The sequence below is a fragment of the Colwellia sp. RE-S-Sl-9 genome (assembly GCF_048296855.1).
Lineage (GTDB): Bacteria > Pseudomonadota > Gammaproteobacteria > Enterobacterales > Alteromonadaceae > Pseudocolwellia.
Map to the genome: position 1 here is coordinate 3,862,996 of NZ_CP182631.1, position 57,671 is coordinate 3,920,666.

Annotated in this window: 47 protein-coding genes and 2 tRNA genes (2 of these 49 only partly in view); 25 read left to right on the forward strand and 24 right to left on the reverse strand. The window is 35.7% G+C overall.

Annotated elements, in window-relative coordinates; all coding sequences use genetic code 11:
* From ACM9HF_RS16760 to ACM9HF_RS16810, 11 genes are all read left to right on the forward strand, one after another.
* Positions 1 to 445, forward strand: the 3' portion of a protein-coding gene (locus tag ACM9HF_RS16760; protein WP_473611709.1) for a sigma-E factor negative regulatory protein. The gene continues 179 nt to the left of window position 1, outside the view; only the last 445 of its 624 coding nucleotides appear in the window; its start codon lies off the left edge, out of view; the stop codon is at positions 443 to 445.
* Complete coding sequence (locus ACM9HF_RS16765; protein WP_473611713.1) at positions 442 to 1,404, forward strand: MucB/RseB C-terminal domain-containing protein; 963 nt, start codon at positions 442 to 444, stop codon at positions 1,402 to 1,404. Before ACM9HF_RS16760 ends, ACM9HF_RS16765 begins: the two co-directional genes overlap by 4 nt.
* A complete protein-coding gene (locus ACM9HF_RS16770) occupies positions 1,404 to 1,871 on the forward strand; it encodes a SoxR reducing system RseC family protein (protein WP_473611717.1) in 468 nt (155 codons plus the stop codon). Before ACM9HF_RS16765 ends, ACM9HF_RS16770 begins: the two co-directional genes overlap by 1 nt.
* An 87-nt stretch (positions 1,872 to 1,958) precedes the next feature.
* Positions 1,959 to 3,749 carry a translation elongation factor 4 gene (lepA, locus tag ACM9HF_RS16775; protein WP_473611721.1) on the forward strand — a complete coding sequence of 597 codons (1,791 nt, stop codon included), beginning with the start codon at positions 1,959 to 1,961 and terminating at the stop codon, positions 3,747 to 3,749.
* A gap of 31 nt (positions 3,750 to 3,780) precedes the next feature.
* A complete protein-coding gene (lepB, locus tag ACM9HF_RS16780) occupies positions 3,781 to 4,701 on the forward strand; it encodes a signal peptidase I (RefSeq protein WP_473611725.1) in 921 nt (306 codons plus the stop codon).
* Positions 4,702 to 5,388: a ribonuclease III gene (rnc, locus tag ACM9HF_RS16785; RefSeq protein ID WP_473611729.1), complete on the forward strand. Its 687-nt coding sequence runs from the start codon at positions 4,702 to 4,704 to the stop codon at positions 5,386 to 5,388.
* On the forward strand, positions 5,385 to 6,296 hold the full coding sequence (gene era / locus ACM9HF_RS16790; RefSeq protein ID WP_473611734.1) for a GTPase Era: 912 nt from the start codon (positions 5,385 to 5,387) through the stop codon (positions 6,294 to 6,296). Before rnc ends, era begins: the two co-directional genes overlap by 4 nt.
* Before the next feature lie 18 nt (positions 6,297 to 6,314).
* The gene (gene recO / locus ACM9HF_RS16795; protein ID WP_473611738.1) at positions 6,315 to 6,995 is read left to right on the forward strand and encodes a DNA repair protein RecO; all 681 of its coding nucleotides are present in this window, start codon (positions 6,315 to 6,317) and stop codon (positions 6,993 to 6,995) included.
* A gap of 67 nt (positions 6,996 to 7,062) precedes the next feature.
* Positions 7,063 to 7,800: a pyridoxine 5'-phosphate synthase gene (pdxJ, locus tag ACM9HF_RS16800; protein WP_473611742.1), complete on the forward strand. Its 738-nt coding sequence runs from the start codon at positions 7,063 to 7,065 to the stop codon at positions 7,798 to 7,800.
* A 27-nt stretch (positions 7,801 to 7,827) separates the two neighbouring features.
* Complete coding sequence (gene acpS / locus ACM9HF_RS16805; RefSeq protein WP_473611746.1) at positions 7,828 to 8,208, forward strand: holo-ACP synthase; 381 nt, start codon at positions 7,828 to 7,830, stop codon at positions 8,206 to 8,208.
* Between the two features lie 239 nt (positions 8,209 to 8,447).
* Positions 8,448 to 8,702: a hypothetical protein gene (locus ACM9HF_RS16810; RefSeq protein WP_473611749.1), complete on the forward strand. Its 255-nt coding sequence runs from the start codon at positions 8,448 to 8,450 to the stop codon at positions 8,700 to 8,702.
* 15 nt (positions 8,703 to 8,717) lie between these two features.
* On the opposite strand, the gene barA is transcribed toward ACM9HF_RS16810, so the two are convergent.
* Positions 8,718 to 11,516, reverse strand: a complete 2,799-nt coding sequence (gene barA, locus ACM9HF_RS16815) for a two-component sensor histidine kinase BarA (RefSeq protein ID WP_473611753.1) — start codon at positions 11,514 to 11,516, stop codon at positions 8,718 to 8,720.
* A 142-nt stretch (positions 11,517 to 11,658) separates the two neighbouring features.
* Between barA and rlmD the strand changes: the two genes are divergently transcribed.
* The 5 genes from rlmD (at position 11,659) to mazG (ending at position 17,900) form a co-directional block, all read left to right on the forward strand.
* Positions 11,659 to 13,011: a 23S rRNA (uracil(1939)-C(5))-methyltransferase RlmD gene (gene rlmD / locus ACM9HF_RS16820; protein WP_473611757.1), complete on the forward strand. Its 1,353-nt coding sequence runs from the start codon at positions 11,659 to 11,661 to the stop codon at positions 13,009 to 13,011.
* Between the two features lie 6 nt (positions 13,012 to 13,017).
* The gene (relA, locus tag ACM9HF_RS16825; RefSeq protein ID WP_473611761.1) at positions 13,018 to 15,213 is read left to right on the forward strand and encodes a GTP diphosphokinase; all 2,196 of its coding nucleotides are present in this window, start codon (positions 13,018 to 13,020) and stop codon (positions 15,211 to 15,213) included.
* A gap of 105 nt (positions 15,214 to 15,318) precedes the next feature.
* Entirely contained in the window at positions 15,319 to 15,957 is a 639-nt protein-coding gene (locus ACM9HF_RS16830; protein WP_473611765.1) for a GDSL-type esterase/lipase family protein, read from the forward strand.
* A gap of 26 nt (positions 15,958 to 15,983) precedes the next feature.
* Entirely contained in the window at positions 15,984 to 17,057 is a 1,074-nt protein-coding gene (locus ACM9HF_RS16835) for an acyltransferase family protein (RefSeq protein ID WP_473611768.1), read from the forward strand.
* Positions 17,058 to 17,087: 30 nt separating this feature from the next.
* Entirely contained in the window at positions 17,088 to 17,900 is an 813-nt protein-coding gene (gene mazG, locus ACM9HF_RS16840; RefSeq protein WP_473611772.1) for a nucleoside triphosphate pyrophosphohydrolase, read from the forward strand.
* A 118-nt stretch (positions 17,901 to 18,018) separates the two neighbouring features.
* Here mazG and ACM9HF_RS16845 read toward each other — a convergent pair whose 3' ends face one another.
* The 3 genes from ACM9HF_RS16845 to ACM9HF_RS16855 all read right to left on the reverse strand — a co-directional run bounded on the left by ACM9HF_RS16845 (position 18,019) and on the right by ACM9HF_RS16855 (position 22,980).
* Entirely contained in the window at positions 18,019 to 18,750 is a 732-nt protein-coding gene (locus ACM9HF_RS16845; protein ID WP_473611776.1) for a YebC/PmpR family DNA-binding transcriptional regulator, read from the reverse strand.
* A 105-nt stretch (positions 18,751 to 18,855) separates the two neighbouring features.
* Positions 18,856 to 19,734, reverse strand: a complete 879-nt coding sequence (locus ACM9HF_RS16850; RefSeq protein WP_473618325.1) for a LysR substrate-binding domain-containing protein — start codon at positions 19,732 to 19,734, stop codon at positions 18,856 to 18,858.
* Positions 19,735 to 20,229: 495 nt separating this feature from the next.
* A complete protein-coding gene (locus ACM9HF_RS16855; RefSeq protein ID WP_473611780.1) occupies positions 20,230 to 22,980 on the reverse strand; it encodes a methyl-accepting chemotaxis protein in 2,751 nt (916 codons plus the stop codon).
* Between the two features lie 546 nt (positions 22,981 to 23,526).
* On the opposite strand from ACM9HF_RS16855, the gene ACM9HF_RS16860 reads away from it, so the two are divergent.
* Entirely contained in the window at positions 23,527 to 26,961 is a 3,435-nt protein-coding gene (locus tag ACM9HF_RS16860) for a ThuA domain-containing protein (protein WP_473611783.1), read from the forward strand.
* Between the two features lie 130 nt (positions 26,962 to 27,091).
* Here the strand turns inward: ACM9HF_RS16860 and ACM9HF_RS16865 are convergent, their stop codons facing one another.
* The 3 genes from ACM9HF_RS16865 to ACM9HF_RS16875 form a co-directional block, all read right to left on the reverse strand.
* Complete coding sequence (locus ACM9HF_RS16865) at positions 27,092 to 29,035, reverse strand: TonB-dependent receptor plug domain-containing protein (protein ID WP_473611787.1); 1,944 nt, start codon at positions 29,033 to 29,035, stop codon at positions 27,092 to 27,094.
* Between the two features lie 312 nt (positions 29,036 to 29,347).
* Complete coding sequence (locus ACM9HF_RS16870; RefSeq protein WP_473611790.1) at positions 29,348 to 30,403, reverse strand: sugar phosphate isomerase/epimerase family protein; 1,056 nt, start codon at positions 30,401 to 30,403, stop codon at positions 29,348 to 29,350.
* Positions 30,404 to 30,405: 2 nt separating this feature from the next.
* Positions 30,406 to 31,578: a Gfo/Idh/MocA family protein gene (locus tag ACM9HF_RS16875; protein WP_473611793.1), complete on the reverse strand. Its 1,173-nt coding sequence runs from the start codon at positions 31,576 to 31,578 to the stop codon at positions 30,406 to 30,408.
* A gap of 162 nt (positions 31,579 to 31,740) precedes the next feature.
* On the opposite strand from ACM9HF_RS16875, the gene ACM9HF_RS16880 reads away from it, so the two are divergent.
* The 3 genes from ACM9HF_RS16880 (at position 31,741) to ACM9HF_RS16890 (ending at position 34,016) form a co-directional block, all read left to right on the forward strand.
* Positions 31,741 to 32,484, forward strand: coding sequence for a helix-turn-helix domain-containing protein (locus ACM9HF_RS16880; protein WP_473611796.1), 744 nt, complete (start codon positions 31,741 to 31,743; stop codon positions 32,482 to 32,484).
* Between the two features lie 446 nt (positions 32,485 to 32,930).
* Positions 32,931 to 33,173 (forward strand): hypothetical protein, encoded by a 243-nt coding sequence (locus tag ACM9HF_RS16885; RefSeq protein WP_473611800.1) that lies wholly within the window; start codon positions 32,931 to 32,933, stop codon positions 33,171 to 33,173.
* Positions 33,174 to 33,275: 102 nt separating this feature from the next.
* On the forward strand, positions 33,276 to 34,016 hold the full coding sequence (locus ACM9HF_RS16890) for a hypothetical protein (protein WP_473611804.1): 741 nt from the start codon (positions 33,276 to 33,278) through the stop codon (positions 34,014 to 34,016).
* Position 34,017: 1 nt separating this feature from the next.
* On the opposite strand, the gene ACM9HF_RS16895 is transcribed toward ACM9HF_RS16890, so the two are convergent.
* Positions 34,018 to 35,133, reverse strand: coding sequence for an oxidoreductase (locus ACM9HF_RS16895; protein ID WP_473611808.1), 1,116 nt, complete (start codon positions 35,131 to 35,133; stop codon positions 34,018 to 34,020).
* A 116-nt stretch (positions 35,134 to 35,249) separates the two neighbouring features.
* On the opposite strand from ACM9HF_RS16895, the gene ACM9HF_RS16900 reads away from it, so the two are divergent.
* Both ACM9HF_RS16900 and ACM9HF_RS16905 read left to right on the forward strand, forming a co-directional pair.
* Positions 35,250 to 35,570 (forward strand): winged helix-turn-helix transcriptional regulator, encoded by a 321-nt coding sequence (locus ACM9HF_RS16900; RefSeq protein ID WP_473611812.1) that lies wholly within the window; start codon positions 35,250 to 35,252, stop codon positions 35,568 to 35,570.
* Positions 35,571 to 35,910: 340 nt separating this feature from the next.
* The gene (locus tag ACM9HF_RS16905) at positions 35,911 to 36,642 is read left to right on the forward strand and encodes a PEP-CTERM sorting domain-containing protein (RefSeq protein ID WP_473611816.1); all 732 of its coding nucleotides are present in this window, start codon (positions 35,911 to 35,913) and stop codon (positions 36,640 to 36,642) included.
* A 110-nt stretch (positions 36,643 to 36,752) separates the two neighbouring features.
* Here the strand turns inward: ACM9HF_RS16905 and ACM9HF_RS16910 are convergent, their stop codons facing one another.
* The 12 genes from ACM9HF_RS16910 to mutY all read right to left on the reverse strand — a co-directional run bounded on the left by ACM9HF_RS16910 (position 36,753) and on the right by mutY (position 52,486).
* Positions 36,753 to 37,541 (reverse strand): class I SAM-dependent methyltransferase, encoded by a 789-nt coding sequence (locus tag ACM9HF_RS16910; RefSeq protein WP_473611820.1) that lies wholly within the window; start codon positions 37,539 to 37,541, stop codon positions 36,753 to 36,755.
* A 140-nt stretch (positions 37,542 to 37,681) separates the two neighbouring features.
* Positions 37,682 to 38,938 carry a PepSY-associated TM helix domain-containing protein gene (locus ACM9HF_RS16915; RefSeq protein ID WP_473611823.1) on the reverse strand — a complete coding sequence of 419 codons (1,257 nt, stop codon included), beginning with the start codon at positions 38,936 to 38,938 and terminating at the stop codon, positions 37,682 to 37,684.
* An 88-nt stretch (positions 38,939 to 39,026) separates the two neighbouring features.
* The gene (locus ACM9HF_RS16920; protein WP_473611827.1) at positions 39,027 to 41,165 is read right to left on the reverse strand and encodes a TonB-dependent siderophore receptor; all 2,139 of its coding nucleotides are present in this window, start codon (positions 41,163 to 41,165) and stop codon (positions 39,027 to 39,029) included.
* 216 nt (positions 41,166 to 41,381) lie between these two features.
* Positions 41,382 to 43,310, reverse strand: a complete 1,929-nt coding sequence (locus tag ACM9HF_RS16925) for a putative bifunctional diguanylate cyclase/phosphodiesterase (RefSeq protein WP_473611831.1) — start codon at positions 43,308 to 43,310, stop codon at positions 41,382 to 41,384.
* A 138-nt stretch (positions 43,311 to 43,448) separates the two neighbouring features.
* Positions 43,449 to 44,168 (reverse strand): hypothetical protein, encoded by a 720-nt coding sequence (locus tag ACM9HF_RS16930; protein WP_473611835.1) that lies wholly within the window; start codon positions 44,166 to 44,168, stop codon positions 43,449 to 43,451.
* 95 nt (positions 44,169 to 44,263) lie between these two features.
* Positions 44,264 to 45,733 (reverse strand): serine hydrolase domain-containing protein, encoded by a 1,470-nt coding sequence (locus ACM9HF_RS16935; RefSeq protein ID WP_473611839.1) that lies wholly within the window; start codon positions 45,731 to 45,733, stop codon positions 44,264 to 44,266.
* A 560-nt stretch (positions 45,734 to 46,293) separates the two neighbouring features.
* A complete protein-coding gene (locus tag ACM9HF_RS16940; RefSeq protein ID WP_473611845.1) occupies positions 46,294 to 48,963 on the reverse strand; it encodes a DUF7133 domain-containing protein in 2,670 nt (889 codons plus the stop codon).
* Between the two features lie 298 nt (positions 48,964 to 49,261).
* A complete protein-coding gene (locus ACM9HF_RS16945) occupies positions 49,262 to 50,218 on the reverse strand; it encodes a restriction endonuclease (protein WP_473611852.1) in 957 nt (318 codons plus the stop codon).
* 430 nt (positions 50,219 to 50,648) lie between these two features.
* A tRNA-Thr gene (locus ACM9HF_RS16950) sits at positions 50,649 to 50,724 on the reverse strand.
* Positions 50,725 to 50,826: 102 nt separating this feature from the next.
* Positions 50,827 to 50,902: transfer RNA gene (locus ACM9HF_RS16955), tRNA-Phe, on the reverse strand.
* 190 nt (positions 50,903 to 51,092) lie between these two features.
* A complete protein-coding gene (locus ACM9HF_RS16960) occupies positions 51,093 to 51,365 on the reverse strand; it encodes an oxidative damage protection protein (RefSeq protein WP_076419522.1) in 273 nt (90 codons plus the stop codon).
* Positions 51,366 to 51,394: 29 nt separating this feature from the next.
* Positions 51,395 to 52,486 (reverse strand): A/G-specific adenine glycosylase, encoded by a 1,092-nt coding sequence (gene mutY, locus ACM9HF_RS16965; RefSeq protein ID WP_473611862.1) that lies wholly within the window; start codon positions 52,484 to 52,486, stop codon positions 51,395 to 51,397.
* Between the two features lie 473 nt (positions 52,487 to 52,959).
* On the opposite strand from mutY, the gene ACM9HF_RS16970 reads away from it, so the two are divergent.
* The 3 genes from ACM9HF_RS16970 to ACM9HF_RS16980 all read left to right on the forward strand — a co-directional run bounded on the left by ACM9HF_RS16970 (position 52,960) and on the right by ACM9HF_RS16980 (position 54,751).
* Entirely contained in the window at positions 52,960 to 53,301 is a 342-nt protein-coding gene (locus ACM9HF_RS16970; RefSeq protein WP_473611866.1) for a 50S ribosome-binding protein YggL, read from the forward strand.
* A 68-nt stretch (positions 53,302 to 53,369) separates the two neighbouring features.
* Complete coding sequence (trmB, locus tag ACM9HF_RS16975) at positions 53,370 to 54,098, forward strand: tRNA (guanosine(46)-N7)-methyltransferase TrmB (protein WP_473611870.1); 729 nt, start codon at positions 53,370 to 53,372, stop codon at positions 54,096 to 54,098.
* A gap of 218 nt (positions 54,099 to 54,316) precedes the next feature.
* The gene (locus ACM9HF_RS16980; RefSeq protein ID WP_077343270.1) at positions 54,317 to 54,751 is read left to right on the forward strand and encodes a hypothetical protein; all 435 of its coding nucleotides are present in this window, start codon (positions 54,317 to 54,319) and stop codon (positions 54,749 to 54,751) included.
* Positions 54,752 to 54,764: 13 nt separating this feature from the next.
* Here ACM9HF_RS16980 and ACM9HF_RS16985 read toward each other — a convergent pair whose 3' ends face one another.
* From ACM9HF_RS16985 to thrB, 4 genes are all read right to left on the reverse strand, one after another.
* Entirely contained in the window at positions 54,765 to 55,103 is a 339-nt protein-coding gene (locus ACM9HF_RS16985; RefSeq protein WP_077343268.1) for a hypothetical protein, read from the reverse strand.
* A gap of 108 nt (positions 55,104 to 55,211) precedes the next feature.
* On the reverse strand, positions 55,212 to 55,898 hold the full coding sequence (gene ung, locus ACM9HF_RS16990; RefSeq protein ID WP_473611880.1) for a uracil-DNA glycosylase: 687 nt from the start codon (positions 55,896 to 55,898) through the stop codon (positions 55,212 to 55,214).
* A 106-nt stretch (positions 55,899 to 56,004) separates the two neighbouring features.
* On the reverse strand, positions 56,005 to 57,297 hold the full coding sequence (gene thrC / locus ACM9HF_RS16995) for a threonine synthase (protein WP_473611883.1): 1,293 nt from the start codon (positions 57,295 to 57,297) through the stop codon (positions 56,005 to 56,007).
* Between the two features lie 99 nt (positions 57,298 to 57,396).
* A protein-coding gene (gene thrB, locus ACM9HF_RS17000; RefSeq protein WP_473611887.1) for a homoserine kinase crosses the window boundary here: on the reverse strand, positions 57,397 to 57,671 show its 3' portion. 688 nt of this gene lie beyond the right edge of the window; only the last 275 of its 963 coding nucleotides appear in the window; its start codon lies beyond the right edge, outside the window — the gene reads right to left on this strand; it ends in the stop codon at positions 57,397 to 57,399.

Genomic DNA, 57,671 nt, shown 5'->3' on the forward strand with positions numbered 1-57,671 from the left:
CAAAATTGCTGCCGCAATTGAAAATGAACCAACGGTCTTAGCACCTAAAAATACAGTTAAAAAGCAAAATTCGTTTAAAGCACGTATTGTGAGTTTTGTTAAACCTTTAGGGCAAGTAGCTATCGCAGCATCAGCTGCTGGTTTAATGGTATTAGGTGTTCAACAAAATAATGTTGTTCAATCTGACGATTTAGTTCCAGTGCAAAATATTCAAACAAGTCCTTTTGTTGGTATTGCTGAGCCAGTGAGTTTTAACTACCAACAACCAACGCAAATGTCTCAAAAGCAAGCCTATATTGAACAACAACGTCGTTTACAGGCTTTATTGTTAGATCATAAACAACAAATTAAATTAACTGCAGTTTCAAATATTGAAGCAAATGGAGCTGCAGAACCTACAATCGAAATTATCCCTGAAAATAAGGTTGAAAACTTGCCTAAATGAGAATATTAATTTGCGTACTTTTGTTGAGTACTGGATTTTCAGCACTAGCCGCAGAAATAGAGCAAGCTTCAACATGGCTTAATGCTTTATCTCAATCTTTAAAAACACGTAACTTTAGTACTTCATTCGTGGTTATTAAAAATAACCACGCTGAACCTTATCATTGGTTTCATGGTGTTGACGAAACAGGTAAAGAACTAGAAATTTTGTCTTTGCTTAATGGTCCGCGTCGAGACGTATTAAGAAAAAATGAAATTGTTAGTTATATCGAACCTGAATTACCTCCTTATTCCGTAGAAACGTCTCAAATTAGTGGTCCTATTCCAGCGATTTTTAGCGGAGATATTGTATCTTTAGAGAAAAACTATGACTTTATTTCATTAGGTAAAAGTCGTGTTTTAGGCCGCTCAGCACAAATTATTCGTATTGTTTCAAAAGATAAAAACCGATTTGGTTATCGTTTATGGATTGATCAAGACTCAAATATGTTGCTGAAAATGTCAGTAATTACCCGAGAAGGTATTGTTTTAGAACAAGTACAATTTACACATTTAGAGTTTTCACAAGACTTACCAGAGCCATTAAAGCAATTACAAAATACAGATTTACCACCGGTTGTTGATGTACCTCAGGGTGTTGTTGATAACGACTTACACTGGAAAGTTAATTGGTTACCTAATGGCTTTGAAAAAATAAGAGCTAATTATCATCGCCTATCAATTACAAAGCAGGCAACGGAGTTTATGTTGTTTTCTGATGGTTTAGTTGATGTATCTGTTTATATAAATAAAAGTGCCGTAAATCATCGAGAACCTGAATTTGTGATGAACGGGGCAACAGGAATTTTTAATCAAGTCATTAAAGGTGTTGAGGTGAGTGTAGTAGGTAAAATTTCATCAATTACCGCTAAAGACATTGCTGATTCTGTTAGCTTATTGCCAAGTAATCAAACACCATAATGGAAGAGTTAGCTACGGTAGTACATATTGAAAACCAGTCTATCTCCGTGATGAGTGAAGTAAAGTCTGCGTGCTCAGGATGTCAGCAAGTTGATAATTGTGGCAGTGGACAAGTTGCAAAAGCGTTTCCAACCAAAAAGTTGTCATTAGTGCTACAAAGCGACCTACCCGTGAAGGTTGGAGATACTGTTATACTTGGCCTTTCAGATGATTGTTTATTGCAAAGTGCTTGGCAAGTGTATTTATTTCCTCTCTTTGGCCTCATTACTTTTGGTGGATTAGGACAATACTTGGTTAATCATGGTGTTTTACCGCATGAATTATTTGGTGTGTTACTTTCTACGCTAGGTGGCTATTTAGGTTATGCTTTAGCCAAAAAGAAACAATCCTTACCTAAAAATAAAGCACGACTAACACCAAAGATTTTACGTATTCTTACAGAAAAAATACTCGTTACTGAAAGTTAATTGAGTATAAAGATAGCCCCCGTTCACTAAATTCGCTAAAATCCCGCTATTGTTAATTTTATAATTGTTATACTTGAACCTCCATCTATGAAAAATATCCGAAACTTTTCGATAATCGCCCATATCGACCATGGTAAATCTACTCTTTCCGATCGTCTTATCCAGCATTGTGGCGGTTTACAAGATCGCGAAATGTCAGCGCAGGTTCTTGATTCAATGGATATTGAGCGCGAGCGTGGCATTACGATCAAAGCGCAAAGTGTAACCTTAGATTATAAAGCTAAAGATGGTGAAATCTACCAACTTAACTTTATTGATACTCCGGGCCATGTTGATTTCTCTTATGAAGTATCACGTTCATTAGCGTCTTGTGAAGGCGCTTTATTAGTTGTAGATGCTGGACAAGGTGTTGAAGCTCAAACGGTGGCTAACTGCTATACCGCTATTGAGATGGAATTAGAAGTTATTCCTATCCTAAATAAAATTGATTTACCACAAGCTGACCCTGACCGTGTTTCAGAAGAAATTGAAGATATTATTGGTATTGATGCTACAGGTGCTGTGCAATGTTCAGCTAAAACTGGCATTGGTATTGAAGATGTACTAGAAACGATTGTTGCTAATATTCCACCACCTGTTGGTGAAAGAGACGCTCCTTTACAAGCGCTTATTATTGATTCGTGGTTTGATAACTATCAAGGTGTTGTGTCTTTAGTTCGTATAATGAATGGCGAAGTTAAAAAAGGCGATAAAATGGTGGTTATGTCTACAGGACAGACACATCTTATCGACAAAGTGGGTATTTTCACACCTAAGCAGACAGATACTGGCATTCTTAGAACCGGTGAGGTTGGCTTTATTATCGCTGGTATTAAAGAAATTCATGGTGCACCGGTTGGTGATACCATCACTATTTCTAAGAAAGAAGCAGCCAAGCAACTTCCTGGTTTCAAGAAAGTACAACCGCAAGTTTATGCAGGTATTTTTCCAGTAAGTTCAGAAGAGTATGAAAACTTCCGTGATGCGCTAAATAAATTAAGCTTAAACGATGCTTCATTACTGTTTGAACCGGAAAATTCATCAGCATTAGGTTTTGGTTTCCGTATAGGTTTCCTTGGCATGCTCCATATGGAGATAGTTCAAGAACGTTTAGAGCGTGAATACAACCTAGACCTTATCACAACAGCACCTACCGTAAATTATGAAATTGCGTGTACTAATGGCGATGTATTATCGATTGATAACCCAAGTGATTTACCACCTATTAATAACATTGAAGAAATTAGAGAACCTATTGTTCAAGCTAATATCTTAGTGCCACAAGAACATTTAGGTAATGTAATCACCCTTTGTATTGAAAAACGTGGTGTGCAAAAAGACATTATTTATCATGGTAATCAAGTTGCTGTAACTTATGAATTACCTATGGCCGAAGTGGTAATGGACTTTTTTGATAAGTTAAAATCTACCAGTCGTGGTTATGCTTCTTTAGATTACAATTTTGTACGCTTTGAACCAGCAGACATGGTTCGAGTTGATGTAATGATTAACGGCGACCGTGTTGATGCGTTAGCAATGATCACGCATAGATCTCATTCAATAGCTCGTGGTCGTATGTTAGTTGAAAAACTAAAAGAACTGATCCACAGACAAATGTTTGATATAGCGATTCAAGCCGCTATTGGTAACAACGTTATTGCACGTACAACAGTAAAACAGTTACGTAAAAACGTAACAGCAAAATGTTACGGTGGTGATATTTCTCGTAAGAAGAAATTACTACAGAAACAAAAAGACGGTAAAAAACGTATGAAACAGGTTGGTAATGTTGAAATACCGCAAGAAGCATTTTTATCAGTATTGAAATTAGAAAGTTAATTTCAATTTAACAGGAAAAAACGGAATCCCTATGGCAGTTTATTTTTCTATATTTTTAGTTGTTGTTACTATAGTAACTGGAATAATTTGGTTAGCAGATAAGTTTTATTTAGCTCCGCAACGAGAGCTAAAGTTAGCGAATGCTAAAGCGCAATGTGAAGGCGAGTTAGGTACTGAAGTAGAGGCCACTTTAATTGAACCATCAGCTATGGTTGATACAGCGGTTCAGATTTTTCCCGTTATTGCTTTTGTATTGATATTGCGTTCTTTTTTATACGAACCATTTCAAATTCCGTCAGGTTCTATGATGCCAACATTACTTGATGGTGACTTTATTCTTGTTAATAAATTTAACTATGGCTTACGAGATCCTGTTGCACGCAAAAAATTTATTGAAATTAATTTACCTGAGCGTGGCGATGTTGTGGTATTTAAATACCCCGTTGATCCGCAAGTTGATTACATTAAGCGTGTTATAGGCTTACCGGGCGATCGTATTATTTACCGCAATAAGTCGTTATATATTAAGCCAGTGTGTAAACCTGCAGATAAAGCCTGTTCTGACTTTGAGCAGGTTGTACAAACCTTTAGACCTGAAGATTCAACACCAGACGGTTCATATGGTTTAAGTCGTTATACTTCTGAAATGCCAAATAAAACTCACGATATACTCATCAATAATGGGATCACTCCTCGTATAGAACATTATTATAAGCAAGCAGGTACACAGCGAGATGAATTTGTTGTTCCTGATGGTCATTATTTTGTGATGGGTGATAACCGAGATAATAGTTTAGATGGTAGATTTTGGGGTTTTGTGCCAGAAGAGAACTTAGTAGGTGAAGCGGTAGCTATTTGGATGAGTTTTAATTTTGATAGAGCCGAAGATAGTGTTTTACCTCATTGGATCCCAACGGGAGTTAGGTTTGAACGTTTAGGTGGAATTAATTAATTGATCAAAAATACACCTCACGCCCTTACCGCTTTATCTAAACGTATTGGCTACACTTTCAATGATCAAAATTTATTGTTGCAAGCGTTAACTCATCGAAGTGCTAAAGGTTTACATAATGAACGCTTGGAGTTTTTAGGTGACTCTATTCTAGGTTTTGTTATAGCTGAAGCTTTATTTAATCAATTTCCTCAACATGATGAAGGCGATTTAACTCGTATGAGATCTAGCTTAGTTAAAGGCGTAACACTTGCTGAACTTGGTCGAAATTTTAAGTTGGGTGAACATTTAATATTGGGTGCTGGTGAATTGAAAAGTGGCGGTCATAAACGCGATTCAATTCTTGAAGATGCTGTTGAAGCTATAATAGGTGCCGTATATTTAGATTCTGATCAAAAAAGATGTAAAGCTTTAATTCTTGCATGGTTTAGTGAACGCTTAGCGAATATTAAACCGGGTAATGGACAAAAAGATCCGAAAACACGTTTACAAGAATACTTACAGGGCAGAAAAATAGAACTTCCTGAATATGAAGTATTAGAAATTACCGGGCAATCACATAATCAACAATTTACGGTTAAATGCATTACAAGTGTTATTAACACCGAAGTTGTTGCTAAAGGTACAAGCCGACGTAAAGCTGAACAATCAGCAGCTCAACAAGTATTGGACTTAATTCAAAAATGACAACAGAAATGAAACATTGCGGACTTATTGCTATTGTCGGCCGTCCTAACGTAGGTAAATCAACATTACTTAACAGCTTGTTAGGGCAAAAAATTAGTATTACTTCTAAAAAGCCTCAAACGACACGTCATCGTATATTAGGCATTTTAACTGAAAAGAATAACCAAGCCGTTTTAGTTGATACACCAGGTTTGCACACAGATGAAAAACGCGCTATTAACCGCTTAATGAACCGAGCTGCAAGTAGTTCTATTGCTGAAGTTGAGCTTATTGTATTTTTAGTAGAAGGCACACATTGGACAACTGATGACGAGCTTGTTCTGAGTAAAATTAAAAAAAGTGGCGCACCTTGTGTTTTAGTCGTTAATAAAATTGATAACGTACAAAACAAAGAAGATTTATTACCTCATTTACAAAAATTAGGTACTCGACATACATTCCAAGATATTATTCCGATCTCTGCCAGTAAAGGCGATAACGTTGATAAAATTCATGATCTATGTATGAATTCGTTACCAGAAGGTGAATTTTGGTTTCCTGAAGATTATATAACTGATCGCTCCAGCCGATTTATGGCATCTGAAATTATTAGAGAAAAGCTGATCCGCTTCACAGGTGACGAATTACCTTATTCAACGACTGTTGAAATAGAACAGTTTAAAATGGACGAAAAAGGTGTTTACCACATTAATGCACTTATTCTTGTTGAACGTGAAACTCAAAAAAGAATGGTTATTGGTAATAAAGGCGCAAGACTAAAAACAATAGGTCAAGAAGCTCGTAGAGATATGGAAGCTTTATTTGGTCAACAAGTATTTTTAGAAACTTGGGTAAAAGTTAAGTCGGGCTGGGCTGATGATGAAAGAGCACTGCGTAGTTTAGGTTATGGCGATGATTACTCAGGTTAATAATGTAAATTAAACACGATGGAAATATTTGAGCAACAAGCTTTTATTCTTCACAGTAGACCATTCAAAGATAATCAGTTAATCGTTGATTTGTTAACTGAACAAAGTGGTAAAGTTTCCGCTATTGTTTACACAGGTAAAACACAAAAATCGAATAAAAAAGGGCTGTTACAGCCTTTTTTGCCCTTACAAGTATTATTAAAGGGTAAAGGACAACTTAAAAATTTAAGTCGTATAGAAACGACTTCACGCTCTTATGCGCTTTCTGGAAATTACGTTTTTAGTGGCTTTTATCTTAATGAATTATTAGTCAAATTACTTGGTGACCATATAGAATGCCCTGAACTGTTTCATCAGTATAAGCGAAGTTTACAGGCATTAGCTGAGCAAACATCAATAGAAAGAACGCTCAGGAATTTTGAAATGATTTTGTTAGATGAACTTGGGCAAAGTTTTGATTTTAGTACTGTATTTGAGTCGCAAGCGCTATTCTTTTATTACGTTCTTGAAGAAGGCTTTATTCCTGCGATAAATAAGCTAACTTTACCAAAATACAGCAAAGAGCATCTTTTAGCTATTGCACAACAAAGTATTGAAGATGAACAGGTATTAAGAACATTTAAGTTATTAATGAGACAAGTGATCAATAACTTATTAGGTGGCAAACCATTAAATAGTAGAAAGTTATTTACTCGATAACAGTCATTTACAAAACGAAAAACACGTAAATTATTAATTATACAAACAGTAAAAATAAGAGTTAATTATGAATGATATTTTATTAGGCGTTAATGTTGATCATATTGCAACGTTACGACAAGCTAGAGGTACAAACTTTCCAGATCCTGTCTACGCAGCAACAGTTGCAGAACATGCCGGTGCAGACGGTATTACGGTTCATTTACGTGAAGATAGACGCCATATTCAAGACCGAGATATTCATGTACTTAAACAAACACTGAATACTCGTATGAATTTAGAAATGGCAGTAACAGATGAAATGCTTGATATTGCTTGTGATGTTAAACCTGTGTTTTGTTGTTTAGTACCTGAAAAACGTGAAGAGCTTACAACGGAAGGTGGTTTAGATGTTGTCGGGCAGTTAGATAAAATTACTCAAGCGGTTAGCCGCTTATCTGCGGTTGGTACGCAAACCAGCTTATTTATTGATGCCGATATAAAGCAAATAGATGCGGCTTTAGCCACTAAAGCGACGTATATTGAAATTCATACTGGTAAATATGCTGATGCGGTTAACGAAGAGGAGCAATTGACCGAGTTAGAACGATTAACCAAAGGTATTAAATACGCTCATAGCAAGGGTTTGAAGGTTAATGCGGGACATGGCTTAAATTACTTTAATGTTAAACCCATTGCCGCTATTCCTGAGATTATCGAGTTAAACATAGGTCATAGTATTATCGCTCGTGCGGTAATTGACGGATTAGATAAAGCGATCCGTGATATGAAGCGCCTAATGCTTGAAGCGCGTGGAATCAAATAAAGGTCTATAAAGAGCGTAGGGTAGAGTATGTCAGTTGTTGGTATTGGAACAGATATTGTAGAAATTAACAGAATTGCTGCAATGTCTGAAAAAGTGCGAAATAGTCTTGCCTTAAGAGTACTCACAGATGCTGAATACAAGCACTACTCTACTGTAAAACAACCTGAACGTTATTTGGCCAAAAGATGGGCAGGTAAAGAAGCTTTATCTAAGGCATTAGGTACAGGCATTGCAAAAGGTGTATCTTTTCAACATATCGAGATTCTATCGTTACCCTCTGGTCAACCTGTTTTACAATTAACCGATAAAGCCTTGGAAATAGCAAAGTCTTTAGGGGCTAGCAAATGGCATATTACCTTATCAGACGAAGTTAACTATGCAACTGCTTTTGTTGTTCTTTCTATTTAGGTATTTTTCATAGTTAAAATATACGTTATTTAATTTTGTTGTAGCAGAGCGTTATTAACGTGTTAATTTATTTGGTGTTTTGAACTGGTTTTTATAATAGATTGATAATAAAACTATTATTTCCATAGTTAACAGCTTCTTTCATTAATGTATATTTTTAATATATTCTTGAACAATTTTATTATTAAAGTCTATACTGAATATAATTATATTAAATTTATGGATAGCGGAGTTAGTTTATGGAAGAAAAGAAGTCTCCTACTACTGAACGACGTAATGAATCACCGGAAGCTTCTTCTTGGTGGGATAAATTAACTTTAGCGCAAAAGTTCTCTGCGAGTAGTTTAGGTAAGTTTGGTTACGAACTATTATGTATTCGTAAAGTAAAAGGTAAAAACCTTGCCATATTAAAGTGTAATGGTGGTATTGCTACAATAGCTGCTGATGGTGAAATAAATACATCAGCTAAAATAAAACTTAGGTCTGAAGAATAGAGTTATCGACAAATGCTACAGATTTATATTTAATTTTGCTATAGGCACATTCAATGAACTTAATACTTGAGGGGCTACTTTTATTATATTATCCAAGTGTTCAAAAAATTCAAAAAATTCAGGTTCTAATTCTTCAATACTCACACCTTGCTTAAGAGATGTCTCTATTTGATGAGTCACTTTACTTAAATTAGGCACTCCAGAATAGCAGCAAGCACCATTAAGTTTATGAATTAAGGTTTTTAATTGTTCTATATCTTGGGACGTTATCGCCTCGGTTATATGTATTTTAGCTTCAGGTAAGCTTTTGGTTAATCCAATTAACATTTCTTTCGCTAACTCTTCTTTGTTACCTGCTCTTTTTAACGCCAATGACCAATCTATAATAGCCGTTGTGTGTAGACTACTTACTACCTCTGGTGGATCTATGTCTACGTCATTACATTTATGCTCATTGAATTTAGCCATATCACAATATTCGTAAATAGCATGGCTTAACATAGATTCGTCTAGTGGCTTCGACATATAAAAATCAAAACCTTGCTCAATTAATTTGTCTTTTTCTCCGTGTAGGGCATGTGCTGTTACCGCTATGATCGGCGTAGAGTCATTGAATGTTTTAGCTTTAATCGCTAACAATGCTGATATACCATCCATTACTGGCATTTGTATATCCATAAATATTAAGGCGTATTTTTCTATTTTACATAACTCTAGTGCTTCTAAGCCATTAGTTGCCGTAATAACTTCAGCAACTTGTTCAAGTAATAAGGTTTTAATAAGTTTTAAATTAGCTTCATTGTCATCGACTGCTAATACCTTAATAGGCAGGTGATTTTTAAATTTATTTGGTAGGTATGTTTTTATAGATTTATGGTCTTTATGAGTAAAAGCTTTACATAATTTTATTGGTGTAATGGGTTTACTAATACAGTTTGAAGCACCACTGGCTATCAATGTTTCATAAATATGTGGTGAATTACTGTTAACCGCAAGATGAATAGATACCGCATTTTTATTACATTGACTTATTGAACTCTTCAGCTCATCTAAAGCAATTGGACTAATGTCATGACCGATTAATATATGATCATAACTATGTTGATGAGATAAAGCAGCTATCACTTGCTCAATACTAGTGACATGAGAAACTTCCATTCCCCAGTCTGACATGATCTGGGTAGTTGCCATTCTGCTGTGCATATGCGGTTCAAAGTATAATACTTTTTTATAAGCTAAAGATGATGTTTGTAATTGAGATATCAGTGGAATAGGGGTTACTTCAGACTGGAAAGTAAACCAGAAAGTTGAACCTTTACCTTCTTCACTAGAAAATCCTATTTTACCATGCATTTCAGAGACTAATCTTTGTGAGATAACCAAGCCTAAACCTGTACCTCCATATAAACGCGTAATACTATTATCTGCTTGGCCAAATGCTTCAAAAAGCGCTTCTTGTTGTTGGCTTTTTATTCCGACACCGGTATCAACTAACTCTACTTTTAATATTGCTGTTTTGTGATCGCTTTGCTCGCATTTTATATCAATATTGACCGAACCTTTTTCGGTAAATTTAATTGCATTACTGGCTAAATTAATGATGATCTGCTTAACTCGCATAGCATCACCAATAAGAGAATCAGGTACAGAGGAGGTGATATTGAAAGAAAGCTCTATGTTCTTTTGATGCGCACTGGGTGCTAATAAGGTTAAGGCTTCTTCAGTAGCTTCTCTTAATGAATAAGGGATTTTTTCCAGAACCATTTTTCCTGCATCTAATTTAGAAAAGTCTAAAATATCGTTAATGATGGAAAGTAAGTTAGCGGCAGAGCCCTCAATAGTGTACAAGTAATCTCGTTGAGTATCAGTAAGAGGTGTTTTAAGTACTTGTCGAGTAAAGCCTATAACACCATTTAGTGGAGTTCTTAATTCATGACTCATATTGGCTAAGAATTCAGATTTTACTTTATTAGCATCTTGAGCTTTACGTTTAGCAATGTTTAATTCAACGTTTTGTATTTCGAACTGCTCTAAACTTTCACGTAAATCTATAGTGGCTTGATCTATATGACGCTGCATCTCATCGTTAAAATCAACTAATGACTGGGCCATGGAATTCACACCATTTTTGAGAAAACTTAGCTCGCCAATTAATTGCCCACTTATACGACTTTCAAGTTTGCCTTCTCTTATTCTATCCACCATTTGCACCATAGATAAAATAGGGCTAGTGACATATTTAATGAGTTGTGATGCAAAAATAAAATTAATGAGCACGCCAAGGAGAACAATCGAAAAAGCGATAAGTACTTCACTTTGTTGATTAAACTGAATTTTATTTTTATCTATTTGAATAGAAACATAACCAATAGGGGATATTTTGCTATTTGATGAATTAAATTCGTCAATAATAGGCGCTCTGAAAATAACATAATCATCGTATTCAGTTTTTGATGTTTTTTCGGGGATCGCCTCTCCAGCATTTAGCCTCATTAAATTAATATCACCATGATATGAACTGGTTACAAATATTTGATTATCTTGAGTAAATAAAGCGATACTTTTAACGATGGAAGATTGGCTACGGTGTGCAAAACTAATTAAATGCCGTAATTTTTCTCGTTGTTCATTTAATAAAGGATCTGTGCTGGCTATCGCTAAAGGTTCGATAATACTCTGAGCTTGAGTCGTTAAAAAATCATCTAATTCACTGTATCGACTAAACGAGAAATAAGCAGCTACGGCTAAGCTGATCAAAGTCGTTGGTATGATAGTGAGTAAAATGACCCAGTCTTTAAGACTAATTTTATGCATGTATCTCTTAACTTAGTGTAGAATTACGAGTTTATATTCATTTGTATTCGTTTGTAATATACAAATATTATTTTCATATAATGTCATATACACACGCGAATTTGTAGCGTTGGATCGATGGCAACTCAATAAAGATAAAAACATGGCTAATTTTTTTAAACCCAGCACTAAAAAACAACCTACAGGACAAGTTATATCGATAGTTATTGATCGGCTTGATCATAATGGTATAGGTGTAGGGGAATATAATAAGAAGCCTATTTTTATAGAAAACACATTACCTAAAGAAAAAATAAAGGCTAAAATTGTTGAGGCTAAAGGTAAGTTTTATAAAGGGAGTGTTATTGAGCTAGTGAGTACTAGTGAACACCGTGTAAAACCGTCTTGTAAGCATTTTAAAACTTGCGGTGGTTGTGATTTACAGCACTTATCATTTGAAGAGCATTTAGCATTTAAACAACATAAACTTATCGATTTATTTTCGCGAAATAACATTAACGGTAATTTGCCTTGGCAAGAAAGCATCACTAGCGATGCACTGCACTATAGAAGAAAAGCCCGCATAGGTGTGCAATACAATAAGTTAGGCGAACCTATTGTGGGCTTTAGACAAAAATCGAGTAATAACTTAGTACAACTAAAAGAATGTATTGTATTGGTTGAACCTATCAAGCATGTGTTTACAATACTTACATCACTTATTAAATCGTTAAGCCTAGTTAAATCTATTGGGCATGTTGAAGTTATTTATACGCAACATATAAGTATAATTGTAAGACAGCTTATTCCGCTTAATGAACAAGATAAAACGTTATGGAAGAACATTGCAGAGCAACATCAATGGCAAGTCTATATTGATAACGGAAAAGAGGTTACTCTACTAACACCTGTTACACCTTTGTTTTATCAAATAAGTGAGCAGAGTGGAATATCTCAAAATCATGCTTCGGAATCGGTTATTAATATTTATTTTGAACCTAAAGACTTTATTCAGGTTAATCATCACGTTAATAATAAAATGATCATGCAAGCGTTAAACTGGTTAGATTTACAAGAAGATGATCAGGTATTGGATTTATTTTGTGGTTTAGGAAATTTCAGTTTACCCATAGCGAGAAAAGTTAAAAGTGTTGTGGGGGTTGAAGGTTTGCAAACCATGGTAGATAAAGCTACCTATAATGCTCAAATGAGTAACCTTGATAACACCGCGTTTTTTCAAGCGGATTTAAATAGTAACTGGGGTAAGCAAGCTTGGGCACATAAAAAATATTCGAAAGTTTTATTAGATCCTGCTAGAGCCGGAGCATACGAGGCTTTAATTCAGTTAATAGATTTGGATATTTCAAGTATTGTTTATGTAAGTTGCGACCCAGCAACGTTAGCTAAAGACAGTCAATTACTTATCAGTAATGGATATACTATAGAGAAAATAGCCATTATGGATATGTTTGCACAAACTAAGCACATTGAGACAATGATATTGTTTAAAAAGTAGGATTTTATGGTTTCTGTTCGTCGTTCACATCAAACATCAATGCCAACTTTTGAGCTATGGCTAAAAACACTTGAGCTAACTGGCCCTAAGCAAAGAGCACTAGAGGCTTTATGGAAAGAGGTGCATACTTTCTTTAATGATCAAGAAGAGTGCTTAATTAAGTCTAGAGAAATGGTTGAAATTCTTGCTGCTCTTAATCTTGATAAAGATTCGCTTTGTGCCGCTTTTTTATGTCCATTATACGAATATGATTGTATTGAACTTAGCTTTATAGAAGAAAACTTTAATAAGTCAGTTTTCAATTTATGCCATGGCGTTAACCAAATGGATGCCATTAAAATTTTGCAAAAAAGGCGTAGCGATCAAGTTTCAGGTACACACATAGATAACGTGCGTAAAATGTTATTGGCTATGGTTGATGATGTACGTGCGGTGGTGATTAAGTTATCTGAACGCTTATGTCATTTACGTTTAGTTAAAAACCTTGATGAAGAAACCAAAGTATTAACCGCCAAAGAAATTGTTAATATTTATGCACCTTTAGCTAATCGTTTAGGTATAGGGCAATTAAAATGGGAACTAGAAGATTTATCTTTTAGGTATTTACACCCGAATACTTATAAAAAAATTGCCAAGCTATTAGATGAAAAAAGATTAGACCGTGAACAATACATGGTTGATTTTGTTGAAAGTCTATCTTCTCAGCTAAAAAAACTAGAGGTGAGAGGAGAAGTGTTTGGTCGACCAAAACACATTTTTAGTATTTGGAAAAAAATGCAACAAAAGTCTTTAGACTTTGATCAGCTTTTTGACGTAAGAGCTGTAAGGATCATTGTAGAGAGATTACAAGATTGTTATAGCGCTTTAGGTGTTGTTCATACGAATTGGAAGCACTTATCGAGTGAGTTTGATGACTATGTTGCCACACCAAAAGCCAACGGTTATCAGTCAATTCATACGGTAGTATTAGGGCCAGAAGGCAAGTCGGTTGAGATACAAATAAGAACGCAACAAATGGATGATGATGCTGAATTAGGTGTTGCGGCTCATTGGCGTTACAAAGAAGGCACTGCTTCAGGTAAAACAACTGGCTTTGACGATAAAATTAGCTGGCTAAGAAAAATATTACAATGGCAAGAAGATGTAACCGAAAGTGGTGAATTGATTGATGAGTTACGAAGCCAAGTGTTTGAAGATCGTATCTATGTATTTACCCCAAGCGGTGAAGTTATTGATTTACCAGTTAATTCTACCCCATTAGATTTCGCTTATTATATTCACTCTAATGTAGGGCATACCTGTATTGGAGCGAAAGTTTTTGGTCGTATTGTTCCTTTTACACATAAACTAAAAACAGGTGATCAAGTTGAAATTCTTCGTAGTAAAAGCGCAACGCCTAGCCGAGACTGGTTAAACCCTAATTTACATTATTTACATACTGCACGAGCACGGTCTAAAGTGCAGCACTTCTTTAAGTTTGCAGATAAAGATAAAAACATTGCCGCAGGTAAAGAGTTACTAGACGCTGAATTAGGTAAAAATAATCTTACACAAATTGATTTTTCACAAGCATTCGACCGCTTTAATGTGGCCAGCGTAGAAGACTTATATGGAGCGATAGGCTCTGGTGGTGCTCGATTACAACAAGTGGTTAATTTCTTTCTACAAAAAGAAAACGAACTAAAACCTTTTGAAGAAATAGATCCTCAATCTTTAGTTAAAGAGCCCAATCCATCGCAAAAACTAAAAGCTGACTCCAATGGTGTTACTGTTTCTGGTGTAGGTAATTTAATGACACATATGGCTAAGTGTTGCCATCCTGTACCGGGAGATAATATTTTAGGCTTTATAACACAAGGGCGAGGGATTTCTGTTCACCGTATTGATTGTGAACAGCTTGCTAACTCGCTTGATTTACAACCCGAGCGTGAAATTGAAGTACAGTGGGGCGATGAGCAGAAAACAAGCTATCAAGTAACCGTTCAAGTGATAGCAAGTGACAGACAAGGCCTTGTACGTGACATTTCAACTATTATAGCGAACGAAAGAGTCAGTATTGTGGGTATGGATACACATTCAGATAATGTAAAACATACTACATCAATGTTATTGAAGCTTGAGTTAACCAACAATGAAATCTTAACAAGGTTGATTGATAAGTTACTACAGTTAGATGACATTATTAGCGCTAAGCGCATTTAGGTATAACTCAAACATTCGTTTTAAAATAATAAGTATAAAGTGAAATTCAAATATTCAAAAATAATTTATATAGTAGCGATCTTTCTTTTGTTCTGTATGGTGATCATGAGCAGCGCTTATATTAAGCGCTTTATTGTTCTTCTTAATACAGAACAAAATGAGTTAACTCGATATTATTATCAAATGGCAGCCTTTCACCAAAGGATCGATAATAATTTAACCCAAGGATATAATGTTTTTATTGGTGATAGTTTAATACAAGGATTAGCTGTTTCTGAAATTGATAATAAAACAGTTAATTATGGAATTGGTAATGACACAACATACGGTGTTATTAAAAGGCTTCCGTTATACAAATCTATTTCATATGCAAAAAATATCATTATCTCTATTGGCCATAATGACATCAGGCAGAGAAAGCAAAAAGAAATTATTCAAAACGTTCGAACAATAATTGAATACATTCCTCCTGATAAAAGCGTTATTATTTGCGCTATTTTTTTAGTTGATGAAAATATTCAGATGGAAGGAATAACGAACCTAAAAATACAAAATTTAAATAATAAAATTAAAGGTTTAACCCTAAAATATTCAAATGTCAGTTATTTAGATACCAACTCACTTGTGACTTTAGATGGAAACTTATCTCCTCAATATCATATTGGTGATGGTATTCATTTAAATAAAAAGGGGAACGAATTGTGGATCAGAGAACTCAAAAACGCGTTAAAACGTAAAGAGTAAGTTAAATTTATTAAAGGACCTTTCACTTGCAAAGAATTAACTACCTTGATGGACATCGCGGTATTGCTATTTTATTAGTCATGCTCTTTCATGCTTTTAGCCGATGGCCTGAATTGGTTCCATATACAAACGAGTATGCAGAATTTCCTTTATTTCAATTTGGCTTTTTAGGTGTACAACTTTTCTTCATATTGTCAGGGTTTGTTATATTAATGACCTTAGAAAAATGCACTAATTTTAAAGAATTTATTTATCATCGATGGTTAAGATTATTTCCAGCGATGCTTATTTGTTCTTTAATTATATATTTTTCAGCGAGTTATTTTTTTGAAAGACCTAACGGAGATCCATCTGTTAAAGATTTAATTCCAGGTTTAACTTTTATTGACCCTTATTATTTAAGTCGCTTAATAGGGGGGGTGAATAACCTTGAAGATGCTTTTTGGTCTTTATATGTCGAGTTTAAGTTTTACGTTATCTCTGCTTTGTTATACTTTTTAATTGGAAGTAAAAAACTTGTTGTGAGCTTGTTTGTACTTTTTGTTCTTTGGTTTTTTCTTACACAATTGCAGCAGCATACAGATAGCCGTTTAATATATTATGCATTATCTTTGACTAATCATCTCTCTTTGAAATATTTTGGTTGGTTCGCTGCTGGTGCCTCTTTTTACCTATATACAAAACATGATGATAAGCAGTGGTTCTGGTATGGTGTGGTTATATGTATTTTAAGCTCGTTGGCTGCGGCAATCGTAAGCCATAGTGTAGAAGTATTAGTAGCTATACTTATTATTTCTTTATTCTTTTCAGCTTCACTTATCAGTGTGAATATACAACAATTTTTAAGTAATAAGTTTTTGTTATTTTTGGGTTATGTTAGTTATCCTTTATATCTATTACACGAAAACATGATGATATCTTTTGTTATTAAATTTAATGATTTATTACCACAAAAGCTGAGTTTTCTTTTACCTTTATTTGCAATTACTATCATATCGAGTATTGCTTATGTCATAGCTAAATATATTGAGAAACCAGTAAAAAACATTATAAAAAACATATTTGATTTTAACAAAGCACAAAGCTTATCTTCAAAATAATATTATTAAACAACAAGGTAATCATTATTAATGCTAAACGATAAATCGTCTATTGAAAAACTTCGATGGATTATGGCCCAATTACGAGATCCTGAATATGGCTGCCCGTGGGATATTAAACAAACCTTTTCCTCTATTGTTTCTCATACTATTGAAGAAGCTTACGAAGTTGCTGATGCGATTGAACAGCAAGATTATGTTGAACTAAAAAAAGAATTAGGTGATTTACTGTTTCAAGTGATTTTTTATAGTCAATTGGGCGAAGAAGAAAAACTATTTGGTTTTGATGATGTAGTAGAAGCTGTTTGCGAAAAACTTATTAGGCGTCATCCGCACGTGTTCTCAGACGCATCATTAAGTACAGATGCTGAGATTAAAGCTAACTGGGAAAATGAAAAAGCTAAAGAGCGAGAGCTGAAAAATAACACGCAAAATAATGAAGAGCGTTTAAGTATTTTAGCCGATATTCCTAAAAACTTACCAGCATTATCACAAGCAGCTAAAATACAAAAACGTTGTTCACATGTAGGTTTTGATTGGGATAATGTTGATGATGTTTTTGCTAAAATTGAAGAAGAAGTGCAAGAGGTTAAAGCTGAGCTTCATCGTGATGAAGCGGCCTTGAGCGAAGAATTAGGCGATTTATTGTTTGCGGTAGTCAATTTGTGTCGTCATGCCAAGCAAGATCCTGAAACCATATTACGTAAAGCGAATCAAAAGTTTACTAAACGATTCCAATCTGTTGAAAGTAAAGTAAATCAATCATCTAAAGCATTTACAGACCATAAACTTGATGAGCTTGAAGTGTATTGGCAAGAAGTTAAACAAGAAGAAAGTAAGTAACTGTTTATTAAATAAAAGAGTTTGCTTTACAAAGAAGTAATACTAATTTAAATAATAAACATAAAAAAAGCATCTAACTTCATGAATAAGTAGATGCTTTTTGTTTATTCGCTTTACGTTATTCTTCAGCAGGTAACTCAGCATTGTGATAAACGTTTTGTACATCATCACAATCATCTAACATTGCCATAAACTTTTCAAAATTAGCAATGTCATCGGCATCAGTTAATTCTGTATAAGTTTGAGGAACAAAGGTAATTTCTTCAACTTCTAAGTCATATTCAGGCATGCTATCGGCAAACGCTGTTTTTATTTTGAAGAATTCGGTATGTGGAGCAAATACGGTAATGATCCCATCTTCAAGTTCAACGTCAGTTACGTCTATTTCAGCCATTAATAGATTTTCGAACACAGATTCGTCATCTTCACCTTTAAAAGCAAAAACAGCTTGGTGCGCAAACATATGAGAAACTGTGCCTGAAGAGCCGATTTTAGAATTTGTTTTAGTGAAACACTGACGAACATCTTTAATGGTTCTATTACCGTTATCTGTTAAACAGTCGATAATAACCATACAGCCACCGGGTCCGTAACCTTCATAGCGAGATTCACTATAATCTTCGCCACCAGTACCTTTAGCTTTTTCAATTGCTTTATCAATTACATGTGTAGGTACTTGGTCTTTCTTAGCTTTTTCAATTAAGCGACGAAGAGATAAGTTACTGTCAGGGTCTGTACTGCCGTTTTTAGCACATACGTAAATTTCTTTACCGTATTTAGAATAAACTTTAGTTTTGGCGCCTTGTGTCTTGGCCATTGATAATTTACGGTTTTGGTAAGCTCTTCCCATCTTAAATCTGTCTCTTTATTTATTTACAATAAACTTACCCTTAATTCTACCAGTGAAAGGCTAGTTTTGACTAGTGCATAGCCAAAAATTGCTTTAATTTAACAACTAAATTTCATCTGCAAAGGTTGATTTAACCCACTTAGCAAATATTTCGAGTTCTTTTTTGTTTTCCATGTTCTCATGTTGGACTAAGTAGTAGCGGTCATTTGTTACTAGTTCATCTTCAAATAATTTAACTAATGAACCTTCTTTAAACCAGGTCTCACTCATAGGTAAGGGAATTAATGCGATCCCCATGCCTTGTTGAGCTGCTCGAGCAACGCCGAACATACTATCAAATTGGATGATTTGTTTAGGGTCGAAATTACTACGGCCTGTTTTTTCAGCCCATTGATGCCAAGACCAAGGACGAGAGCGATGCAATAATAAAGGGATAGAATTTAGTGCATCTAAATCACTATCTTTCCATTTTTTATAAAGTGCCTTATTACAAGCTGGTGCGTAACGAATTGGGAATAAGTCGTGTACTATGCTGGCATTTGGTTTTCCATTCGCTAGTACAATTGATAAATCAGCAATTTGCGAAGGTTCTGAACCTGACTTTACTGTTTCAAGTTGTAAGTTGATTTTAGGGTTTTCTTCAGCCCACTCACTTAGCCTAGGTATAAAAAGTTCACTAGCAAAAAATTCAGGCATGCTAATGATGATATTTTTATTTTGCTGGCTGTTTGTGAAATCAGAAATTGTAGATTCTAATTGGTTAATCAATGGATTAACCGACTGATAAAACTGCTTTCCTGCGGAAGTGAGTTCAATTGCGCGAGTTTGGCGCTTAAATAAAGTGATGCCCAACTGTTCTTCAAGCTGTTTTATTTGATGGCTTACGGCAGAAGGTGTTAAAAAAAGCTGCGAAGCTGCATGTTTAAAACTTAAACATTTAGCGGCAATACAAAAAGACCTTAGGCCTCTAATAGGGGTTTGGATTGGCATATCATTTACAACAAGGTAGTTACGTCACAAACTGTAAAGCAATAATTAGACCTGCTAGTCAGTTTTTATTTTATCTTTTAAAACAATCGTTTAAATTTTTACTTTTAATTAAGAGTATTATTTGAAGTGTGTTGAACTATTGTGGTGCAGCGGTGTGATCTATTATGGTGCTTTGGTGAGTATAATACCTTAAGTAATCTAAGGTTATAATATTAAAGGCAAAAAAAATGGACGCCATAAGGCGTCCAAAACAACAAACATATGTTTTATCAATCGGGGAGATCTAAAAACAAGTTCATCTTATAAATACTTGACACATGTGACAAGTGTTAAGAAATCACCTGATAGTTGAATTTTATTCATTTATGGTTTTATCTAAAATAATACGCGCTTGGTTTAAGGCGTTTTATGACTCAGTGGTTTGAGGGAGGGATAAAAAGCCTTGTCATAAGGTTATTTATAACAAAGCTTAAAGGGAGGGGATGATATTTAAGTAATTTTAAAAACTGATACTTCTCTTTCTAAGTCAGTGGCTAGTTTGGCTAACTCGACACTCGATTCAGCAATATGTTCTGTTGCAGTACTGGTTTCTGCCACACCCATGTTAAGTGTTTCTACGCTTTCTAAAATAATTTTCACTACAACAGATTGTTCTTCTGCAGCCGTTGCTATTTGGGTACTTAAATCGTTAATTTGATTGATTTCTTCATTGATTATTTTATTAAGGTCGTTCACTTCTTGTGCGTGAGATTTAACGGTATTTGCTTGAATAACACTATTAGCCATAACTTCTACTGAAGAATTAGCACCCGCCATAATAGTATTGACCATATCGTTTATTTCTTTGGTTGAGTCTTGGGTACGCTGAGCTAATTGTCGTACTTCATCAGCTACAACGGCAAAACCTCTGCCTTGCTCGCCTGCTCGAGCAGCTTCTATAGCAGCATTTAGAGCAAGGAGGTTGGTTTGATCGGCGATACCTTTAATAACATCTAATACGGTAACCACTTGACTAAAGTCAGTACGTACTTTTTGAACGCTTTGCTCCGAATCTTGTATTTTGTCTGTCATTGAAAGAATTGCATTGTAGGTGTCGTCTATTTTATTCGAACTATCAGTAACCTTACTCTGAATTTCATGAACTGCAGAAGATGTTGTAGAGGCACTTGCGGCTACATCATTTACAGTCATTCCCATTTCTTGCATCGCGGTTTTAAGTTGATCTGATGCAACACTTTGAGCCGATAGTGTTTGGCTCGTTTGAGTGGTAATAGTAGCTAATTCTTCTGAAGTACTTGATTGTTGAAGAGAAACCATTTCAATATTTTTAACAATATTGGCTAAGTTATTTATCATTTGTTGAATGGCTATTTGTAAATGGCCGACTTCATCATTGGATGTTTTAGCAACTTTAATGGTTAAATCACCTTTGGCAACACGTTGTGCAGCTTCGGATACCACGATAATGGGAGATGCTATTTTACCCGCAAACAATATACCCACAAGCGCAATAACAATTACAAATACTACCATGAGGATTATCATGAAATTTGTATTTTTATTGATGGAAGCAAATGCTTCAGGTTCGTCTATTTCTGACAAAATAGCCCAGCTGAAGTTGTCAAAATCTATACGGTCAAAAGACGATAGCACGGGATTTCCATTATAATCAGTGATTATATTCGTGCCTTTTTTGCCAGCTAAAGCATCTCTTGTCGCTTGGGTATCAACACCGTTTTTATCAATAGTGCCTGCAAAGCTTGCGTTAACAGAATGCCCCTCGGGGTCTAAAAACGAATTACTTCTCATTTTTAAATCCATTCCTACAAGATAACTTTCACCGCTATCTCCCATACCTTCTCTTATGCCCATGATATTTTGTATGCCTTCAATAGGAAGCTGCAGGGCAATATATAATGAAACTTTTCCTTTGGCGTCTAATATAGGTTGGCCAATAAAAGCAGCAGGATCATTATTACTTGGAGCGTAAGGGGCAAAATCAACAAAGCCGTATTGTCCATTATCTTTAATTTGAGTAACTAAGGTACCTAAATTTGATGAGGCATACTTTCCACTTAAAATATTGGTTTGATAATCGGCTTCTTTTGCGACGGTATAAAAAATATAGCCGCTAGCATCAATAAGAAATAAATCATAATAACCGTATTGTTTTATATAGTTGTTATAAAACTCTTCATTTTTAAATGTGGTGGGATTAAATGCTTCGGCTATATCAACCTCAGAAATAATTGCCCAACGAATACCATTTGCTATTTCTAAATAATCCCAACTACTCACAACAGGGTTATTATTGTAATCATTGATTAGTTGAGTATCTTTATTGCCATTTAGTGCGTTAATTGCTGCGGTTGTTTCTACTTTATTGTTTGCAGCAAAAGAGGCTTTAACTGAATAATTTTTGGGGTTAAGGTAAGAGTTAGAACGCATTAGCTTGTCTGGCCCTACAAGATAAGACTCTCCGGTTTCTCCCATACCTACGCGATTGCCTAATATATTATTAATTTTTTCTATCGGCTGTTGAAAGGCAATGTAACCAATGCGCTTGCCATTAACGGTAACGGGTTTGACCGTAAATGCAGCAGGGTCATCGTTGCTTGGCGCATAAGGTTTAAAATCACCGAATTGAATGTCTGTAGATTTACTTTGTTGGGCTAAGATAAAAGCTTGATAAAATGAGCTTTCACTTAAGTCTTTTGGAATGTTTTGTCCTAAATCACTTTCTCTAGTGACAGAGTAAATAATCGTACCATCGTTGCTAATAATGAAAAAATCATACCAACCAAAATAGTTTAAAAGAGGTTTGTATGAAGCATCATACTTATCGAGTAAGGTTTTCCATTTATTTTTATCCGCAAAGCTAGAGAGTAAAGTGGTTAAATTGGTTTGTAATTCTATTTGTTTAGCCAGTAATTCAAGTTGGGTGTTGTTATTGGCTAAATAATCATTTAGCTGTGCTTTTTTTACTGAATTAATCGCAGAAAGTTTCATGAAAGCTTGTTTTTTCATGGTACTGGCTATATCCACGAGTACAGACATATCGCCTTTTCTTTCCTTAAAATAGGTTTCAATCGATTGCTTTTTTATTTGGTTAATAGCGGTGAGTTGGTTGTAAACCTTGTCTGAGACATCGTCCGAATTATTAAAGGTGGTAACAACACTAATGATAACTGCGGGGATAATACCAATAGCCACTAAAAGCAACATGATTTTAGTTTTCAAACTTTCCATTTTGAACATAATAATATCTCGTAGAGGTTAATCCGGCACTTTAAATGCTTATTTAATAATAGTGCATAATTATTTTATTTTTAATAATTATAACTTAAAAAATATTAATTACAGTCTTAGTTTATGTTTTTTATGGTTTTTTTTGTTTTCTGGACGGGAGGTTCTCTAACTATTCATGTTATTAACAATAAACCTACTATAAATTTACATATTGTTTACTGTTAACAATGTTTGCTTTGTACTGCGAAAATAATAAATACTATTTATACCTACCACTCAATATGCCTATTTCAGGGTGCTTGAGCGATATCAATTCAAGGCAATGCTTTGTAATAATGGTCGTTCCCTTATAAAAAGATATAACTGCCGTTAATCCTGTCTCTTGAAGTTGCATGAGAATCATAGGCTATATTTTATATACGAAACGCCGATTTTTTTACAAAATAAGGCGATTTCGTATTACCGCTATTTAAGTTAGTTTTATAAACTTCTTGGTATAGTCGATATAAGTATCTTCCTTTGTAGGGCATTATCTATATGAATTTATCCCACCGTTTAATTGTTTCTTTATTTCTTGTTTCTTTCACTTTTGTATTGAGTGGTTGTGGGGAGTCAGATAAGTCACCTAAAAAAATGAGTGTTGAGAAACCTAAGCACGTTTTAATTTTTAGTAAAACTAAAGGCTGGAGGCATAAATCTATTGAATTAGGTACTGAAAAGTTAACGCAAGCTCTTAGCAATAAAGGGATCAAAGCTACTGCTACAGAAGATGCGTCTATTTTTAATGATGCTAAACTTTCAACTTTTTCAACCCTAATTTTCTTAAATACCACAGGTGATATTCTTAATAAGCAACAGCAAGTTGCTATGGAGCGTTATATACAAGCAGGCGGTGGATTTGTTGGTATTCATTCGGCAACCGATACTGAATCGGGTGGTGATTGGTTTTGGTATAGACGTCTTGTAGGCGCCGTTTTCAAAAGTCACCCAGGTATTCCGTCAAATGTACAAACTGCAAAGCTTAAAGTACTTAGAAAAGATCATCCTTCTACTGCCGAACTTCCTGACTCTTTTAGTGTGGCTGACGAATGGTACGACTTTAAAAGTTTATCTGATCGCAGAATTGATTTAATAAGCGTTGATGAAGGCTCTTATAACGGTGGCGGGCATGGGGCGTATCATCCTATTGCTTGGTATCACGAATTTGACGGTGGCCGTTCTTTTTATACAGGTGTAGGACATAATGCTAATAACTTTAGTCATTCTATTTACATGGCACATTTATTAGGTGGTATCGAATACGCTATTGGTAATAATGAAAGAAATTATGAAAAATCGAGACCTGAACCTAACCGATTTGCGAAAGAAGTTTTATTAGATTCACTCAACGAACCTGTGAGTTTAGATATAACAAAAGATGGTAATACGCTCTTTTATGTTGAACGAAAAGGTCAAGTAAAGCGCGTTGAACTCTCTACAAACGCTATGATTGAAATCGGTAAAATTGATGTATATTCACCTGATGGGTTTGGTGAGTTTGGTTTATTGGCTCTGGCATTAGATCCTAATTTTGAGATAAACCAGCACATATATTTAATGTATAACGCTTCATCAACAAATTCTGATAAAGATTTAACACAACGCGTGTCTCGTTTCACACTAAAAAACGGCGAAATAGATCAATCAAGTCGAATTGATATGCTAGATGCGCCTAGTGAAGGTAATTGTTGTCATACCGGCGGTAATATGGAGTTTGATGCTAAAGGTAATTTATTTATTGCCTTAGGTGACAATGCTAATCCGTTTGAATCTCATGGTGTTGGGCCTTCAGATTTTAGAGAGGGTCGAGTTGCTCACGACGCATATCGTTCATCAGGAAATACGCAAGACTTTCGCGGTAAAATTTTACGTATTACCCCTCAACAAGATGGTTCGTACACTATTCCAGAAGGTAATTTGTTTACTAACTCAAGTATAGGGAAACCTGAAATTTATGTGATGGGAACACGAAACCCATACACTATTGCGTTTGATGATAAAGAACAAACACTCTATTACGGTGATGTAGGCCCAGATGCTAAAGGATATGATGAAAAATACGGTTCTAAGGGATTCGACGAAATAAACAAAGTTACACAAGCGGGTAATTTTGGTTGGCCTTCATTTATTGGCAATAATAAAGCTTATCGTCAGTTTGATTATGAGACACAAGAATCAGGTAAATGGAATAATCCTCTTTACCCAATAAATAACTCCCCTAGAAACACAGGGGCAAAAAATATTCCTCCAGCACAACCCGCTTATATTTGGTATCCCTATAGCAATTCTGATGTTTTTCCTGAATTAGGCGCAGGTTCTCGTAATGCTTTGGTTGCAGGGGTTTATCGTACTACAAAAGGTCCAAAAGCCTTACCTAGTTACTACGATGGGGGATTATTTATTTCAGACTTTATGCGTCGTTGGATCAAAGTGGTTTTTAGTGACAAAAATGGCGACATTTACAAAATAGAAGAATTTATTCCAGATGCTGAATTTACAGCTCCTATTGATTTAATGTTTAGCAGCAAAGGCGAACTTTATATTTTAGAGTATGGTTCAAAATGGCACTCAGGTAATATCGATGCCAAGTTATCGCGTGTTATTTATACCGGAGCAGGTAATCGATCGCCTAACGCTAAAATTAGTATTGAAAATACGCAAGGGGTTGTACCCTTTGCTGTTAAAGCTTCTGCAAAAAACTCTACGGATCCTGATAACGATCCCCTAACGTATACTTGGAAAATAACAAATTTAGATACAGAGCAAAGCCCTGAAAAAGCTGACTATACTCATGCTAAAGCTTTATCTGGGCGTGATGTTACATTTGATTTTACTGAAAAAGGACGCTTTGGGCTGCTTCTATCGGTAACCGATCATCAAGGTGAAAGTCGTAATGCTTATAAAATCATTGAAGTAGGTAATGCTCCTCCTACTATTAGTATTAGCGTAGAGGGGAACCAAGACTTTATTTGGCCTAATCAAATGTCACCAAAGTACAGTGTAAGTATTGGTGATTTAGAGGATGGCAATATCACTCAAACCTCTGAAAATTTCGAAAGAGTTGATATTACTTTCAATAAAGTAGAGGCAGGGAAAACTGAAAAAGCTGTAGGGCATTTAGCTAACGACCCCTATGGTCCAGGTCGTGCAGCCACTAAGAAACATTTATGTGCAGGGTGTCATCAAGAGCAAGATGCTTCTGTAGGGCCGGCTTTCCAAAAAGTGGCAGACAAGTATTCTTCAGTTAAAGATCCTATCGCTTATTTAAAGCAAACTATTGCTGCTGGTAGTACAGGTAAATGGGGCGATCATCAAATGCCAGCGCACGACTTTTTATCGGATGAAGTACGCGGAACACTTGCTCAATATATATTATTACTCAAATCAAAAGTACCTAGCTTACCGCTAGTAGGTCGCTTACCTAAAGTGACTAATGAAAGTGCTTATGTATTAAAAGCGAGTTATAGGGATAACGGGGCATTAGGACTGTCGGCTATTGAAAAATATAATGAGCATAACTTTATTGCACCTACTATTAATGCTAAAGCTTTGTTTGACAATGCAGGTAAGGTTGAAGGCGTGCGTTTTTCTGGTGGTAATATAAAAACTGTTGCTATGTCAGGTAAAGAAGTTCATTTTCCTCTTGGTGAGTATGATCTTAACCAAGTAACAGGTATCAAACTGCTGCAAAAATATAAGAAAGGGCTACCTGAAGGAAGTGTGTTTGAGTTGAGAATAGGGAGTGCGAAAGGCAATGCAATTACCAAAGGTCAATTCAGTTATAGTGGTTTGAAGCCTTATGATGATGCAATATTAACGTTAAACTTTGAGCCTATTACTAAAAAGACACTTATATTTTTAGTTGTGATTTCTGAAGGTGTTGATAAAGATGCCTTGACCGCTAATTTATATTCAATCACTTTTTTGAACTAGGGCCTGTTGATCTTTCGAGTATGATTTTTGTTCAATTTACAAGCTAAAAGGCCAGTGAATTTGCATTCACTGGTCTTTTTCATACTTTTAGTTATTACGATTGGTAACGGGTATATTATTCAAATAGGTATTATAAACTTTTTGTTAATTTAGCCGTTAAAACCGGTCCTCTGTTACTAAAACCTACCGATTCTTCATAACTGTTGTCTAATATATTATTTGCGCTAAACGCAAAGGTAAGTGACTTCTCAATTTTCCAACGTAAGGCAAGGTCAACGCGTGCAAAGCCTGCCATTTCAACAGTTCCTGTTGGTACAGAACTATCATAATAGCTGCCGTTAAAGGTAATACGAGACAATAACGAAACATTATTAAGTGGTGTATAATCTAACTGAAATCCACCTTTTAACTTAGGTCTTCTACGGAGTTTTATATCTGCATCAAAGGTGTCTAATTTAGCATAGCCAATATTCGCTTTAGCATATAAATCGTCATTCAATTTAATATTTAGTGCAAATTCAGCACCTTTAGCGCGTACTTTAGAACGGTTAACGTTTGTAAATGTTTCAGGATCAAAATCCACCAAGTTTTTGTACGTATTTTGATAAAGGTTAAAACGAGTGGTTAGCTTATTTTGATTAAATGAGCTATCTAGCCCAAGTTCATAATTCTCACTAAGCTCGGGTTTAAGATCTGGATTACCTACTAAAGGGTGTCCTATAGCGAAAAAACTCGGTAATTTAAAACCTTCACTATATTGAGCAGTAAAAGAATGAGCAGTTGATATTTGATAACGACTAAGTACACGATTAGTGGTTACTGAAATCTCATCGGCTTTATCATGACGAATACCGGCTGTTATATTTAGACCAGCTAATGGGGCTAAAGTGGTTTCAGCAAAAACAGCTTCATTGTGTCGAGATAATGTATAAACAGCAGGCAGGGGGAAGCCAAAATCAATAGTACTGTCCATTCCGCCATCTTCATCAGCTATCGATGCGCCTAAGGCCATTTGAATTTTGTTTGAGTAGGCGTAATTTGCCGTTAAGCTAAAGTCGGTTCTTTTGTAATGTGAGTCAACATCTAGTGCGGGTACCGCATCAAGTTTACCTTCTGCTATACCTGGGTTCATCGACGTTTCTTCACGTTTAGTTGTAGCGGCATTGAACTTAAGATTAAATGTATCAGTAAGGTTGTGTTGTATATTCGCGTTAGTATTTGTTTGTGTAAACTCTCTTACTTCTTGTAAAGGGAGTACAGCGAGGCGATCTCCTCCGCTGTCTTCTGGAAAGGTTTCTCCTTGTCCATCAACGTAAAATAAGCCAATATTCCAAAGCGTTGTGTCATTATTAATTGAACTTAATGAAGCATTTATAGCCGAACGATGAAACGCATCACCAAAGTGACTATCGTCATTGTTTTGATAAGATGCTAATAGGTTAAAATCAGCAATATCAGCAACTTCACTACCTAAATGAATACTTCCCACGGTAACACTGTTGGAACCCGCAGTAAGGCTTACGCTACCTAATTTATCAGCTGAATGTTTTTTGGTTTTTATACTAACAATACCCGCAAGTGCGTCACTACCTTGTACGGTTGAATAGCCGCCATAATAAACATTAACGCTTTCAACCATTTCAGGATCTATAGTACCTAAATCAAATGCACCGCCACGGCTATTGGTTGGGTCGTTTACTTTTACACCATCAACAAGAATAACAACAAAGTTCGCTTCACTGCCTCTTATTGACAAAAATGTTAACCCCGCTGCACCACCTTGTTCAGTGATATCAATACCGGGAACACCACGTAAAATATCAGCAAAGCTATTGGGAGTAAGTGCAGCTATTTCATCTGCACTTATTGAAACATTGGGGATATGTTCTGATGAACTTGTATCAGAGATATGCGTACCGATAACGGTCAGAGTTTCTATATTGTTTGCTTGGGCTAAACTGTTATTACAAAGAGGTAGCGCTAAACATAAAGTTGTTGCTTTTAATTTGAAATCGGCTAAAAAAATGTTGCGTAATGCGCCGAGTAAATTGCTTGGAAAGATGTTTTTTTTCATAATGAATTTCGAGAATAGTGATTAATACCAATGCTAATTTATTAATAGAACTAGTATGAAATATCCTTTAAGACCTTATATAGTTATTGAATGTGAGTAAGTGTTTTTTGTATTTTACATACAATCTACCCATTTTATTCATAATTTAAAAATAAATAATACTTACCTGTGTAAACATTTTAGGAAGAAAGTGAGTATAGCCAAAATAGCTGTACTGATTTTGTATTTATAAGGTTAATACTTGACGTTGACCAAATCCTTTTTTTGATGAGCATTTGGTCAACGTTATGGCTGTTATTAAGTTATAACTTATTATTTAATACCAAGAATTTTATTGTTAAGTACTTCATCAGCCCCCATGCCTGCAAAATCGTCAAAGGCTCTTTCGGTAGGGCGAATTAAATGTTTATTAACAAAATCTACACCTTCGCGTGCGCCATCTAAAGGATGCTTAATACAACATTCCCATTCAATTACCGCCCAACCATCAAAGCCGTGTTGAGTCAGCTTACTAAATATACCGTTGAAATCTACTTGTCCATCGCCTAACGATCTAAAGCGTCCTGGTCTATCTATCCAGCTTTGGTAGCCACCGTAAACACCACTTCGACCTGAAGGATTAAATTCAGCATCTTTTACATGAAACGCTTTAATGCGCTCGTGATAAATATCGATAAAAGCGAGGTAATCCAGCTGTTGCAGCACAAAGTGACTTGGATCATACAAAATGTTTGCTCTAGGGTGATTGCCTGTTGCTTCTAAAAAGCGTTCAAAGGTTACACCGTCATGTAAATCTTCTCCTGGGTGCAATTCGTAACAAACATCAACACCAGCGTCATCAAACGCATTTAATATGGGTAACCAACGGCCAGCAAGTTCTTTAAACCCTTGTTCTACTAAACCTTGAGGGCGTTGTGGCCACGGATACATAGTGTGCCATAGCAAAGCACCTGAAAAACTAGCATGGCCTTGTAAGCCTAATCTTTGACTCGCTTTTGCTGCTGCCATCATTTGGTTAACAGCCCATTGTGTGCGAGCGGCGGGGTTATTTTTTACTTCATCAGGAGCAAAGCTATCAAACATTTGATCGTAGGCAGGGTTTACAGCTACTAATTGGCCTTGCAAGTGCGTTGAAAGCTCGGTGATCACTAAGCCATGTTCAGCTGCTATGCCGGTAATTTCATCACAATAAACTTGGCTATCTGCTGCTTTTAGTAGGTCAAATAATCGACCGTCCCAACTTGGAACTTGTATACCTTTAAAGCCTAAACCACTGGCCCATTGGCAAATTTCAGTAAAATTATTAAACGGTGATTCATTACCTGCAAATTGTGCAAGAAATATAGCAGGGCCTTTTATTTGTTTCATATTTATTCCTCTATACTAAAGTCAGACCATTTAGTGTCTTCATTACTGGCTGATACAGCGTTACTAATAAATGCCATACCTCGTATTGCTTCATGTATTCCGGGTACGTCAAAACTTTCGTTGTCGCATGTTGCACCTGCATTAAATGCAGTAATTTGACGAGTAAAGTTCATATAAATATTCGCGAAAGCTTCTAAGTAGCCTTCAGGATGACCTGCTGGCGTGCGTATCGCTTGTTGAGCTGCTGGGCAAAGTTCACCTACACCTGTGCGAATAAGTTGTGTTGGCTCAGTATTACTACGTAACCATAAGCTATTAGGTTCTTGCTGAGACCAATCTATACTGGCATGTTCGCCATAAATACGTAGGCGTAAATTGTTTTCTTCACCCACGGCTATTTGGCTCGCCATTAATACACCTTTACAGCCATTATTAAATCGTAATAATACGGTGCCATCGTCATCGAGTGTTCTACCCTCTACAACTGAATTTAAATCTGAACAAAGTTGAGTGATTTGTAAGCCTGATACATATTCAGCCAAATTAGCCGCATGTACGCCTATGTCGCCCATACAACAACTAATACCAGATTGCTTAGCATTTAAACGCCAACTTGCTTGTTTACTGCCTTCATCTTCTTTTGAAGCTAACCAGCCTTGGCTGTATTCAACGACTATTTTACGTACAGCACCTAACTTTCCTGTAGCGACTAAATGACGAGCTTGTTTAACTAAAGGATAACCATTGTATGTATGAGTTAAACCGTAAAGGCGGCCTGTTTTTTCAACCACTTTACTTAGCGATAACGCTTCAGCTAAGTTGAGGGTGGCAGGTTTGTCTGAAAGTACATGAAAGCCATATTCCATTGCCATTTTAGCAATAGGGTAATGTAGGTGGTTTGGAGTAACGATTGCAAAAAAATCAACTTTTTCATCTGTAGGACGCTGAGACTCTAGCTCAAACATTTGTTGATAATTTGAATAACAGCGGTCTGCTGCAATGTGTAAACTTAGGCCTGAAGACAAACTCTTTTCAGAGCTTGAACTAAATGCTCCACAAACGAGATCTATTTTACCATCCATAAAAGCAGCAATTCGATGAACAGCTCCAATAAAAGCACCTTCACCGCCACCGATCATACCCATTCGTATTTTTCTATTTGAACTATTTACCATTCCAACTCCAACGAGTAATGAATTAACGTTTAATTAAGTCTATTAAAATTAGAGAAAATAGCAGTAGTATGAAATCGGTTTTTAATGTAATAATTTCGGCGTTTAGACTATCTTTGTAACTACTGTTAGTATGTTCAATCAGTGAATTCTATAGAAAATAATATGTCGACAGAACAACAATCTATAAAACCCACAGAAAAACAACAAATACTTCAAATGTTTAACTTGTTGCCAGATGTTTTGTTCTGGTTAAAAGATATAAACAGCCGAATAGAGTATGCAAATACAGTGTATTTAGAGCAAATTGGAGTTAAAAGCTTAGAACATGCATTAGGGAAAACAGACTATGATTTTTTCCCACCTCATATCGCTAAACAGTTTATTACCGACGACAAAAAGGTCATGAATGGAGAGCTTATTACCGATAGGCTAGAACTAAATTCAGACAAACAAGGCAATATTGCTTGGTTTTTAACCTCTAAACGTCCGATATTTGATGATCAAGGTAATATCACTGGTTCGTACGGTATTACACGACATTTAGAGAAAAACTCGCAAGTATTGTCAGATATTCAAGCGATTAATGCGCCAGTGAATTTTATTAAAGAGAACTTTAAGTCTGATATTAAAATTCAACAACTTGCTGATGCCGCATGTTTATCGGTAAGTGCACTAGAACGTCGATTCAAAAAATATTTAATGAAAACGCCTAAGCAGTTAATTAATCAAATACGTTTAGAGCATGCAAGACGATTATTGATTGAAACTCAATTACCTATTTCGGAAGTAGCTTATCAGTCAGGTTTTATTGAACATAGTTACTTTAGTAAACAGTTTAGATTATTGTTTGATGAACAACCCTCAGAAGTAAGAAGCCAAAATCAATCAATGAATGTGCAGCTATAATCTTTATACCCGTTATCATTCAAGATGCAGGTTTCAGTGGGAACTAAAAACAATTTAGGCACAGATTTTACGTTCCAAACAAAATATAAGGTCTACATCCATGTATGCAAGGCATTAAGTTTACGTCATGGTTATTCTCGGTAACTGCTCCTGCGTTACCCTAATGTCCTACATCCGTGTAGGAACCTGACTAAAGTTAATAACGTAGCATAAATTGTTTTTAGACCCATCGAAGAAGCGCTTGAGCAAAATCACTTCATCAACAATGATTTTTATAAGGGGACGACCATTATTGCAAAGCATTGCCTTGAATTGATATCGCTCAAGCACTCTGAAATAGCCTCTTGATTGGTAACGGGTATATACCAAGTCATAAAATTGTAATCATACATCGTTAGACTTCGCGGGTATTCTAATTATGAGTTCTTTGAACTAACGCTTTATCTATGAAAACTTCATTATCATCTATCCCTTTGCTGTCGCAAGCGTTACGTAAATATATACGTGGCCTTGTACACCAAGAAGGTGATGTAGACGATATATTACATGGCATTTATTTGAAAATGTCAGACTCTGAACACGCAATCAAACATCCTCAACAAAACGCAAAACGAGTTGCTAAAAATATTGAGCTCGATAAACATCCATTTAATCAATACGCAGAAATATTTCGAAATTCTAAGTTGTGAAAAAGACGCTCAAATTTAAGGCGAAACGTAGCGAAGATTAACTTCAACTAAGGAATGGTAATTGCTTTAGGTTTACACACGTCAATTTTTTGTTGAAAACCTATGATCAACAACATTAATTTATTCAACAGTTTATTTAATACTGGCCCAGCCTTATCGTCTAACACATCTGAAGTTGATGACATTGTTGCTGCACATATACAAGATGTTACAGTTAATACGGAAGATACGTCGAGTGATAGTCCAAACTTGTATTTGAGTACGCGAGCACAAAAAATAAGCTCATTAAGTAATGAATTTTTTGGGCAAGGAGGACTCAATTTTGAGGACGTAGACTCATTAAAAGAGCGTGTTTATCAACTCGGGCTAATTTCGAAAGAAGAATATGCCAATTTAACTCATACCCAATTGTCTGATGAAGAATTAGCGGCATCAAAAGATCTATCCAGCCAAAATCTTGCCTCTTTTATTGGTGACTTTTTAGAACGTTTAAATGCAGCTAACGTCGATGAAGTTGTGAATGCTGACAACGCAGATAATGATGAAGAAACAGAAGAAGAAAGTGAAACACTTACCGCTTTAAAAAGTGCATTATCGCAGGCAAAAACAATTTTAATTGATGTAGAAGAAGCAAAAAAAGACCCTGAATTTAAAGAGTCTTTGACGAATTCACTTTCTCTATTAACAGAGGTGATAAATACCAACGCTTTTGAAATTATGCCGCTCGATGACAAAGTAGGTTTAAGTAAAGTTTATCAAGCGCTTGAGATAGTTGATAAAATATCACCGCAAAGACTCACTAACGATAAACTTAATCGTTACATGCAAGTCGCGTTTGAGTGATTTACTCGGCATTTGTACTTTCTTCCCATTTAAATTGTTCTTCAATGGTTACGCCTTCAGCAAACATGTTAGGGTTAAAAGGAGTTATGGCAATATCGTTTTTTAATCGAGTTGGCCAATCAAAATTAGCCAAAGCTCCAGTGCCTAATGCCACTAAATCTGCATGTTTATTTTGAATTATACGGTTAGCTTCGTTCGGGTTATCTAAACCCCCATTCGCTATAATGGTTAACCCTGTAAGTTCTTTGGCTAATTTAGGTAAACTTTCGCCATTTCGAGTAAGGCATCCATGATTAAAGCCTTTTCCTTCACTTGCCATATGGATGTAATCGACACCCACATTTTTTAAAGCAGTAAAAATAATCTCTCCATCGCTGAGTCCATAAGGCCAAGTGTAGTTGAAGTCGTTTACTTTCCCTTGTGATATGCGAACACCAATAATAAAATTTTCGTGCACTACTTTTTTAATCGATGCAATAATTTCAACGGTTAAACGGCATCTGTTTTCTAAACTTCCGCCATATTGATCTTCTCGTTCATTGGTATAGTCAGTTAAAAACTGGTCAAGTAAATAACCATTGGCGGAATGAACTTCTATTCCATCAAAACCTGCTTTCTCTGCACGCATAGCTGCATTACAAAAGCCATTAATTACCTCATCAATTTCAGATAAATTCATCGCTTGCGGTAAAGGATAATGCCCTTGTTTTTTACTGTAACCTTCTAACATTCGTCTTATCGGTTGAATAGACGATGGGCCGCGCGTATTCGATAAATGTTGAGACAAAGCTCCTGCGTGCATCAGTTGCATTATAATTTTTCCACCAGCGGCATGAGTTGAATGAGTTATATTTTCCCAGCCTTTTTGCTGTTCATCATTTGTAATACCTGGTTGGTTCGGATATGACTGTGAAAACGTTCGATCAGTGTATGTACCTTCCGTTATTATTAGTCCGAAATCACCTTTGGCATAACGTTGATAATATTTTTCCATTTGTTGGGTGGGTATGCCATCGCCCTTCGTACTAACGCGAGTCATGGGAGCAACAACGGTTTTGTTTTTAAGTGCTAGTTGTTTAATTGCTGTGTTTTCTAAAATTAATGTTTTGTTAAGCATTGACGTTAATCTCTGTGATTGATGAGTTTGATTAGCTTAACGTAATGGTTTCTTTTTTATAAGAATGCACATTTTTGTGCTATACATACATTTTGTATACTGTAATGAGGTAAATTATGCCTAAAATATTAAAAGATGCTTGTCCAACTGAAACTGCATTGGATCTTATTGGTGGTAAATGGAAAGGGATGATTTTGTTTTATCTATGTTCTGATACGCGCCGTTTTAATGAACTTATGCGTCTTATTCCTGATATAACGCAACGTATGTTAACGAAACAATTACGTGATTTAGAGGCAAATGGCATTGTGCATCGCGAAGTGTATCCTCAAGTTCCCCCAAAAGTAGAATACTCTTTAACAGACCTAGGTAATACGCTTGAACCTGTTGTTAGAGAATTAGAAAAATGGGGGGATAGATATTTGAGAGCGTTGTGAGTTCTGAATACAAAAGTTATTAATTTTAACATAATAAACAATGTAGGTATTATTTGGATTTATCATCTTTTATTTTAAATCAACCGATTGGAAATATATTATCTCGAATTAAGATTAATGTACTGAGTGTTATTGGTATATATGTCTTTATTTGGAGAAGAAGCTAATGTCACGTTTTTTTACAAAAAGTAACGTTGAAATCTTTGGTAAACTTTTAAGTTGATGAAAGCAAGGTGTTTTTTGTTATTGGCTTAATATTTGCTGCCATTAAATTAAAATGGTTGCAACCATTAGTTTAAAAATAAGTGTAAATCATAAAAGGTAACTAAAGGGGGAATATATGAAATTTTTAAAAGTCGTATTAATTTTATCTGTTACATCATTTGCGAATATGGCAAGTGCGGGATTAGTTTTTTATACATCAGATCCTTCAAGTAATTCGGTAAATTGGACTTCTGACGTATTAGCTGATGGGTATCAAATTAATAATAATGTAAACTTTGACTCACATGCCCTTGGTTTACTAGATTCAGGTTTATATCTTGGTTCTGATGGCATATCAATTACCTCTACTGGATCTAATAATCAAACTATTAAAGATGGTGCTGGTGTTATTGATGGGAACATTATTGGTGCTATTCCTGGTGAAGGTGTTCATCAAAGTTCAAAATATTTAGAGATAAATAACACTGGCGTTTTAACATTAAGTTTTACAAGTGGAGCCTTTGCTGCAGGTATAGGTACATTTGATGTTTGGACAGGAGGTGACTTTACTATTTCAGTTTTTTCAGGGGTTAATGGTACTGGTTCACTTTTAGGTTCTTTATCTGGTGTTGCAGAAGGTTTAAACTTCCAAAACTTAGGTACGTTTTTCATGGGGGTTAAAACCGATGATGGCTCAAAATTTGGTTCTATAGCCTTTGACTTTAGTGCTGATGGTAATGATGATATAGGTTACGATGATATTCTATTTGCATCAAATTCACTTCAGGTTTCAGTCCCAGAGCCGTCAACACTTGTTATTTTTGCATTAGGTGTATTTGTTTTAACAACACGTAAATTACAAAAATAATGTCATTTACTTTTAAATAGTCGTTTTACACAAAGCACCAAACATCATTTTGGTGCTTTTTTTTAAATAAATTTTAGTATTCAAATGAAACTTGAGTAGCGCGAAGTATGCTACCGTTCAATATCCCTCAGCCACTGCTGTTCAAACAATGCCATTTGTTGATGCCTTTTACTAGCAATATGGTTTGTTCTATCTTGTTCGGTATGAAATGGGCCAACTCGACAGCCACTACAATAATGTTTACGTAGGTACTTGGGCATAGTTAGTTTGTTATCAAGCTCAGTAGCTATTAGGCGACTAAATACATGAGTAATACCTTGTGTGTCTTTCACGTGTTTATCTCGGTCAACATTTCTTATTTTATAACCAGGAAAGTTTTCTATTTCAAAGGGTATATAGCCAAGGTAATTAATATCGGTATTTAGCGTTAATGCTTGCTCAATATTCCATTGTCTATAGGGCTTTACATCTTTTGAGGTAATAAAAGCGAGTTGCGCGCCATTACTATCTAAAAACTCATTAAAACAATGTAATAGATACTGGCGAAGTAAACGACGATGTAAGGTATTCATACTCACGTTAGCACACTGTTGCTGATAATCTTCAGCGGAGTTGAATGCAGGTATTAGCGGAAATTGAAAAATAACCACATCAAATTGTTGTTTGTTTAGTTGTTCCCATGTTTGCTTGTTAGTTACATCAAAACCCGTAAGTACTTCGCATCTTTGAGCCTGTAATTGCTGAAAATGCTCTTCGCCGTATTTAGCTGTTAGCGAGGCATAGTCATCAAAAATAGTCGCTGTTAACGCTTTTGGACAATAATTTTTTAATAAAGAACAAGAAAACGATAAATCACCGTCTCCTATGGTTAATATGCGCCAAGCTGGATTGATGTACATAGAATCTTAAATTACAGAAAAACATTATTGTAGCGCTTATTGTAAGCGATAATACCGTGTTTTTGGAGAGAATCAGGCTTTTTTAATAAAACCTAATTCTTAATGACAACGGGTACAAAGGTGTAAATCAGTAGAATTGCTCAATTAATTATTGGTATAAGAAAGTCACAAATTATTAGATAGCTACAGGCTAGTATTAAGGCCATGCTAGGCCATTTTACCCAATGAGATTTAGTCCATAAAATACGTAAGCCACTTATATTATCAAGTGTTATCAAAGCGCTAGTTTGTCTTAATCTTAGTAAATACATATAAACACCTGTTAAGCTAAGCAAGGATAATGCGAGACCAAATCCAAACCATACGTAACGATATACCCAACTAGAAAAAGTGCCAAAATGCAATGGATCGGCAGCTTCAGATATCCGAAAGTGCCAATTTAGATCTTCTCCCTTGATTCCTCCTAGATAAGCTCCGCTAAAAGCATCAAATATTTTATTATTAGCTCTGTCTCTCACTAGTATTGCATGTTCTTGTCCTGCTATTTCGATGATATTTTTTTTAGTTATAAACCGTATTTGGTTAATAACGTACTTAGGATAATTGTTACGCATATATTGAATGGTATTGGATAGTGCTAGCGGTGAAGGCTGAGCATGGCGTTCAGACTGATGAGCAACTGTCGTTTTTACAATTTCATCATAACGAGCTGCACCACCCCAGCGTTCAATTAAATACCATACACCTGTAATACTAATAACAAGAAGGAACCACATACTCCATAAACCAACAATTTTATGTAGTTCAGACCAAAACTTACGTTTTTTCCCCGCTGCTTTACTTTTAACTTTGATTTGTGATGAGTTTGATGGCCACTTTATTCTCTTAAACGAAAAAAAATAGCGCCACCAATGTCGATAAGTATAAAGAGAGGTAATAAATATAAAAAACATAACTAAGCCAAAAAGGCCTACTATGGTTATACCGAGTTGAGTTTCTAACATTAAGTGGCGATGTACTTGTCGGAATAGGCGTTGCCAATTTAACCATCTACCTTGCCCTGTTATTTTATGGGTATAGGCGTCGAGATAAATTCTAAATCGATCACCTTGGCTATCGCGGGCAATAACTTCGATGTTATGCCACGGCATAGGAGGGCGATGAATGCTTAATATTTGTGCTTTAGGCACACTTTTATTGACAGAATTTAGTAAGGCTGGCCAATCTAAATTTTGTTTTTGGGTTAAATGCTTCTCTGCACGAATTGATGGGTTTGCTAACCAATCCATATCAGTAGAAATAGTCGCAAAAGTACCTGTTAATAAAATAAAGGAAAGCAGCAAGCTTAAATGAAAGCCTGCCCAGTGATGCAGCGAAAACCAATCTTTTTGTTTCATAAAACGATGTGTACTACTTTCTGTGAATAGCGACTTTTAAAGTAAAACGGGATGGTATCAAATTAATTGTTGAGCCATCCCAAAAGCATTAGAACTGATAGGTTAATTGAGCAATAACTTTTCTAGGGCTACCAGGGAAGTGGCCATTGCGTTCGCTAAAACCACTTACCGCATATTCTTTGTCGAAAAGGTTATCTACGTTAATGCTTAATAGCAATTCATCCCATCGACTTGTCCAGCTCATATCAAACACGGTAAATGGTTTAACTTTTTGACCAGCCAAACTGAGTTGTTCACTGACATAGTTCAAACCAAAAGCGATAGATGAATCAATCGATTCAAGTTCAAATCTATTCCAAAGCCCTACTTGATGACGTGGAGCATTAGCAAATTTGGTACCTTCACCAAAAGTATTTGTTATATTGACTCCAGTAACACCCTGAATTACGCGTGTATCGTTATAAGCGTAATTGGCGGTAATGGTCCAATTATCGGTAATATCTCCTACCATGGTTGTTTCAAAACCGTTACTTTCTACTTCGCCTATATTGAGTAGCGCAGGAATACCATCTCCAGTACCTGTGTCGTTAGGGTTTGCCATTACTACATTTTCTTTGTTTATACGATATATAGCAAAGGTATTCATTATTTTGCCATCAAGCCAAAAGTTCTTCATACCTATTTCAGTTTGTTTACCTTTTTCTGGTTGTAAGCTTCCATCGCTAATGACATCTTCTTGATCATTAGCAGAAGTAGGATTAAAGCTTTCTGAATAGTTAATATAAACAGATAAATCGTCTTTAGGTTGATAAGTTAAAGCAGCTCTGGGCGTAACATCATGATCAGAGTAGCTATAACCCGTTTCTTGATTGTATTCTTTAAAGTGATCGTATCTTAGGCCTGCGATTAGTGTCCATTTTTCATTGAACTTTATTACATCTTGTAGATAAATCCCAAAACGGTCTGAGTCGACACCATCACGTTCTTGATCAACTAAGTCATAAGTAGACGGATCAGTTAGTCCATAATTCAGAGTGAATATATTCAAATTCTTTATGCCTGCCGCTTCGTATTTAGCTAAGGCATAATCATATTCTGTATCAACGGTGTGTATATCTGTTCCAAACAATAATTGATGTTCTATATTGCCATTGTTAAGTAAATAGCCGAAATCAGTTGTTAAACTAAGTTCTTTATTCGCGCGATATTGTTTACGGTATTCGCGGCGAATAGTTTGATCGTCTATATTGGCAACGCCATCACCGTTTACATCAACCCAACTACGTGACTCATGATAACCTTGACTTCGCTCGTTATCTAAATAGCGCAAGGTTGAATCGACATAAAAATCGTCAGTAAAATAATGGTTTAACTTAGCTTGAAGCACTAAAGCTTCCATATTTTGATAATCGCCTTTTTCATTGGCATTATAAGAAGGAGGCACAAGGAAGTTGCCGTTGTCATCTACAGGAACGCCACGTAAACGATTGCCACCTAAGTCTTGTTTAATCCAATCAACAGTGGTTGTTAATGTTGTTGCGTCACCTAAATTAAAGGTTAGGCCACCAACAATTTCTGTATTTTTTGCGTCGGCGTTATTTCTAAAGCTGTCTTCTTGCTCGTAAAACCCTCCTAATCGGTAAGCGGTGTCTTCAGTAAGAGCACCTGTCATATCTAACGAGGCACCACGGGTAGCGTAATCACCCAATGTTAACTTAAGTTCACGTTTTTCATTAAAGCTTGGGCTTTTAGTTACGTAGTTGATCATACCTCCAGGTTCACCGCCACCGTATAAAGCTGATGCTGGCCCTTTAAGTACTTCAACTCGAGTTACATTGAATAATTGAGGAACACCAAAACCTGAATAAGGGTCACCTCGAACACCATCGTAAAATACATTGGCATCGTCGCGAAAACCACGGAAAGTAACGCCTGAATAACTAAATTCACTTACCCCTGCAATAGAGCGATAAAGGTCGGTTATGTTTCTTGCTGCTTGATCAATAATAAGTTGTTCGGTTAATACCTGTGCTGATTGAGGTAATTCGAGTAATGACATGTTAGTTTTAGTGCCGATCTTGCTTTCCGTTTCTAAATAGAACTGTTGTGCACGTCCTGTAACTTCTATTTTTTCAATGTCATCCGTGGATTGTTGAGCAGCTAAGTGACCTGAAACAATCAAAGAGGGGAGGGATAAACAAACAGCTAATTTATTTCTTTTAAACATCAAGAATTTCCTAATAATACTACAACATAAAATATTTTCGCAAATGATAACTGTTATCATTCGTGTTTTCAATGTAGATTTTTAATCAAGCCATTGTGGTTACGAGTAGAAGGGATGTTTTTATTGAAAAACGTTAAGGAAGGAGTGAACATGGCTTAAGTTGTATAAGGATAATTAGCTAACGTGCACGGCTGAAAATAAGAATACGAAAATTGTTTAGTTTTCTAAATTTTTCTTTAAATAATCTTGTATATTCTCAATTTCTATCGGTTTAGAGTAATAAAACCCTTGAAAGTAATGAACACCTAATTGTAATAAAGCTTGAGCTTGCTCGTGAGTTTCTATGCCTTCTGCAACAACTAAGAAGTTTAGTTCTGAGGATATATGCATAACGGCAGATATAATTGCTTTACCATTACTGTCTATTTTGTTCACAAAGGATCGATCTATTTTTACTATGTTTACGGCTAAGTCTTGTATGGCTGATAGTGAGGAATATCCCGTACCAAAATCATCAATAGAAACTTCAACTCCTATCGCTTGAAGGCATTTAATTTGATTCGATATAAGGGCTAAGTCGGAAGCGAAAACTGATTCGGTAATTTCTATATGTAGCAATTTGGCAGGTAGTAAGCTGTTAGATAGTGCACTTTCTACAATACAGATAAAGCGTTCATCTTGTAGTTGAAGCACTGAAACATTTACACACACGGCAACTTGTTGCTCGGCATTCCATTTACTGGCTTGTTCGCAGGACTTTCTTAGAATCCATTCGCCTATTTCAATAATTAAACCATATTGTTCAGCAATAGGAATAAATTCATCGGGCGGGATATCTTCATCATTAAGTTGCCAGCGAATAAGTGCTTCAAAGGCTGATATTTTAAGGTTTTTAGATAATACGATAGGTTGAAATACTAACCTGAGTTGATTGAGTGCAATTGCTTGGGTTAATGCATTTTTCAAAAATAGCTCATAACTAAACTTTTTCTCCATTTGCTCAGTAAATATCCCTACAGTCGATCGCATGTGCTTTTTTTGATAATACATAGCCATATCAGCTAATTGGATCAAGCGTTCTTCTGTGGTGGCATGAGTTGGGTAAAGTGCAATGCCTATAGTCGCACCTACAGACAAAACGCTATTTTCAGTATTATGGGGCTCTGAAAGAAGAGTGATTAACTGTTTAGATTTCTCAATTGCGGTAGCTTCAACAGTATCTTCAAATACAATTAAAAATTCATCGCCACCCCAGCGGCATAAAAGCTGATTATCTTGCGTAAATTGGTTAAGACGCTCTGCTGTTTTTCTTAAAATAACATCGCCAGCTTTATGTCCAATAGAATCATTTATTTTTTTAAAGCCGTCTAAATCAATAAACAATAATGCAAAAGGCGTTTTAGAGTGCTCTGTAATAAATTTTAACTTCTCTAAAAAAGCCGTTCTATTGAATAAGTGGGTAAGAGGATCAAGGTTTGAAAGCTCATAAATTTTTTGTGTACGGTGTTTTACTTTTTCTTCCATACGATGAATGAGTACCGAGTTCTCATTTTTTAAAAATAAGGTATGGCGAGTAAAGTTGGCAGATTTTCTTGAAATAATAAACATCACTAAAGCGAAAGATAAGCCCAAAATACCTAATAACTGAAGTGATGATTCTTTTGATAACAGTAAACCTATTGAACCTGGAGCAAGCAGCACGCAAGGATAAAACATAGCGGTAAATTTATGGCCAGCAAGAACAGTAGCAGAACCTCCAGCCATAGCGGCAATTGCAATAATGGTTGTTGTTAGCTGAACATCATTATGTTGTGTTGTGCAATAAACTAAATAAATTGCCCACATAATTGCCGTAATATTAGCGCCAATTGTAAAGTGAGTAATTGATTTCTGGCCATCAAACTCAGTGTTTTCTAATTTTATTTTCCACCATAAAACATCTAAAAACCTTAAAGTAAGCAATGTGAGCATTCCCCACCACCAGACTTTTTTAAGGGGATCAACCTGAGGGTAAGTAAACGCAAAAACAAGAAATGTAGAGGTTAATAAGCTTACAAAAATACCCGCAACAGCATTGCCATACAATAATACGGCAGCATCTTGCTGCATGCGCTTGTTTAATTTTGAATTATTTTTAATTAACAAATGCAGATACTTTTGATTTAGATATTTATATAAGAATAGACTAAATATTAATAACCTGCTTTTATCGTAGCGATTGATTTTTAAATAAAACTAAATAAATTTGATGTAGATAATACTGAATCGATAATCAATTTCAGGCTATTTTTTTATTGAGTTAATATCATTGAAAATCTGCGAAGTAGATACAGCATAATAAGTGGCAATTAAAACAATACGTTGTAATTCATGAGTAACGACTAACGCCTGCTCTTGAAAAATATCACCTATAGCCGGTATGAAAAGAGAGTAGTTGGTTTGATCTACGGCTTGTTGCTTACCTTCAATTTCTATTAAGGCCAATAAAGCGGTAAGTTCGTGAGTGGCTAACGGTGTTAAATTTTTATTGGTAAATAAATAAGCTTCAATAGGAGTTAGGTTTTGCTCATCACGTTGGCACAACCCATCACGTAAAGCGTTATTACTACCAAACAACATCATAGAGCGTAAATAATTAAAGGGCGGCTGACTGCGAGTAGAGAGCACTTTATTGTTAGTAAATAAGTAATGCAGAACATTACGCTGTTGCTGATCTGTTTTTTTAAAGTTATCGCCTATTTGTAACGCTGGCGTGAAAAAGTTTAACGTGCTGCTTGTTTTTATTTTGGTAATAAGCGAATTCGATAAACCTTTGGTTTCAATAAAGCCTGTCGCCAATTGCTGATAATAATCAAAATTAGCGTGCTTTATTTCCCCTTGTTGAAACATAAAAGCTAACTGAGCGGTGTTCTCGGTTTCACTCGAATCTACGTAATGTTGAAGCAAGGCTTTAAGGTCGTTCTTTTGCAATAAGTTGATCAATGTTTGTAAGTGTTGTTGCATGGTTTGCCTTGCTTATATTTTTGTTGGAGACGGTAAAAGTATATCAAAGAATTAATAGGGTGAACTGTCTTACTTGACCGTATTTTAGGTGTAAATTAATATCCATCTTTGATCCCAACTAAATTTCTATGTCTCATGTACACAGATTCTCCATCAGCGTTTTCAGGTAAGAAGGTTATAATAAGCTCTTCATTTTCTATCACAGCAATAAATGTTTTGTCACCAATAGCTGTAAGTGTTTTTTCATAGGGAGCATTGGATGCGTCAAGCTCTGGAATGGTGATATTGAGTTGATCATTTTCTTGATTCACAATAAGCGTAAACTGGCCAATATTAAAATTATATGTTCCTGCATGTTTTTCGTATAGATCAGGGTTTGATTCAGTAACAGGTATAGCTTGAGCAATAGGTAACTCTATAACAGCGTTTAACGCTGTTATCATGCTAGCTTCAAAATTATTGTAAGCACCACTGCTCATTATAGATACAGCAATATTTTTCTCCGGTAATATCCAAAACAAACTCGTATAAGCTGTTGTATTTCCACCATGTTGCCAAACTTTTTCAGGGTACCATTGGTCATTATGCATAAAACCATCATCAACAAAAACGCCATACCCATAATGCATAGGCAATCCAGCAAATTCAGTATTTACTTGAGGTGCGGTAATTTCAGTTCGCAACTGCTCTGATAAAATATTCGAATTTCCGTTAAGTAAAAAATCAGCCATTTTTAATACTTCTGTAGGCGTTGACCACGTTTCAGAACCAGCAGGTGAGGCGACAGGGGTTGCAGGTATTTGATTAATATTATTTATAAATATTTCGTTTACACCGTCTGTTTGAAAGCCTAGCGCATAATCACCATCAGAAATAACTCTATTGCGATTTATCGATGTACGTTGCATTCCTAAAGGTTCAAATACACTTTGCTGCATATGTTCGGTAAAAGATTTATGGCTGAGGTGTTCAATTATCGCACCTAAATACGACCAGTTAGGGTTGCTGTAATTATGGAAAAGTCCCGGTGGATTCATTTGCAAGTTTTGTAAAGGATAAGTAGAGGTCATATATTCAACGAGAGAACTATTAGGCTCACTGCCAATATAATTATCAAGAAATCCACCTTGATGCGTTAATAGGTGCTGAATATTTACATCTTGCCAGCTAAGTGTTTGAGCAGCGGGATATTGAATTTCAGGCAATGTATTTACGAGCTTGTCTTGTGTGCTTAACATACCTTGTTGTATAAATTGTAATGTAGCTAAACCCGTAAACATTTTAGTGGTAGAGCCCATCTGAAAAAGGGTATTTGGAGTAGGGGGCTCTCCGTTACCTTTTATTTTCTCTCCAAAAGCTTCAGCAAAAACGATTTCACCGTTTTGATATATAGCTACCGACACAGCAGCTGCATTATTATTAGCAAGGTCACTTTTTATGGTATCGCGTAGTTGTGTGAATTGAGTTGAGTCATTTATTGGCGTTTGATTCTCTTTCTCTGAATCAGAGCTACCGCAGGCAAAAAGCCCGCAAGTTATAATCATCATACCTAAAAATTTATGCATTATATTTACCTTCAAACTTATGTTAATGGTAAAAGTATATATTTTGGTATGCGTTGAAGTTGTTTGAAAAATGTTTTTGAAATGTTCAAAAGTGTAATGAGGCTATTTATAGTAGTAAGTTGTTTTATTATTTACGGATATTCAACTGAGTGTAACAAATGTAGATATAAAAAAGCCTCAATATTTCTGTTGAGGCTTCGGAATGAATGATGTCGACTGCCAGTGGTTAAACCGCTGGCGACCTACTGATTACAAGGCTGCTACGTGCTATAAGTAAAGCCACTGATTATGCGGGTTAACTATATGAATGATCTATTGGAATACAACAATAGCCCTATGATTTATTGAAAAGATTATCTACTGTTTATCTTATCTAAAATCAAAAGTTCAACATCAACTCTAACCCATCCTACCGAGCAATAAGATAAATGTATCGAGTTAGGAAACTCACCTTATTTTACCTAACTCATTAATTATAATATGTTTCTCTAAAGCACTTCATGAGGGGTTGTGACGTCCTGCCCTGAAATAGCCTCTTGATTAGTAACGGGTATATAAAGTTACTCTATTGGACTACCAAATATATTCAATTCAGTAACAGCCCAAGCCACTTTAGAACTACCATTTTTAAGCGTAAATTTAATAAACTTAGCTTGTTGTCCTAGCGTTTCACTTACTCTAGTTGTACTCTTTTCAATATTTGAATCAACGGTTTTCCAGTTTTTTCCGTCTATAGAGAATGTTAAATCGAAAGCGTTGGCACAGTGATGTTTCCACTTATTACACTCCATCAAAACTTGTGAAATCTGATAAACATTGGGCAGCTCTACCTGCAACCACATACCTATTTCTTGTAAACTTTCGCTTCCCCATTTAGCCCAATCTGCTTTGCCATCAATTAAAGCGTCGAAATTTTTAGGATTATGGCTAGCGCTAAATTTCCATTGAGTTTTATTAGTTAATTCATTCCCGTAGGTTTGGTTTAATTCACTTATTGTCCACGGAGTATTTCTCTTGTTTAAGGCTTTAAGTGTTTTAACGTGATTAGCGGTAACCATGGAAGCTTTGTTATTAAAATTATTTCTAACATACGTTAATACATCAGCTATCCATTGGTCGTCATTTGATGCGATTGAAGCCATTATGCCACCAACATAATTCTTTTCTTCAATAGGCCCCGTTAAGCCATGTAAAACAATACTGCCAAGACTCGCTAAATTACCATTAACACGAGCATTGTTATGAAATGATGGTGCAATTAACTGTTCACCTGCAGGTGTGCCTTTACCGTCTTTGCCATGACAACTTGCACATAATGAATTGTAGTTTTGCGCGCCACGTTTTAACGACATTGCCAATTCTTTGTTGCCTTTAGCTAAAGCAGCCGACTTTTCTTTTTCCATTATCTGATATGTAATCGCCTGATTAATCGCTGCTATGCTTTTATGCTTAGGATATTTAGCCATAATTTGTTTACGGATTTTGCTTTGCTGTGTAGTTGGCGTATCAACATAGAAGGTAGATAAAAATATTTGCTGTGTTAGTTCAATATCGGCTTTTGAAAGCAGTGATTGCCAAACATCAATAATGCTTTTATCTGATTTACTGACCAACTGTTCCGATATTCTTAAAGCTGCGGTACGAACATTACTATCAGTGTCTGAAAAAGATGACACCAATAAATCTTTATCGATTATACCTAGCCCTTCTAATGTCCAAAGCGCATGTAAACGTGCATGGCTATTTTTATGGTTTTTAACTATATTTTTAAGTTCTGGTACAACTGATTTATCTTGTGAAAGCACAATGAGTTTTTGCGCATTAATACGCCACCAATGATTGGCATGCGCTAGGTGTTTGGTTAATTCAATAGGTGTTTCAGCGTACATGTTCGGCTTTGCGCCTAACTTGATTTCAGGCTTAGTTATACGGTAAATTCGGCCACCACCAACGATATCTGCTAAGCCAAATTTATCGATTACCTTTCTTAGAAAGGAACCTTTTTTAGTCCAATTTCCTTCTTGAATAATTCCGCGGTACATATCAACAATATAAAGTGTGCCGTCTGGGCCTGTTTCACTCCAAACTGGGCGAAATGCAGTGTCAGTTGATGCAATAAATTCTTTACGTTCTGCCTGATAAGGATGGCTAATAGTGGTATAACCATCTTTACGTACTACTTCAGCGCGGCGAATTAAGTTGCCTACAGGTTCAGGTGCAATATAGTTTCCATATAACTCAGGCAGTTTATCACCTAAGTAAATATTTTGGCCGGCAATGCCAGTAATATGATTTAAGGTGTCATCTTCTCTTAAACGTTTTGGACCACCTTGTACATCAGGCGTTGTTTCAATCGGAAATACTTCGTTAAAACCCTCAGTTGTTTCACCATTAATAGGAATTATCCCGTAAACACTCGGAAACTGAAAACCAAATACAGGGTTTTCTCCACCAGCGGAAGAATAATAAAAACGTCCGGTTTCATCTTGCCCAAGACCCCATTGTCCTCCGCCGAAGAGTATTTCTTGGCGTGTTACTTTGCCATTTTTTATTCGGTAGCGTTGATTGCTGTAAGTAACATATAACCAGTTATCAATTCCCCAAATTAAACCGCTTGGTTGGTGTTCTAAATTACCGCCGCGAGGACCACCTTTAAAAATGGTGGTGCGTTTATCAGATATACCATCACCATCGAGATCTTCAATTAATAATAAATCAAAGGTATTGGTTTCTCGGGCTAATATTTTTCCATCTTCAAGTGGCAATATCATACGAGGTAAAAGTAAGTTTTCAGCAAATACCGTATAACTATCAACCACACCATCGTTATTAGTATCTTCAAGTCGCTTAATACGACTTACAGGGTTCATTTGCCCTGTACCGTCTGCATCTTGCATATAAGTCAGCATTTCAGCGACATACATTCGGCCTTTACCATCAAAGGTCATTAATACGGGTTCTTCAATGGTTGGTTCATGAGCAACAAGTTCAGTTATAAAACCGTCTTGCACAACTATTTTTTCATGAGATGCTTGTGGCGAAAGGCCAACAATTTTATCTAGATGTTTTTTGTATCCATCGCCATGTTTATGAACTTTTGAACTGTCAGTTTTACTTGGTTTTTCTGATGAATTAGTTGAATGTACGTCTTCACTGTCAGTTGGAGAGTTACAGCCTAGCTGTAAACAAAGGGTTAAATAGAGTAAAGGTCTACTGATTATTCTTATCATAGTTTGGCTCATTTGAATGGTTCATAAAATAGTGAAGAATATTGTTATATTCTAGCGTTAGCTATGCGATGAAAAATATCACATTTATGAGGAAAACGTTATATTTTATTAGTGAAGTCTTATTTTTGTTAGTAACGTGTGGAGTGGGTGAAATAGCTACCTGTAATTAATATGGATTTTAAGCTTTGTTCACTTATGCCACAAAGCGGGCATCAGCAACAGAAAATTAACGGAGCTTTTTTTTGGTCGCTTTGAGCCAACAGTGGACACTTAAATTTAACGTTGCTTTTAGGAAAGCTCAATCTTCTATGGGATTTATTGGTGGTAATGGACTGATAGCGAAAGAACAAATATAATTAGCATCAGGAATGTCTTTAGCATTATTATATCTTTTCAAGTTTCCAATAGAATTAATAAACGAATCATTTCCTAAAAAAATAGTGCCTTTATTATTACATTTATCTATAAGTAATTTAGCTTCATGAATATCATTCAAATAACCAGATAAGTATACTCTCTTAATTTTTAGTCGTATCTCAAAAACATCCAATTCATGTATTACACCTTTATCGTCAGATATTAATGCGGGATTTTCGTTAAAATCATGCTTATATGTTGCAGTTGTATTTTCTTTAAGTGTGGAAGTTTCTTCTCTCGATGTTAAACAAAAATCATTTAAATCATCTGGTTTAATAGTCTGTGTATTCCATAATTTTGGAAGCCATTCGTGTATGCCAATGCCATTTATGGTCGCAATTTGTGAAGTCTTGAATCCTATATATTCATTTGTATCTTCACCACTTCCCGCAATCCTCATACTGCATTCAAGTCCATTTACAACGTGCGTTACTAGCATTACTGGTATAGGTACTTCGATTTTCCATTTTTCTGAACCCGCTTGGTGAGCTGTACACAATGAAATGTTTAGGCGACGAGCTTTGTTTATGGCACTTTTTGAGAAGCCTTTACTTGAAACAATAACACCAGAATTGGCTCTAATATCAATCATTTTTGAATGAAATTCATCTACCTTTGCTACTCCTACCGTCCTTTTATAGTCTTTACATTCAATTACATGCCTAGCTGCATATAATCCAAACTGGTACTCAATAAGTACATCAATCTGACGTTTACCGTCGGGACCATCAATAAATACATCTTGTTTAAGTGTCGCTGATGGGAGGTCTTTTAGATATGATTTATGCAGTTGAGCTACTAATAACTCAAAGTCTTTCCCTGTGTTTTTCTTGACCATATATCAATAAAACCTGTCGCTTAAAATTTATATTTTAAATCTAGCAGAATCTCCATTCCTTTTATACATATATCATATTCTGTGATATTAATTGCCTATATAGCTAAGCTTTTATTATCTATTTTCGCCCTAAGAGGACATTAAATTTTTCTAAAAATAATTTCCGCTATGCGCACCAAGAAGTCTTTAGTTTTTGACCATTTGATAAGGTGTTTCAATTGCTTTTTTAGGTCAACTAATACAACAAAGAACAATAGCTAGTAATTTAAATTAGAGCAGAATAACCAGCCAGTAATTTACCAAACCAACTTTAATATAAAATTACCTAACGATTAATACATCAAACTTGTTTGATAATAATTCATCAATAGGTCAGTTTTTTAATACAAATAAAAAAGCCTCAACATTTCTGTTGAGGCTTCGTTATGAATGGTGCCGACTGCCGGAGTCGAACTGGCGACCTACTGATTACAAGTCAGTTGCTCTACCAACTGAGCTAAGTCGGCACACAAAGCTGTGTGCGATAAATTAATAGTTAACTAATCTATCTTGGCACCGAATAAAGGTTTATTGCTAATAAAAGCTAATTAAACATCTACTCTGTAAAATGGTGCCCCGACCCGGATTTGAACCAGGGACACGAGGATTTTCAATCCTCTGCTCTACCAACTGAGCTATCGGGGCTTTTTCTATTTCTTTCGTCTTTTTGGCTTTGCCTTGAAGACGGGCGCTATTAGACTGTTTTTCTTTTTATCAGTCAACACTTTTTTTATAAAAAAGTGTTGTTTGATTGTTTTTTCTACTTCTTGCTGTCTTAAACGTCTATCTTTAGGTGAAATTTACACAGCAGCTTGTTGGTTCTATATTTTACTGTTTATTTTTTTACAGGAACGTAACCTTCAATTTCTGGTTCTTTTCCTTCAAAAAGAAATTCAATCATGGCTTTTTCTAAAAAAGCACGGTCGTTTGCTTCCATCATGTTCATTTTTTTCTCATTAATTAGCATGATTTGTTTTTTCTGCCAAAGAGTCCATGCTTCTTTACTAATGTTGTCGAAGATTCTTTTACCTACCTCACCTGGGTAAAGTTGATAACCTAATCCTTCGGCTTCTTTGTTTAAGTGTTGACATAAAACGGTGCGGCTCATAATGATGTTCTCTTGGTTAATAAATTTTATTAATACGATTCAAGTGTTAGTTGGGTTATTAGCTTTTTAGTGGAAGCGGCTAATCCTACTGACGATTGTTTGGTTAGATCATACCATTGTTGCTGATCTATTTCGTTTATTTCATATTCTGTTATGGCGCTTATTCTTTCACAATCAACTATTACTGCGGTTATATCTAAATGAAAGTGGCTAAAGGTATGCCTAAATTCAGGTAGTGTTTGTTGGCTTGTGGCCTGTAAGTTTAACTTAGAAAGCAGGGGGGTAATGTTTTCTAACGCCTCAACTTCAACAAAACACCATAATCCGCCCCATATACCTGTAGGCGGGCGCTTTTCCATAAGTACTTTATTGTTAACGCGTGGAATTACCATAATGGTACTTTTTTCTGGCGTTACTTTTTTAGGTTTTTTTTGTGGGTAGTTAGCTTGTTCGTTTAACGAATGTGCTAAACAGCCAGACTGAAGAGGGCATTCGTTACATTTAGGTTTGCTGCGCGTACAAATAAGTGAGCCTAAATCCATCATGGCTTGGTTAAATTGTGCAACCGACTCTTTTGGGGTGAGTACTTCTGCAATAGGCCATAATGCTTTTTCGTACTTTGCTTGGCCGTTATGCCCGTCTACAGTGTAGCATCGCGCTAAAACACGCTTTACGTTGCCGTCGAGTATTGGATGATGCTTATTTAAGGCTAAGCTTAATATAGCGCCTGCGGTTGAGCGGCCAATACCGGGTAATGCTATTACTTCTTCTATTGTTTCTGGAAATTCACCTTGGTATTGCTCAGCCATTATTTTAGCTGCTTTGTGTAAATTTCTTGCGCGAGCGTAATAGCCTAAACCTGTCCAATGGTGAAGTACTTTGTCTTCATCAGCGTTTGCTAAGTGGGTAATAGTAGGAAAGCTTTCCATAAAGCGGTGATAGTAAGGAATTACAGTGGCAACTTGTGTTTGTTGCAACATAACTTCAGAAATCCATACGCGATAAGGGGTTTTGTTTTGTTGCCAAGGTAAGTGTTTTCTACCTTGTTTGTGATACCACTCAACAACTTGTGCGCCAAATTTTTTAGCGGAAGAAGGAGATATTTTTATAGTATTTGTCATAGGGGCGTAAGTGTAGCTAATAATGATGGGTGGCTCAATTTGTTATTGTGTCGCGTAAACGTTAAATAATCTTGCAATAATTTGGTTAACCATTATCCTCTCGCCCATGTACTGTAAATAATGCAGTAAAATACGAAATATTTAGGGGCTGTTGACCTTTGTTTATCATTTGAGCTGAGAGAAAAAATTCTCTTAGACAAGGCAAAAATAATGAAATTCAGTCGTCTAAATGAATTATTTTTAACGCTGTATAAGACAATTTTAGCCTCAGCCCGAAGGGCAATGGCTATTTTAACCTTTAACTTCATTAGAATGCGTTTATTTACGACCACATGGATGTGGAAGGTAGTGCGACGTTTGAACCCAAGCCGAGAACAACTAAACTGCACGCATTCTGCTTTGTTAAAGAGTAAAATAGCCTATTGCTCAAAAATAACACAAAGATCAACAGCCCCTAGAATAACTAAGGAATTATGATGAAAGTTAATGCAAAAAATAGAAACCGTCGTTTACGTAAAAAATTACGTGTTGAAGAGTATCAAGAGTTAGGTTTTGATATTGGCTTTAAATTAGATGAAAAAAGTACTGACGAGCAAGTTGATACATTTATGAATAACTTTTTTGCAGAAATTATTGAACCACAAGGTTTAGGTTTTGGCGGCGAAGGCGATACCTTATGGCATGGTTTAGTTTGTACACAAAAACTAGGTAAATGTACTGAAGAACACCGTAAAAGTGTTGAAAAGTGGTTAACTGATAATGGCGCTACAGCAGTTTCAGTTAGCGAGTTATATGATGTTTGGTGGGCTGTATAGTTACCAAATAAAGATTTATAATATATTTTTAACATACTCATTAATCCTTTAATAAATTAAGAAACGTTATGACTGAACAAAAAAACCATAAAACCATTGAGCAAGCACAGCAAGAAGGCAAGTACATAAGAAAAGTACGTAGCTTTGTTAAGCGAGAAGGTCGATTAACTAACGGCCAAGCGAAAGCTCTTGAGCAATTTTGGGATGTTATGGGGCTTAGTCATAACCAAGGTTTAATTAATCCTGAGGCGTTATTTGGTAATACTAACCCTGTTGTTTTAGAAATAGGTTTTGGTATGGGCAAGTCGTTAGTTGAAATGGCTAAGAACGCGCCTGAATTAAATTACATTGGTATTGAAGTACATAGACCTGGTGTTGGTGCATGTATTTCATTAGCGCAGGAAGAGGGCGTTAATAACCTTAAAGTTTATGAGCATGATGCGATTGAAATTTTAGCTGACTGTATTCCTGACGGTAGCTTAACTACGGTGCAGTTATTTTTCCCTGATCCTTGGCATAAAAAGAAGCATCATAAACGTAGAATTGTACAACCTGAGTTTGTTGAAACTATTCGTCAAAAACTCAAAGTGGGTGGCGTATTTCATATGGCAACCGATTGGGAAAATTACGCTGAATGTATGTTAGAAGATATGAGTACAGCGCCGGGTTATAAAAACTTATCTGAAACGAACGATTATGTGCCTCGTCCTGATTCTCGCCCGTTAACTAAATTTGAGAACCGTGGTCAGCGTTTAGGGCATGGCGTTTGGGATATTCAATTTCAGCGTGTAAATTAGTATAAAATATAATTAACCTGAGTTAGGGTTAATTAGAATAGAATGATAAAAGCTCTTTATTAAGTTAATCAACTGGGTATAAGAGTGGTTCACGGTTAGAACTTTATTTTACAAGGTAAAGGATAGAATAATGAATACAGTAGGTGGAAGCAGTTAATAAATACTAAGGGATGAGTTTACTGTTTTCCTATGAACAAAAACTTTAACTGAGCTCCCTTATGAATATTATGCTCCATCCCTCTAAAGCGGATCCTAAACGCTTTAGAGTTCAAGATAAAATACTAGGTGTACAAAAGTACTTTAGCTTAAATGATAAAGCGGCTGCTGATAAGTTTTGGCAAGAGTGCATGCAAAAGCGTAAATATAGAGCACTACGCTTAGAACTTCCAATCAATCAAATTTTTAATGACGATGGCTCTGTTAAAGGTTTACAGCGTAAAATTAGACATCGAAGTGATAGGCCTGCGTATGAATGCCTTGAAGTTCAGTTAAGCACTTCAAAAGGTCAGAAAAAAACAGAAATAACCCTAGCTAACAAAACATTTGAATGCGCCTATAAACAGGCGCAAGATAAAATACTTGCCATGCTCAATATTGAACGTACTTACGAAATAACTAAAATGTTTAACGAAACCAAAAGGCTTTATTGGTAACGGGTATAGAAAACTATAAATACTCTTGCTCTACATGAAAAAGGTGTTGGCTGTTGCGCAAGTTACCTGTGCTTATTAACCATTCTTCATCGATGATTTCGTGAATTAACGCGGCCTTTAAAATACGGCTTTTGTACTGTGTCCAATAGTAAAGTGTCGCTTGTTCGTGAATCTCATTATTGGGAAATAATTCACATCTATTTTCATTAAGATCTTGAATGATTTTTTCAATAACTTTAGGTTTTAACTCTTTTTCTATAAGTACTTTAAAGCGAGTAAATTGCTTTGCTTTAAACAGTTGCCAAATTAGCCAAGCTAATATTAATACGGCAATAACAACAATAAATTCCACACTATTCTCTTTTTACTGCTCAGATCTACTTGTAGATTTGACTGACTCAGTTTTAGTTATTTAAATGTTTACATAGATTAGCATCATACTAAATTAGCTAAGCAGGCGTTAAGTAATTTTCCAATCAATAGGTGTATGGTTGTTTTTGGTTAACCATGTATTTGCTTTTGAAAAATGCTGGCAACCAAAAAAACCTCGATAAGCTGAAAGTGGGGAAGGGTGAGGTCCAACTAATACTAAGTGTTTATTCTTATCTATATTTTTACCTTTTTTCTGAGCATGGCTGCCCCACAATATAAATACGCAACCTTGGTTTTGTGTATTTATTTCTTGAATAATATTATCGGTAAACGTTTCCCAGCCTAACTTAGCATGTGAGTTAGCATTCGCTTTTTTAACGGTGAGTACGGTATTTAACAATAATACGCCTTGTTCAGCCCAAGCTGTTAAGTTGCCATGGTTAGGTGTAGTAAAGCCTTCTATATCGGTTACTAGCTCTTTATACATATTGACTAATGAAGGAGGAACCTTAAAACCTTTAGCGACTGAAAAAGCTAAACCATGGGCTTGAGGTTCGCCTAGTTCATTACAGCCGTGATAAGGATCTTGCCCTAGTATTACGACTTTTACGTCAGATAAGTCAGTGAAGGTAAAAGCGTTAAATACGTCATCAACTTTAGGGTAAATTATTTCGCCGTTTTCACGTTGGTTTGTGATGGTTTGCGTAAGTTCTTTGAAATAGGGTTTGCTTTGTTCTTGGCTAATAATACTTTGCCATTGTGGGAGTATTTTCATGTGCTTGTAACCTTTCAAACATTTGGCTGATATAAAAAAGGCAACCAATAGGCTGCCTTAATCGTATATTTTTATCTAATGCATGCTTAAATCAATAATTTAAGGCTTAAGCTTTAGCTAATAAGTATTGACGTAATTCGCTGAAGTCAGCAGCCATATCAACTGAAAGAATAGTCTCACTTGCGCAATCAGCTAGTTCTTTAGGTAAACCAATTGGTTGGCCTAATGTGCTCTCTACTACGTCTTTAAACTTAGCAGGGTGAGCTGTACCTAAAAACACACCAAACTCATTATCTTGAGCGCCATATTGTAATGCTTTATAAGCAACGGCTGCATGAGGTTCGCTGATGTAACCTAATTTAGCTAATTGGATCATGGTAATTTGCGTTTGTTCTTCATCAATAGACACCGAACTTACGCTGTCTTTAGGCACTATACCTGTTTTAAGCATATGCTCTACACGTGGCCAGTTGTTAGGGTTACTAACGTCCATAGCATTAGAAATAGTAGCAACAGTGTCATGAGGTGACCATTCGCCAGTTTCTAAGTAACGAGGAACTGTATCGTTTTCATTTGTTGCGGCAATAAAGCGCTTAATCGGTAAACCTAATGCTTTAGCAAATAAGCCCGCTGTAAGGTTGCCAAAGTTACCACTTGGAATTGAAAATACGATGTTGTCTAATTTCTTAGTACCTTTTTGGCGAGTTAACTGAGCAACTGCTTCAAAGTAGTAACAAATTTGCGCTAATAAACGACTAATGTTAATTGAGTTAGCTGAGTTTAAGCCGATAGTGTTTTTAAGCTCTTCATCATCAAATGCTTTTTTCACTAACGCCTGACAGTCATCAAAATCGCCATCGATAGCAATGGTTTCAATGTTGTCGCCTAAGGTAGTAAACATCTTTTCTTGTAGTAAGCTGATTTTGCCTTTTGGATACATAATTACAACACGAATGTTGTCGATACCATGAAAAGCATGAGCTACTGCAGCACCAGTATCACCTGATGTAGCCGTTAAAATAGTGATTTTTTTGTCTTTGCTAAATGCTTGTAAACATTTAGCCATAAAACGTGCGCCAAAGTCTTTAAACGCTAATGTAGGACCATGAAACAATTCTAAAATTGCACGGTCTTCACTAATAGGTTGAATTTGAGCAGGGAAGTTAAAAGCAGAAGTTATTATGTCTGTAAGCTCTTTTTTTGTAAGATCTTCGCTAACAAAAGGGAATAAAACTTGAACGCTACGTTCTACTAATGGCATAGCAAGTAATTCTTCAATGTTGTCTAACTGAGGGATTTCTTGAGGGAAAAATAATCCCTGATTTTTACCTAAACCTTGTTTTACTGCGCCAGAAAAACTGATCACTTCATCGTTTTCTTTAAGATTATAAAATTTCACTATTTCTATTTCCTACTAATTTTTGTTGCTAACCCGCCGCGAAGGGCCGTTAGTATATAATAAGTTGTTGTACTATTCACTTCTGTAATCAAGAGCAACTTATAAAACGCATGCGCCTATATCATCTACTTTACAAACATGAACAAAACCTAAGTCTGTTTGTAGGTAGTTAACTTTAAGCCAGTCAGCCATTTTTTGCGCTAGCTCTTGAGATTCAAAAACACTGAAAAGTGTAGGGCCTGAACCTGAAATACCCGCAGCTAAGGCACCTTGCGACATTAAGTGTTTTTTAGCATCGCTAAACTTAGGGAGTAAGTGTTCTCTGTATGGTTCTGCTATTACATCTTTTACTACAGCAAATGCTTCGTGTTTGT

Coding starts and splice junctions, on each gene's coding strand:
- ACM9HF_RS16765 (WP_473611713.1), top strand. CDS start 442: ATGAGAATATTAATTTGCGTACTTTTGTTGAGTACTGGATTTTCAGCA.
- ACM9HF_RS16770 (WP_473611717.1), top strand. CDS start 1,404: ATGGAAGAGTTAGCTACGGTAGTACATATTGAAAACCAGTCTATCTCC.
- lepA (WP_473611721.1), top strand. CDS start 1,959: ATGAAAAATATCCGAAACTTTTCGATAATCGCCCATATCGACCATGGT.
- lepB (WP_473611725.1), top strand. CDS start 3,781: ATGGCAGTTTATTTTTCTATATTTTTAGTTGTTGTTACTATAGTAACT.
- era (WP_473611734.1), top strand. CDS start 5,385: ATGACAACAGAAATGAAACATTGCGGACTTATTGCTATTGTCGGCCGT.
- recO (WP_473611738.1), top strand. CDS start 6,315: ATGGAAATATTTGAGCAACAAGCTTTTATTCTTCACAGTAGACCATTC.
- pdxJ (WP_473611742.1), top strand. CDS start 7,063: ATGAATGATATTTTATTAGGCGTTAATGTTGATCATATTGCAACGTTA.
- acpS (WP_473611746.1), top strand. CDS start 7,828: ATGTCAGTTGTTGGTATTGGAACAGATATTGTAGAAATTAACAGAATT.
- ACM9HF_RS16810 (WP_473611749.1), top strand. CDS start 8,448: ATGGAAGAAAAGAAGTCTCCTACTACTGAACGACGTAATGAATCACCG.
- barA (WP_473611753.1), bottom strand. CDS start 11,516: ATGCATAAAATTAGTCTTAAAGACTGGGTCATTTTACTCACTATCATA.
- rlmD (WP_473611757.1), top strand. CDS start 11,659: ATGGCTAATTTTTTTAAACCCAGCACTAAAAAACAACCTACAGGACAA.
- relA (WP_473611761.1), top strand. CDS start 13,018: ATGGTTTCTGTTCGTCGTTCACATCAAACATCAATGCCAACTTTTGAG.
- ACM9HF_RS16830 (WP_473611765.1), top strand. CDS start 15,319: ATGAGCAGCGCTTATATTAAGCGCTTTATTGTTCTTCTTAATACAGAA.
- mazG (WP_473611772.1), top strand. CDS start 17,088: ATGCTAAACGATAAATCGTCTATTGAAAAACTTCGATGGATTATGGCC.
- ACM9HF_RS16845 (WP_473611776.1), bottom strand. CDS start 18,750: ATGGGAAGAGCTTACCAAAACCGTAAATTATCAATGGCCAAGACACAA.
- ACM9HF_RS16860 (WP_473611783.1), top strand. CDS start 23,527: ATGAATTTATCCCACCGTTTAATTGTTTCTTTATTTCTTGTTTCTTTC.
- ACM9HF_RS16865 (WP_473611787.1), bottom strand. CDS start 29,035: ATGAAAAAAAACATCTTTCCAAGCAATTTACTCGGCGCATTACGCAAC.
- ACM9HF_RS16870 (WP_473611790.1), bottom strand. CDS start 30,403: ATGAAACAAATAAAAGGCCCTGCTATATTTCTTGCACAATTTGCAGGT.
- ACM9HF_RS16875 (WP_473611793.1), bottom strand. CDS start 31,578: ATGGTAAATAGTTCAAATAGAAAAATACGAATGGGTATGATCGGTGGC.
- ACM9HF_RS16880 (WP_473611796.1), top strand. CDS start 31,741: ATGTCGACAGAACAACAATCTATAAAACCCACAGAAAAACAACAAATA.
- ACM9HF_RS16885 (WP_473611800.1), top strand. CDS start 32,931: ATGAAAACTTCATTATCATCTATCCCTTTGCTGTCGCAAGCGTTACGT.
- ACM9HF_RS16890 (WP_473611804.1), top strand. CDS start 33,276: ATGATCAACAACATTAATTTATTCAACAGTTTATTTAATACTGGCCCA.
- ACM9HF_RS16895 (WP_473611808.1), bottom strand. CDS start 35,133: ATGCTTAACAAAACATTAATTTTAGAAAACACAGCAATTAAACAACTA.
- ACM9HF_RS16900 (WP_473611812.1), top strand. CDS start 35,250: ATGCCTAAAATATTAAAAGATGCTTGTCCAACTGAAACTGCATTGGAT.
- ACM9HF_RS16905 (WP_473611816.1), top strand. CDS start 35,911: ATGAAATTTTTAAAAGTCGTATTAATTTTATCTGTTACATCATTTGCG.
- ACM9HF_RS16910 (WP_473611820.1), bottom strand. CDS start 37,541: ATGTACATCAATCCAGCTTGGCGCATATTAACCATAGGAGACGGTGAT.
- ACM9HF_RS16915 (WP_473611823.1), bottom strand. CDS start 38,938: ATGAAACAAAAAGATTGGTTTTCGCTGCATCACTGGGCAGGCTTTCAT.
- ACM9HF_RS16920 (WP_473611827.1), bottom strand. CDS start 41,165: ATGTTTAAAAGAAATAAATTAGCTGTTTGTTTATCCCTCCCCTCTTTG.
- ACM9HF_RS16930 (WP_473611835.1), bottom strand. CDS start 44,168: ATGCAACAACACTTACAAACATTGATCAACTTATTGCAAAAGAACGAC.
- ACM9HF_RS16935 (WP_473611839.1), bottom strand. CDS start 45,733: ATGCATAAATTTTTAGGTATGATGATTATAACTTGCGGGCTTTTTGCC.
- ACM9HF_RS16940 (WP_473611845.1), bottom strand. CDS start 48,963: ATGATAAGAATAATCAGTAGACCTTTACTCTATTTAACCCTTTGTTTA.
- ACM9HF_RS16945 (WP_473611852.1), bottom strand. CDS start 50,218: ATGGTCAAGAAAAACACAGGGAAAGACTTTGAGTTATTAGTAGCTCAA.
- ACM9HF_RS16960 (WP_076419522.1), bottom strand. CDS start 51,365: ATGAGCCGCACCGTTTTATGTCAACACTTAAACAAAGAAGCCGAAGGA.
- mutY (WP_473611862.1), bottom strand. CDS start 52,486: ATGACAAATACTATAAAAATATCTCCTTCTTCCGCTAAAAAATTTGGC.
- ACM9HF_RS16970 (WP_473611866.1), top strand. CDS start 52,960: ATGATGAAAGTTAATGCAAAAAATAGAAACCGTCGTTTACGTAAAAAA.
- trmB (WP_473611870.1), top strand. CDS start 53,370: ATGACTGAACAAAAAAACCATAAAACCATTGAGCAAGCACAGCAAGAA.
- ACM9HF_RS16980 (WP_077343270.1), top strand. CDS start 54,317: ATGAATATTATGCTCCATCCCTCTAAAGCGGATCCTAAACGCTTTAGA.
- ung (WP_473611880.1), bottom strand. CDS start 55,898: ATGAAAATACTCCCACAATGGCAAAGTATTATTAGCCAAGAACAAAGC.